Source organism: Aquirufa sp., assembly GCF_044342065.1.
Lineage (GTDB): Bacteria > Bacteroidota > Bacteroidia > Cytophagales > Spirosomataceae > Aquirufa.
In genome coordinates this window covers 1-56,790 of sequence record NZ_JBIIQN010000010.1, presented here as the reverse complement: position 1 = coordinate 56,790, position 56,790 = coordinate 1, and the positions used below count along the sequence as shown (strand labels likewise).

At 39.1% G+C, this 56,790-nt stretch carries 62 protein-coding genes and 1 tRNA gene (1 of these 63 only partly in view); 36 read left to right on the top strand and 27 right to left on the bottom strand.

Features of this window, described 5'->3' with window-relative positions; genetic code table 11:
- The 4 genes from ACIQZ2_RS05660 to ileS all read right to left on the bottom strand — a co-directional run.
- On the bottom strand, positions 1-1,581 hold the 5' portion of the coding sequence (locus ACIQZ2_RS05660; protein ID WP_395767877.1) for a tetratricopeptide repeat protein. The gene continues 66 nt to the left of window position 1, outside the view; the window shows 1,581 of its 1,647 coding nt (coding positions 1-1,581); its start codon is at positions 1,579-1,581; its stop codon lies beyond the left edge, outside the window.
- A gap of 93 nt (positions 1,582-1,674) precedes the next feature.
- Entirely contained in the window at positions 1,675-2,715 is a 1,041-nt protein-coding gene (locus ACIQZ2_RS05655; protein ID WP_395767876.1) for a hypothetical protein, read from the bottom strand.
- A complete protein-coding gene (locus ACIQZ2_RS05650) occupies positions 2,715-4,100 on the bottom strand; it encodes an MBOAT family O-acyltransferase (RefSeq protein WP_395767875.1) in 1,386 nt (461 codons plus the stop codon). Before ACIQZ2_RS05650 ends, ACIQZ2_RS05655 begins: the two co-directional genes overlap by 1 nt.
- Positions 4,101-4,106: 6 nt before the next feature.
- Positions 4,107-7,511 (bottom strand): isoleucine--tRNA ligase, encoded by a 3,405-nt coding sequence (ileS, locus tag ACIQZ2_RS05645; protein ID WP_395767874.1) that lies wholly within the window; start codon positions 7,509-7,511, stop codon positions 4,107-4,109.
- A gap of 80 nt (positions 7,512-7,591) precedes the next feature.
- Between ileS and ACIQZ2_RS05640 the strand changes: the two genes are divergently transcribed.
- The 4 genes from ACIQZ2_RS05640 to ACIQZ2_RS05625 are packed head-to-tail and all read left to right on the top strand — an operon-like array spanning position 7,592 to position 10,501.
- On the top strand, positions 7,592-8,209 hold the full coding sequence (locus tag ACIQZ2_RS05640) for a 5-formyltetrahydrofolate cyclo-ligase (protein WP_395767873.1): 618 nt from the start codon (positions 7,592-7,594) through the stop codon (positions 8,207-8,209).
- A gap of 29 nt (positions 8,210-8,238) precedes the next feature.
- Positions 8,239-8,745 carry a hypothetical protein gene (locus ACIQZ2_RS05635; protein ID WP_395767872.1) on the top strand — a complete coding sequence of 169 codons (507 nt, stop codon included), beginning with the start codon at positions 8,239-8,241 and terminating at the stop codon, positions 8,743-8,745.
- A gap of 11 nt (positions 8,746-8,756) precedes the next feature.
- Complete coding sequence (locus ACIQZ2_RS05630) at positions 8,757-9,749, top strand: aspartate-semialdehyde dehydrogenase (RefSeq protein ID WP_395767871.1); 993 nt, start codon at positions 8,757-8,759, stop codon at positions 9,747-9,749.
- Between the two features lie 35 nt (positions 9,750-9,784).
- A complete protein-coding gene (locus ACIQZ2_RS05625; protein ID WP_395767870.1) occupies positions 9,785-10,501 on the top strand; it encodes a pyridoxine 5'-phosphate synthase in 717 nt (238 codons plus the stop codon).
- A 42-nt stretch (positions 10,502-10,543) separates the two neighbouring features.
- Here the strand turns inward: ACIQZ2_RS05625 and ACIQZ2_RS05620 are convergent, their stop codons facing one another.
- Complete coding sequence (locus tag ACIQZ2_RS05620; protein ID WP_395767869.1) at positions 10,544-11,149, bottom strand: hypothetical protein; 606 nt, start codon at positions 11,147-11,149, stop codon at positions 10,544-10,546.
- 245 nt (positions 11,150-11,394) lie between these two features.
- On the opposite strand from ACIQZ2_RS05620, the gene ACIQZ2_RS05615 reads away from it, so the two are divergent.
- From ACIQZ2_RS05615 to ACIQZ2_RS05585, 7 genes are all read left to right on the top strand, one after another.
- Positions 11,395-11,994, top strand: coding sequence for an RNA polymerase sigma factor (locus tag ACIQZ2_RS05615; protein WP_395767868.1), 600 nt, complete (start codon positions 11,395-11,397; stop codon positions 11,992-11,994).
- Between the two features lie 13 nt (positions 11,995-12,007).
- Positions 12,008-12,181: a hypothetical protein gene (locus tag ACIQZ2_RS05610; protein ID WP_395767867.1), complete on the top strand. Its 174-nt coding sequence runs from the start codon at positions 12,008-12,010 to the stop codon at positions 12,179-12,181.
- A 39-nt stretch (positions 12,182-12,220) separates the two neighbouring features.
- On the top strand, positions 12,221-12,868 hold the full coding sequence (gene nth, locus ACIQZ2_RS05605) for an endonuclease III (RefSeq protein WP_395767866.1): 648 nt from the start codon (positions 12,221-12,223) through the stop codon (positions 12,866-12,868).
- Positions 12,865-13,404, top strand: coding sequence for a nicotinamide riboside transporter PnuC (gene pnuC / locus ACIQZ2_RS05600; protein WP_395767865.1), 540 nt, complete (start codon positions 12,865-12,867; stop codon positions 13,402-13,404). Before nth ends, pnuC begins: the two co-directional genes overlap by 4 nt.
- Positions 13,405-13,567: 163 nt before the next feature.
- Complete coding sequence (locus ACIQZ2_RS05595) at positions 13,568-13,951, top strand: TraR/DksA family transcriptional regulator (RefSeq protein WP_395767864.1); 384 nt, start codon at positions 13,568-13,570, stop codon at positions 13,949-13,951.
- A complete protein-coding gene (locus tag ACIQZ2_RS05590) occupies positions 13,952-14,314 on the top strand; it encodes a phage holin family protein (RefSeq protein WP_395767863.1) in 363 nt (120 codons plus the stop codon). It abuts the gene before it with no gap.
- The gene (locus ACIQZ2_RS05585; RefSeq protein ID WP_395767862.1) at positions 14,298-14,627 is read left to right on the top strand and encodes a hypothetical protein; all 330 of its coding nucleotides are present in this window, start codon (positions 14,298-14,300) and stop codon (positions 14,625-14,627) included. Before ACIQZ2_RS05590 ends, ACIQZ2_RS05585 begins: the two co-directional genes overlap by 17 nt.
- 61 nt (positions 14,628-14,688) lie before the next feature.
- On the opposite strand, the gene prfB is transcribed toward ACIQZ2_RS05585, so the two are convergent.
- Positions 14,689-15,763, bottom strand: a protein-coding gene (prfB, locus tag ACIQZ2_RS05580) for a peptide chain release factor 2 (RefSeq protein ID WP_395767861.1) whose coding sequence is annotated in 2 segments (ribosomal slippage) — positions 14,689-15,711 and positions 15,713-15,763 — 1,074 coding nt in all. Because the reading frame shifts where the segments join, the coding sequence is not laid out codon by codon here.
- 81 nt (positions 15,764-15,844) lie between these two features.
- On the opposite strand from prfB, the gene lpdA reads away from it, so the two are divergent.
- Entirely contained in the window at positions 15,845-17,239 is a 1,395-nt protein-coding gene (gene lpdA, locus ACIQZ2_RS05575; RefSeq protein WP_395767860.1) for a dihydrolipoyl dehydrogenase, read from the top strand.
- A 53-nt stretch (positions 17,240-17,292) separates the two neighbouring features.
- On the opposite strand, the gene ACIQZ2_RS05570 is transcribed toward lpdA, so the two are convergent.
- Both ACIQZ2_RS05570 and ACIQZ2_RS05565 read right to left on the bottom strand, forming a co-directional pair.
- Positions 17,293-17,565 (bottom strand): rhodanese-like domain-containing protein, encoded by a 273-nt coding sequence (locus ACIQZ2_RS05570; protein ID WP_395767859.1) that lies wholly within the window; start codon positions 17,563-17,565, stop codon positions 17,293-17,295.
- A complete protein-coding gene (locus ACIQZ2_RS05565) occupies positions 17,562-18,155 on the bottom strand; it encodes a DUF1080 domain-containing protein (RefSeq protein ID WP_395767858.1) in 594 nt (197 codons plus the stop codon). The genes ACIQZ2_RS05570 and ACIQZ2_RS05565 overlap by 4 nt, the downstream gene beginning before the upstream one ends.
- Before the next feature lie 134 nt (positions 18,156-18,289).
- Between ACIQZ2_RS05565 and ACIQZ2_RS05560 the strand changes: the two genes are divergently transcribed.
- Both ACIQZ2_RS05560 and ACIQZ2_RS05555 read left to right on the top strand, forming a co-directional pair.
- On the top strand, positions 18,290-18,691 hold the full coding sequence (locus ACIQZ2_RS05560; protein WP_395767857.1) for a hypothetical protein: 402 nt from the start codon (positions 18,290-18,292) through the stop codon (positions 18,689-18,691).
- A gap of 22 nt (positions 18,692-18,713) precedes the next feature.
- On the top strand, positions 18,714-19,223 hold the full coding sequence (locus ACIQZ2_RS05555; protein WP_395767856.1) for a CAP domain-containing protein: 510 nt from the start codon (positions 18,714-18,716) through the stop codon (positions 19,221-19,223).
- A gap of 12 nt (positions 19,224-19,235) precedes the next feature.
- On the opposite strand, the gene ACIQZ2_RS05550 is transcribed toward ACIQZ2_RS05555, so the two are convergent.
- From ACIQZ2_RS05550 to ACIQZ2_RS05540, 3 genes are read right to left on the bottom strand one after another with little or no spacing between them, the layout of a single operon-like run.
- Positions 19,236-19,973: a glycoside hydrolase family 25 protein gene (locus tag ACIQZ2_RS05550; RefSeq protein ID WP_395767855.1), complete on the bottom strand. Its 738-nt coding sequence runs from the start codon at positions 19,971-19,973 to the stop codon at positions 19,236-19,238.
- 19 nt (positions 19,974-19,992) lie between these two features.
- On the bottom strand, positions 19,993-22,035 hold the full coding sequence (locus ACIQZ2_RS05545) for a tetratricopeptide repeat protein (RefSeq protein WP_395767854.1): 2,043 nt from the start codon (positions 22,033-22,035) through the stop codon (positions 19,993-19,995).
- Between the two features lie 53 nt (positions 22,036-22,088).
- Complete coding sequence (locus ACIQZ2_RS05540) at positions 22,089-22,343, bottom strand: hypothetical protein (RefSeq protein ID WP_395767853.1); 255 nt, start codon at positions 22,341-22,343, stop codon at positions 22,089-22,091.
- A 379-nt stretch (positions 22,344-22,722) separates the two neighbouring features.
- On the opposite strand from ACIQZ2_RS05540, the gene ACIQZ2_RS05535 reads away from it, so the two are divergent.
- From ACIQZ2_RS05535 to ACIQZ2_RS05510, 6 genes are all read left to right on the top strand, one after another.
- On the top strand, positions 22,723-23,232 hold the full coding sequence (locus ACIQZ2_RS05535; RefSeq protein ID WP_395767852.1) for an FHA domain-containing protein: 510 nt from the start codon (positions 22,723-22,725) through the stop codon (positions 23,230-23,232).
- A 30-nt stretch (positions 23,233-23,262) separates the two neighbouring features.
- Positions 23,263-23,922: an FHA domain-containing protein gene (locus ACIQZ2_RS05530; RefSeq protein WP_395767851.1), complete on the top strand. Its 660-nt coding sequence runs from the start codon at positions 23,263-23,265 to the stop codon at positions 23,920-23,922.
- A gap of 6 nt (positions 23,923-23,928) precedes the next feature.
- Positions 23,929-25,461, top strand: coding sequence for an FHA domain-containing protein (locus tag ACIQZ2_RS05525; RefSeq protein WP_395767850.1), 1,533 nt, complete (start codon positions 23,929-23,931; stop codon positions 25,459-25,461).
- 5 nt (positions 25,462-25,466) lie between these two features.
- Positions 25,467-27,218, top strand: a complete 1,752-nt coding sequence (locus ACIQZ2_RS05520) for a Stp1/IreP family PP2C-type Ser/Thr phosphatase (RefSeq protein ID WP_395767849.1) — start codon at positions 25,467-25,469, stop codon at positions 27,216-27,218.
- Positions 27,219-27,291: 73 nt separating this feature from the next.
- A complete protein-coding gene (locus tag ACIQZ2_RS05515; protein ID WP_395767848.1) occupies positions 27,292-28,086 on the top strand; it encodes a serine/threonine protein kinase in 795 nt (264 codons plus the stop codon).
- Positions 28,087-28,095: 9 nt separating this feature from the next.
- Entirely contained in the window at positions 28,096-29,541 is a 1,446-nt protein-coding gene (locus ACIQZ2_RS05510) for a serine/threonine protein kinase (RefSeq protein ID WP_395767847.1), read from the top strand.
- A gap of 67 nt (positions 29,542-29,608) precedes the next feature.
- Here the strand turns inward: ACIQZ2_RS05510 and ACIQZ2_RS05505 are convergent, their stop codons facing one another.
- From ACIQZ2_RS05505 to ACIQZ2_RS05480, 6 genes are read right to left on the bottom strand one after another with little or no spacing between them, the layout of a single operon-like run.
- Positions 29,609-31,882 carry a hypothetical protein gene (locus tag ACIQZ2_RS05505; protein WP_395767846.1) on the bottom strand — a complete coding sequence of 758 codons (2,274 nt, stop codon included), beginning with the start codon at positions 31,880-31,882 and terminating at the stop codon, positions 29,609-29,611.
- Positions 31,883-31,884: 2 nt separating this feature from the next.
- Positions 31,885-33,648, bottom strand: a complete 1,764-nt coding sequence (locus ACIQZ2_RS05500) for a hypothetical protein (RefSeq protein ID WP_395767845.1) — start codon at positions 33,646-33,648, stop codon at positions 31,885-31,887.
- Between the two features lie 52 nt (positions 33,649-33,700).
- Positions 33,701-34,801, bottom strand: a complete 1,101-nt coding sequence (locus ACIQZ2_RS05495; RefSeq protein ID WP_395767844.1) for a hypothetical protein — start codon at positions 34,799-34,801, stop codon at positions 33,701-33,703.
- 2 nt (positions 34,802-34,803) lie between these two features.
- Positions 34,804-35,748: a DUF6175 family protein gene (locus ACIQZ2_RS05490; protein ID WP_395767843.1), complete on the bottom strand. Its 945-nt coding sequence runs from the start codon at positions 35,746-35,748 to the stop codon at positions 34,804-34,806.
- Positions 35,749-35,751: 3 nt separating this feature from the next.
- Positions 35,752-36,228, bottom strand: a complete 477-nt coding sequence (locus ACIQZ2_RS05485) for a hypothetical protein (protein ID WP_395767842.1) — start codon at positions 36,226-36,228, stop codon at positions 35,752-35,754.
- An 11-nt stretch (positions 36,229-36,239) separates the two neighbouring features.
- The gene (locus ACIQZ2_RS05480) at positions 36,240-37,952 is read right to left on the bottom strand and encodes a hypothetical protein (protein WP_395767841.1); all 1,713 of its coding nucleotides are present in this window, start codon (positions 37,950-37,952) and stop codon (positions 36,240-36,242) included.
- A 356-nt stretch (positions 37,953-38,308) separates the two neighbouring features.
- Between ACIQZ2_RS05480 and ACIQZ2_RS05475 the strand changes: the two genes are divergently transcribed.
- From ACIQZ2_RS05475 to ACIQZ2_RS05460, 4 genes are read left to right on the top strand one after another with little or no spacing between them, the layout of a single operon-like run.
- Complete coding sequence (locus tag ACIQZ2_RS05475; RefSeq protein WP_395767840.1) at positions 38,309-39,367, top strand: hypothetical protein; 1,059 nt, start codon at positions 38,309-38,311, stop codon at positions 39,365-39,367.
- A gap of 2 nt (positions 39,368-39,369) precedes the next feature.
- Positions 39,370-40,131, top strand: coding sequence for a hypothetical protein (locus tag ACIQZ2_RS05470; RefSeq protein WP_395767839.1), 762 nt, complete (start codon positions 39,370-39,372; stop codon positions 40,129-40,131).
- A gap of 2 nt (positions 40,132-40,133) precedes the next feature.
- Positions 40,134-41,027, top strand: a complete 894-nt coding sequence (locus ACIQZ2_RS05465; protein WP_395767838.1) for a hypothetical protein — start codon at positions 40,134-40,136, stop codon at positions 41,025-41,027.
- Between the two features lie 53 nt (positions 41,028-41,080).
- Positions 41,081-41,935, top strand: coding sequence for a phosphodiester glycosidase family protein (locus tag ACIQZ2_RS05460; protein ID WP_395767837.1), 855 nt, complete (start codon positions 41,081-41,083; stop codon positions 41,933-41,935).
- Between the two features lie 28 nt (positions 41,936-41,963).
- Here the strand turns inward: ACIQZ2_RS05460 and ACIQZ2_RS05455 are convergent, their stop codons facing one another.
- Complete coding sequence (locus ACIQZ2_RS05455) at positions 41,964-42,323, bottom strand: hypothetical protein (protein WP_395767836.1); 360 nt, start codon at positions 42,321-42,323, stop codon at positions 41,964-41,966.
- A gap of 220 nt (positions 42,324-42,543) precedes the next feature.
- On the opposite strand from ACIQZ2_RS05455, the gene ACIQZ2_RS05450 reads away from it, so the two are divergent.
- The 4 genes from ACIQZ2_RS05450 (at position 42,544) to ACIQZ2_RS05435 (ending at position 45,654) form a co-directional block, all read left to right on the top strand.
- Positions 42,544-43,575 carry a DUF6717 family protein gene (locus ACIQZ2_RS05450; RefSeq protein WP_395767835.1) on the top strand — a complete coding sequence of 344 codons (1,032 nt, stop codon included), beginning with the start codon at positions 42,544-42,546 and terminating at the stop codon, positions 43,573-43,575.
- Positions 43,576-43,577: 2 nt separating this feature from the next.
- Complete coding sequence (locus ACIQZ2_RS05445; RefSeq protein WP_395767834.1) at positions 43,578-44,567, top strand: hypothetical protein; 990 nt, start codon at positions 43,578-43,580, stop codon at positions 44,565-44,567.
- A 101-nt stretch (positions 44,568-44,668) separates the two neighbouring features.
- Complete coding sequence (locus tag ACIQZ2_RS05440; RefSeq protein ID WP_395767833.1) at positions 44,669-45,022, top strand: DUF5684 domain-containing protein; 354 nt, start codon at positions 44,669-44,671, stop codon at positions 45,020-45,022.
- Positions 45,023-45,033: 11 nt separating this feature from the next.
- The gene (locus ACIQZ2_RS05435; RefSeq protein ID WP_395767832.1) at positions 45,034-45,654 is read left to right on the top strand and encodes a hypothetical protein; all 621 of its coding nucleotides are present in this window, start codon (positions 45,034-45,036) and stop codon (positions 45,652-45,654) included.
- Between the two features lie 9 nt (positions 45,655-45,663).
- On the opposite strand, the gene ACIQZ2_RS05430 is transcribed toward ACIQZ2_RS05435, so the two are convergent.
- The 6 genes from ACIQZ2_RS05430 to ACIQZ2_RS05405 form a co-directional block, all read right to left on the bottom strand.
- Complete coding sequence (locus ACIQZ2_RS05430; protein ID WP_395767831.1) at positions 45,664-46,329, bottom strand: hypothetical protein; 666 nt, start codon at positions 46,327-46,329, stop codon at positions 45,664-45,666.
- Positions 46,326-46,598: a hypothetical protein gene (locus tag ACIQZ2_RS05425; protein WP_395767830.1), complete on the bottom strand. Its 273-nt coding sequence runs from the start codon at positions 46,596-46,598 to the stop codon at positions 46,326-46,328. The genes ACIQZ2_RS05430 and ACIQZ2_RS05425 overlap by 4 nt, the downstream gene beginning before the upstream one ends.
- Before the next feature lie 95 nt (positions 46,599-46,693).
- Entirely contained in the window at positions 46,694-47,341 is a 648-nt protein-coding gene (locus ACIQZ2_RS05420) for a hypothetical protein (protein WP_395767829.1), read from the bottom strand.
- A gap of 89 nt (positions 47,342-47,430) precedes the next feature.
- Positions 47,431-47,790 carry a hypothetical protein gene (locus tag ACIQZ2_RS05415; protein WP_395767828.1) on the bottom strand — a complete coding sequence of 120 codons (360 nt, stop codon included), beginning with the start codon at positions 47,788-47,790 and terminating at the stop codon, positions 47,431-47,433.
- A 275-nt stretch (positions 47,791-48,065) separates the two neighbouring features.
- The gene (locus ACIQZ2_RS05410; RefSeq protein WP_395767827.1) at positions 48,066-48,605 is read right to left on the bottom strand and encodes a hypothetical protein; all 540 of its coding nucleotides are present in this window, start codon (positions 48,603-48,605) and stop codon (positions 48,066-48,068) included.
- Positions 48,602-49,174: a hypothetical protein gene (locus tag ACIQZ2_RS05405; protein ID WP_395767826.1), complete on the bottom strand. Its 573-nt coding sequence runs from the start codon at positions 49,172-49,174 to the stop codon at positions 48,602-48,604. Before ACIQZ2_RS05405 ends, ACIQZ2_RS05410 begins: the two co-directional genes overlap by 4 nt.
- Positions 49,175-49,303: 129 nt before the next feature.
- On the opposite strand from ACIQZ2_RS05405, the gene ACIQZ2_RS05400 reads away from it, so the two are divergent.
- The 8 genes from ACIQZ2_RS05400 (at position 49,304) to ACIQZ2_RS05365 (ending at position 54,110) form a co-directional block, all read left to right on the top strand.
- Positions 49,304-49,918 carry a VWA domain-containing protein gene (locus tag ACIQZ2_RS05400; protein WP_395767825.1) on the top strand — a complete coding sequence of 205 codons (615 nt, stop codon included), beginning with the start codon at positions 49,304-49,306 and terminating at the stop codon, positions 49,916-49,918.
- A 172-nt stretch (positions 49,919-50,090) separates the two neighbouring features.
- Positions 50,091-50,429, top strand: a complete 339-nt coding sequence (locus ACIQZ2_RS05395; protein WP_395767824.1) for a hypothetical protein — start codon at positions 50,091-50,093, stop codon at positions 50,427-50,429.
- Positions 50,430-50,458: 29 nt separating this feature from the next.
- Entirely contained in the window at positions 50,459-50,683 is a 225-nt protein-coding gene (locus ACIQZ2_RS05390; protein WP_395767823.1) for a hypothetical protein, read from the top strand.
- 58 nt (positions 50,684-50,741) lie between these two features.
- Entirely contained in the window at positions 50,742-51,005 is a 264-nt protein-coding gene (locus ACIQZ2_RS05385) for a hypothetical protein (RefSeq protein WP_395767822.1), read from the top strand.
- 4 nt (positions 51,006-51,009) lie between these two features.
- A complete protein-coding gene (locus ACIQZ2_RS05380) occupies positions 51,010-51,387 on the top strand; it encodes a hypothetical protein (protein WP_395767821.1) in 378 nt (125 codons plus the stop codon).
- A gap of 249 nt (positions 51,388-51,636) precedes the next feature.
- The gene (locus ACIQZ2_RS05375; RefSeq protein ID WP_395767820.1) at positions 51,637-52,695 is read left to right on the top strand and encodes a hypothetical protein; all 1,059 of its coding nucleotides are present in this window, start codon (positions 51,637-51,639) and stop codon (positions 52,693-52,695) included.
- A 25-nt stretch (positions 52,696-52,720) separates the two neighbouring features.
- Complete coding sequence (locus tag ACIQZ2_RS05370) at positions 52,721-53,554, top strand: hypothetical protein (RefSeq protein WP_395767819.1); 834 nt, start codon at positions 52,721-52,723, stop codon at positions 53,552-53,554.
- Positions 53,555-53,600: 46 nt separating this feature from the next.
- Entirely contained in the window at positions 53,601-54,110 is a 510-nt protein-coding gene (locus ACIQZ2_RS05365; protein ID WP_395767818.1) for a hypothetical protein, read from the top strand.
- 58 nt (positions 54,111-54,168) lie between these two features.
- On the opposite strand, the gene ACIQZ2_RS05360 is transcribed toward ACIQZ2_RS05365, so the two are convergent.
- The 3 genes from ACIQZ2_RS05360 to ACIQZ2_RS05350 all read right to left on the bottom strand — a co-directional run bounded on the left by ACIQZ2_RS05360 (position 54,169) and on the right by ACIQZ2_RS05350 (position 56,656).
- Positions 54,169-54,621 carry a hypothetical protein gene (locus ACIQZ2_RS05360; RefSeq protein ID WP_395767817.1) on the bottom strand — a complete coding sequence of 151 codons (453 nt, stop codon included), beginning with the start codon at positions 54,619-54,621 and terminating at the stop codon, positions 54,169-54,171.
- Positions 54,622-55,071: 450 nt separating this feature from the next.
- A tRNA-Ser gene (locus tag ACIQZ2_RS05355) sits at positions 55,072-55,159 on the bottom strand.
- A gap of 24 nt (positions 55,160-55,183) precedes the next feature.
- On the bottom strand, positions 55,184-56,656 hold the full coding sequence (locus ACIQZ2_RS05350; RefSeq protein WP_395767816.1) for a S10 family peptidase: 1,473 nt from the start codon (positions 56,654-56,656) through the stop codon (positions 55,184-55,186).
- Positions 56,657-56,790: the final 134 nt, after the last annotated feature.

Genomic DNA, 56,790 nt, shown 5'->3' with positions numbered 1-56,790 from the left:
CAAGGCTTTTTTCCAGCTTTTTAACGCCTCATCCAATCGACCTAATCGAAATAATACATCTCCGTGGTGTTCCCAAACCGTTGAACTTTGTGATTTATCATCTTCGATAGCCAAATTCAAATACCGAAATGCCTCCTCATATTTCCCTTGCTGATACAATACCCAGGCATAGGTATCTAAATAAGTACCCTCGTTCGCATACTTTTCAATCAATTGCTTGGACATGGTGGCCGCTTTATCTAAACGCTCCCTTCGCAAAGACAAATAGTAACTGTAATTATTTAAAACATGTTCATCCGCAGGATTCAATGCAAGTACTCTATCAAATGCCTCATCTGAATCCTTTGACCTATTTAAGGCATGGTAAACATCCCCCATTATTGAAAATAAATTTACATTCCAACTATCAGTGGGAGTGGCAAGCCCCCGTGCAATCTCCAGAAATCGGAGTGCATCCGCATTATTCCCTTGTAAATATCGAGCAAAACCCATTTGAAAATTCAAAAATCCTTGTTTCGGAAAATACACCAACGCCTCCTTCGCATGCACGGTTGCGCTATCAATCGCATTCAATTCAAAATCCAATTGAATGATTCGTGCCCAGACTTCGTATTTAGGCTCTCCCATGCGTGCAGCAAGTAAATAATAGCGCTGGCCTTCCTGTAATTTGGAAGCACTTATGAATAAATCACCTTGTATAGCTAAAAATCGAGGCTCCGCTGGATAAATGGTAAGCCAATGATTCGCCAATTGGTTCGCTTGTTCCCATTTGATCGGATCATCAATCAACTCGAATGCCTTCATTGTAATTTGCGCGACCATGGAAGGTAAAATTTCATGATCCTCTGCAGCCAATCGCAATTGTACCAAACTCGAATCAAAATTCTTTTGATGTAAATATCCATTGGTCAGCAGCAACGCTATTTGTCCTTGCTCGGGGTATTTTCGTTGTAATTCCCTAAGACCCGCTTGTACAGAATCCGCCTCACTTAGTTCCCAAGCCACATCCATTTGATCCCATGATAGAAGTAATTCTTCCTCGTCTAAATCAACCAATCGTTGACCCGCTTTCAAAGCCTTCAATAATTGACGCTGTTTCATCAAAATGTACTCTTTCGTCCGAATGATAGCCGGATATTCGCCCACATAATGATCAGCCCGCTCCAGCGACCTCAACGCCATCTCCCCTTCTTCCTCCCACAAATATGCCTGTGCAAGCAACAAATTCACCTCGGGATGCGACTCGTCGTATTGGCTAAGTTTTGTCAAACACCTTATGGCCTCAGGCACTTGCTTGGCAGCCAAAAGTTGCTCGGCAAAAAATAGGCCATAATCCAAGGAATATGGAGAAAGCTCATGCGCCTTCCTGGCATAGAATAATGAACTTTCAGGGTTCTTTTCAGCTAAGTAAGCTTTCGCCAAATAAAAAGCGATCGCAGGCTCCTGGGGCACCGCGCTAATCAAACTTTCCCAAACTAAGATTGCCTCTGAATAATCCTCTTTGATAAAATGGCGCATCCCCTCTTGAAACAGCGCTTCTTGGCCTACTTTTGATTGAATCAATCGTCTGCTTTGTGACATAAGCGAAGCTTGTCCCCCCAAAAAGAACAGCATCATGAGCAGCAAGCGAAAAGCATGAAATCTAAACCGCATTCCTAGCTGCATAGCGTTTTATTAACGATTGAGTAAAAATTGATTCAATTGACCTAACCATTGCTTCGCCCCCATTTGATTCCAATGAGAATCCGATTGAAAAAAGTATTTCTTACCCCCTTGTAACAAAACCGGCGTTGGATCTAAAAAACGAAACCGTTCTCCATACTTGTCAACTAATTTTTGATTCAATTGATTGTCTAATCTGCCCTCTGTTTGGGTAATGCTGACAGGGTTTGGAATGAAGCTAAATACTACCTCGTCAAAACCCCTGGAAATCGCATATTTCTGAATAGTTGCCATTCGGGTAATCAGCTCATTGACTTCCGCTGTGCGAATAGGGTAAAATGAACTACCTTTTTGAAGCGAATCGACAGTCTCTTTCATGTATAGGTACTGGTGATCTTTTGACAACACCACATCTTGCTCTATTCTATTAAAAAGTGCCCTGTTCCATTGAGCCTTCAAGGATTTCAAAGGGCTAAATAATTGAAAATCAAAAAGCGTGAAATCAATATTTTGTTCCAAATTAGCATCATAAATTGCATCCGTCAAAGTCGCATTTAATGCTTCGTTCCACGGCAAAGGAGATTTGAATCCCTCCAAATGAGACTTAATAAGCAATATGTCAATAACCGTCCAAACATTACGCTGAACCGATTCAATAAGTAATACCTTTTTGCGCTTCGAGGGGTGAATCACAATGGGCGATTTATCATCATCAGACCATTTCCGAAAGACTACTTGCTTAGAACGAGCAAAATTTGAGGTATCCATTTGAATGTAACTGAACAGATAACTATCTCCCAAAATGTATAGGTCCATATCTCGGGTATGATCCACCTGATATTGGTTACTTAGTAAAGAATTATCCTTTTCAATTCGAAAATCTGGTAAATAAGTCAAGCCATATAAATCACCAAAACGGTATTTATCAGAACCTAATATCCCCGTTTCCTGATACCTTACTTGCGAGGTCCAGCGCATTGCCTGTTCAGAACTACTGACTCCTAGAATCAACAACAAGACCAATAACATGAAATACCCAAGCGATCTTTTCATCAGAACTGAAAGTATATAAACTGCTTCAAACTAAATACTCCCAAAAAGTATATTGCTACCAATGCGATAGGTAATAGCCAAACATTATATCGCATGGGTTTTTCAGTGGAATCCCAGATTAATAAACCCATAATTAAACCCAAACTGGTAATAATTTCATTGATATGCATCCCTAAAGGAGCTTCCACATGCCATACACATAAACGTTTGGCAAACATTTTAATTTCACTAAAGTGCTGTAAACGGAAAAAGATCCAGGCAATAGTCACTAGCGCAAATGTCCAAACTTGAAAGATTCTTAAATAAATACCTGCTGCTTTTTCAGGTGACAAGCGTGGAAAGCGCCGACTAAGTTCTATGCCGACCAATTGAAAAACGCCATGCAACGCACCCCAAATAACAAAATTCCAACTCGCACCATGCCAAAAACCCGAAATAATAAATACCACCATGATGTTTATATACCAGCGGGGTATTGATACCCGATTTCCACCTAAAGAAAAATAGACATAATCTTTAAACCAGGTGGAAAGCGAAATATGCCAACGCCGCCAAAAATCGGGGATGGATTTTGCCAAATAGGGCGCACGAAAGTTCGTCATTAAATCAAATCCCATAACCTTAGCAGCACCAATTGCCATATCAGAATAGCCCGAAAAATCACAATAAATTTGAAATGAGTAAAAGATAGAAGCGATGACTAAATTCCCTCCAGATTGAATAGATAAACTGCCGTATACTGAATCAACTAAAATAGCTAGTCGGTCAGCGATTACCACTTTCTTAAATAAACCTTGTAACATTTGAAACAACCCCGCCTTTACCCGCTCGCTATCCCAGACATGTTCTTTATAAAACTGGTGAATAAGGTTTTGAGGACGTTCGATTGGGCCGGCAACCAACTGCGGATAAAACATCACATACAAGCTGTAAATTCCGAAATTCCGTTCTGCCTTCTGATTCCCACGATAGACCTCGATGGTATAGCTCATCGCTTGAAAGGTATGAAAGGATAGACCGATAGGCAAGAGTATTGATAACTGAGGAACTTGAATGGCAATGCCAAAATAGTTTGCCGCCACCATGAAATTACCCGTAAAAAACGCATAATACTTGAAAACAGCTAAAACCCCCACATTCGCCAAGAGACTTAATCCTAAAATTACCTTTTTAGCCCTCCCTTCAAAACGCGCTAAATAGATTCCTGCATAATAATCCACCACAATAGTAAAGCCTAATATGCCAAGATAAATAGGCTGAAAAGCCATGTAAAAGTAGCAAGAGGCTACCAACAAAAGCATCCAACGAAAACGATGAGCCAACAAAAAATAGGCGGATGTAACAATTCCAAAGAACACCAAAAACTGCAAGGAATTGAATACCATTTTCGATTAGTTGATTACCTTAATTTGGACAAATAATGTTGCATCATCCATCATAAGCTCCGATTTTTCTCCAGTCAAGGCAGGTAAAATATCAATTTTTACTGCTTGAACTTCCTGCTGAATGTAGGCTCCAAAAACCTGAATACTTTCCATCCAATCCGATGAACCCTGCTCCACCAATATGCCAATTTTATCCACCACATCGAAACCTGAATCTTTACGTAAATTCTGTATACGATTCACAAATTCACGAGCCATCCCTTCTTGCACTAATTCCGGAGTCAAGGTATTATCCAATGCAATAGTCAACCCTCCTTCAGACGCAGTCAAATACCCTGGCATATCCTCGGTTACAATTTCAATGTCGGCTAAAGCAATGTCAAATCCTTGTAAGTTCGCTGTGCCGGCAGATTCAATTTGCGCCAAATCATCCGAACTCATTCCGGTGATTACTTCTGCAACCGCCTTCATGTCTTTTCCAAATTTCGGACCCAAAGCCTTAAAATTAGGTTTCACTTTTTTACTTAATACCCCAGATGCATCATTTAGGTAATTGACCCATTTGACATTCACCTCCGACTTAATCAAATCTTCGACTTTACGAATTTGCTCACGAACGGATTCTTGCAATACGGGTACAAGCACCTGCGCAAGTGGTTGGCGAACTTTCAATTTATGAACCTTACGAATTGAGTGAACCAATGAACAGATTCGCTGCGCCAAATCCATCGAAGCTTCTAAGTCCTCATTACGCCATACAGTATTCACTTTGACAAAATCCGTTAAATGTACCGATTTCGCATCCGTTAAATTCTTATATAACCAATCGCCATAGAATGGGGCAATAGGCGACATTAATTGCGCTACTGTAGTTAAACAGGTATGCAAAGTTTGATAAGCTGCGGCTTTGTCGGCAGAAATTCCCTGATTCGTATCCTCCGGATTCCAAAAGCGTCGGCGTGACAAACGAACATACCAGTTAGACAAATGATCACATACAAAATCCTGCACCGCACGTCCTGCTTTGGTAGGCTCATAAGCAGCATAAGCCTCATCAACCTCCGCAATTAAACTACTTAACTTTGATAAAACCCAACGGTCTAACTCCGTTAAATTTGCTGTATTTACCCCTTGTGAATCGGGTGTAAATCCGTCCAAATTCGCATACAAGGCAAAGAAATTATAGGTATTTGTCAGGGTTCCAAAGAATTTATTTCGCACCTCGGTAATGCCCGCAAGATCAAATTTTAAATTATCCCAGGGTTGGGCATTCGTAATCATGTACCAGCGTGTAGGATCAGCACCGTATTTTGAAAGCGTATCAAATGGATCGATGGCATTACCTAAACGTTTGGACATTTTATTGCCATTCTTATCCAATACTAAACCGGTTGAAACAACATTTTTGAATGCCACTGATTCCTCCACCATGGCCGAAATGGCATGGAGTGTAAAGAACCATCCACGCGTTTGATCCACCCCTTCAGAGATGAAATCAGCTGGATAAGATTGCTTAAAAATTGCTTGATTTTCAAACGGATAATGCCACTGTGCAAAAGGCATAGCACCCGAATCAAACCACACGTCAATCAAATCCGACTCACGTGCCATCACAACTCCAGATGCACTTAGCACAAAAATATTATCCACATAGGGACGATGTAAATCCGCTTCTCCCGCTTTCACGGCAGCAATAAACGCCTCATTACCCTTTTGTTGTTCAGCTGTTAATTTCCCAGATTCAATCGCTCCATGCAACGACTTCACCAAGTCCTCGACCGATCCGAAACACAATTCCTCAGAACCATCTTCTGTCCGCCAAATAGGCAAAGGCGTTCCCCAATAACGCGAGCGAGACAAGTTCCAGTCTACTAAATTTTCCAACCAGTTTCCAAAACGACCTGTTCCAGTCGATTCCGGTTTCCAGTTGATGGTGTTATTCAACTTAATTAATTGGTCTTTAACTGCCGTTGTTTTGATAAACCAAGAGTCCAATGGGTAATAAAGGACAGGCTTATCCGTACGCCAACAATGTGGATAAGGGTGATCAAATTTCTGAACATTGAAAGCCTTGTTTTCCGTTTTTAATTGGATGGCAATACGTTCATCAACAGACAAATATTTATCACGGCCTTGCTTGATTTTGGCTGCTTCTTTTTCTTCTTCGGTTAAATATGCCTCCTTGACAGGCTCAAGAGCATAATCAGTTACTTCCTGCACAAAACATCCTTGGCGATTAACCAAAGGCACATCTTTCCCGTTTTCATCCTGCACAAAAATGGCCGGTATATTATTTTGTTGGGCTACACGAAAGTCATCCGCACCAAAAGTAGGGGCCGTATGAACAATCCCCGTACCATCCTCCGTCGTCACAAAATCGCCCAAAATTACGCGGAAAGCCGGACTTGCAGGTTGAACGTAGGGCATCAATTGCTCGTATTCAACACCATCTAGGTTTGAACCTTTAAAGGTGTCCAAAATCGCATATGGAATCGCAGCGGGTTTCTTTTCAGCTGCTGCATATGCGTCAAAATCACCATTTTCTGCCGCTGCTTGGAAATAATTCTTCACTAAATCCTTTGCCAATACCACATGTACTGGTAAATAGGTATAAGGGTTAAAGGTTTTAACTAAAACATATTGAATATTCTTACCAGCCGTTAAAGCGGAGTTGGAAGGTAAAGTCCAGGGCGTCGTTGTCCAAGCTAAGATATAAACGGGAGCTCCTCCTGATTTTTCAAATAAAAAGGCCGATTTCGCCGTGTTTTTTGCCTCAAATTGTGCCGTTAATGAAGTATCCTTTACATCGCGGTAACAACCCGGTTGGTTTAATTCATGGGACGACAAACCCGTTCCGGCCGCAGGCGAATAAGGCTGAATGGTATAGCCTTTGTATAAAAGCCCTTTATCGTATAAACGCTTCAAAAGATTCCAAACACTTTCGATATAGGAGGTTTGATAGGTTACGTAGGGATTATCTAAATCCACCCAATAGCCCATCTTTTCTGTCAAATCATTCCACTGATCCGTGAATTTCATGACGGTCTCCCGGCATTTTTGATTGTATTCCTCAACAGAAATCGACTTGCCGATGTCCTCTTTGGTGATGCCTAATTCCTTCTCAACTTGCAATTCAACGGGCAACCCGTGCGTGTCCCAACCCCCTTTTCGTTTTACTTGTTTCCCTTTTAGTGTTTGGTAACGGCAAAAAATATCCTTAATTGTACGCGCCATAACGTGGTGAATACCCGGCGTACCGTTGGCTGATGGTGGGCCTTCAAAAAAAGTGAAGCTAGGATTTCCCTCACGTGAAGAAATCGATTGTTCAAAAATTTTATTCTCTTTCCAGAAATTTAGTACCTCATCCGCTACAGCAGCATAATCTAAATTTTTGTATTCCTTAAAGGCCACAGTCTTGTTGTTTTTTATGAAATAATCGGCAAAATTGATGCAAAAATAAGAAAAAATACCGAAAAGTTAAGGCCAAAGTCATGAACAAATCACGCCTCCGACAGCTTGCATTAGCCCGACGCAAAAATGTGTCGGATCGTATATTTAGTTTGTTGAATGAGGCGGCCCAACAAGAATTCATGGATTTCATAACGAGCATTCAAATACCGCATGTCATTATGAGCTTTCAGCCGATTTTGGAACGCAAGGAAGTTCAGATGTCGTTCATACATGAAAAGCTAGAATCATTAGGACATGAACTTTGTTTTCCAAGAGTGGAAGATGAAAATACCATGGTCGCTTATCATAACCTTTCGGGTAACAACTTCGTGACATCTCCCTGGGGTATTCAAGAACCTGATCCACAAAATAGCAAACACATTCCCGCGCATGAAATTGACATGATTGTGATTCCCTTATTAGCCTTCGATTCGTTTGGTAATCGCGTGGGGTATGGCAAAGGTTATTATGATCGTTTTTTAAAGGACTGTCGGCTGGATGCTTTGAAAATTGGTATCTGCTTGGATGAACCTGTTCAGCGAATCGATGATGTAGAATCGCATGACATTCCATTAGACCTTTGCATTACCCCTACTGGCATCCATCTATTTAGCGGATTTTATCAAAAAAATCCTTTTGATTCAGAATTTAAGCCCTAATTTTGCAGGCTAATTAACCCTTTTGCTTTGTGAAAATCAGGCTATTTTTCTTTTTATTTTCTTGTTGTGTCTCCTTGGAATTATGGGCTCAGCAAGCGTTAGTAGAAACTATATATCCGATTGAGCAAATTCAACAAGGTTTTAGAAATAAGTACGTGTATAAAAGGCAGGTAATTGATAATCCGCTGGCATTGCAAATTCCTTTGTTGGAAGCAAAAGATCCAGAAATTAGCTTAGCGTTCAACAAATTCAAGCAGCAACGAAAACTGATGACTTGGATATCGAGCATTGGTTTAGGGATTTCAATTTACTCCTTTATAAAACCGGGTCAGGTAACTGACGAGTTTTATTTTTCCACGATTGGCGCGGCTGCATTGGTGAATGTTTATGTAGGAACAATCAGTATGCATCATTTAAATCGTGCTTTAAGCAGATATAATAGCTTAGCGAGCAAGGAACCTAAAATAAGCTTGGAAGTTAAATCCTTTGGGGCACAAGGTGCATCATTGGCATTGAATTGGAAGTATAATTTTTAATTAATATAAACATGAAAGTTGCTGTTGTAGGCGCCACAGGATTGGTTGGCGGCGAAATCTTAAAAGTATTAGCAGAGCGTAATTTTCCAGTCTCTGAAATCATTCCAGTTGCGTCTGAGCGCTCGATTGGTAAAAAAATTGCTTTCAAAGGAAAGGAATTTGAAGTGGTTGGTTATGAAACAGCAATCTCCATGAAACCTAACGTTGCCATCTTCTCGGCTGGAGGTAGTTCATCGTTGGAAATGGCACCAAAATTTGCAGCAGCGGGCATTACCGTGGTAGATAATTCATCTGCTTGGCGCATGGACCCTACTAAAAAATTAGTGGTTCCTGAAATCAATGCAAACACATTAACACCAGAGGATAAAATCATTGCTAATCCGAATTGCTCAACCATTCAAATGGTTGTGGTGATGAACCCTTTGCACAAGAAATATAAAATCAAGCGTGTAGTTGTTTCTACCTATCAGTCGGTGACGGGTACTGGAAAAGCGGCGGTTGACCAATTGTTCGATGAGCGTGCGGGTAAAACTGATTATAACAAAGTTTATCCACACAAGATTGACTTGAACGTATTGCCTCACATTGATGTGTTCTTGGAAAATGGCTATACGAAAGAGGAGATGAAGATGATTTTGGAAACCAAAAAAATCATGATGGATGACTCGATTCAGGTGACGGCGACTACGGTTCGTATCCCGACAATCGGTGGACACTCAGAATCGGTGAATATCGAATTTGAAAATGATTTTGATTTAGCGGAGGTTCGATCGATTTTGGAAAAAGAAGAAGGTATTATCGTACAAGATGATCCTGCGAATTTCCTTTATCCGATGCCGATCACAGCACATGGAAAAGACGAGGTATTTGTAGGACGTATTCGTCGGGATGAAAGCCAAAAAAATACGTTAAACTTATGGATTGTCGCTGACAACTTGCGAAAAGGCGCAGCAACGAATGCGGTCCAAATTGCGGAATACCTCGCGGCACACAACTTAATTTAAAGAGAAGGCCGGCAATACCGGCCTTTTTTTATGACATGACTAGACTCAGTGTAAATATCAACAAGATTGCCACCCTACGTAATGCACGCGGAGGTAATAACCCGGATGTCATTCAGGTGGCTTTGGATTGTGAGCGATTTGGCGCGGAAGGCATTACGGTTCACCCGAGGCCGGATGAACGCCATATTCGTTATGCGGATGTGCGCGCATTAAAAGAAGTGGTAAAAACCGAATTCAACATCGAGGGGAATCCGATGGAAGCCTCTTTCATTGAATTGGTGATGGAGGTTCGACCCGATCAGGTTACACTGGTTCCGGATGCCTTGGGGCAAATCACCTCGAATCATGGCTGGGATACCATCCAACACCAAGGTTTATTACAAGCATTAATCGCACAATTTAAGGAAGTTGGCATACGTACCTCGATCTTCGTTGACCCGGTGATGGAGATGGTTGAAGCAGCAGCAACAACCGGAACCGATCGGATTGAGCTATATACAGAACCTTACGCGGAACAGTTTTTTAAGAATCCAACACAGGCCGTTTCGGCATATCGGAAGGCGGCATTTCGCGCTAGCCAACTGGGCTTAGGGGTTAATGCGGGCCATGATTTAAGTTTGGAAAATTTGGCATTTTTTAAGGCTAATGTTGCCCCATTGGATGAGGTGTCTATTGGACATGCCTTGATATGCGATGCGCTATATTATGGATTGGAGAATACCATCCAAATGTACAAAAGGGCATTAAAATAAGGGCTAGCCTTTTGTTTAAAGCCTAGCCCTTACCATTCAGTGTTATTCGCGATCGCCAGTTAATACTACTTGGCCACCGGCTACCGATAACTTAATCGAGGCAACTTTGCCTGCAGCTCGTGAGAAAATCACGTCAGCATCGTAGCCTTGAATCGTTGCAGAAAAAGTATCTTTCCCGTTGGTTGGTTTTAATACGGCACCTTCAGCAGGATTAGCATCTGAACTCAATGCTAATTGGCCATCCTTCATCGCAATGATAATTTTCTTAACGTATTCGTTATCAGCCATTTTAAACGAGGCAACATAGTCCTCTAAACTAGCTCCACTATCCTTCACTCCCGTTACTACTTGGCCTTGAGCTTCAATTTTCAACCCCTTAACAACGCCTGCTTCACGCGTAAACACAAGGGTGGCACTCATCGACTCAAGTGTAAATTCATCAGCCGCTTTGCCTGCAGTTAGTTCAGATTCTGGAAAACCTTCAGCGGCCATAATAACTTTGTTGTCTTTAACTGAAATGGTAACCGATTTAACATAAGGGTTTTCTGAAAGCTTGAATGTCCCAGCATAGTCAGTAGGATTGGATTGAGCTAACAACTGAACCGCTGATAAACAGAAAATAAATGCAAGAGATAAGGTTTTTTTCATAATAAAAGATAAAATTAAATTGGAAAACGAAGTTAATTGATTTAGATACTCGAGTCTTTATTTTATGCCAAAAAAGATTAAAAATTTACTAATTTTTTGTCATAGATAATTGTAAAACGATTTTGTTTTAAAAAAGTTTTGTCTACTTTTGGAAGGTCATCAAGACAAATATTAATTTTTCGTCCAAAAAATACATAGGAGATACAATATGAGATAAACCTCTACGTTAACAATTTTGAAGTTTTATGATTAAAATTCAGGTTAGCGATGCGGCTTTATTATCAGCATACATCCAAGGGGACGATAAAGCGTTTGAGACATTGGTCAAACGCAGTAAATCCAAAGTTTATACGACTATTTACTTGATCGTTAAGGACCGCTACATTGCGGAAGACTTAATGCAAGAAGCATATATTAAAGCGATCGACGTGATCAAGTCGGGACGCTACAATGAAGAAGGGAAATTTTTACCCTGGATTCTGCGTATTTCGCACAACATGGCGATTGATCATTTTAGGAAGGAAAAACGTTATCCTACGATTGTATTAGAAGATGGTTCGAAAGTTTTCAACAGCTTTGATTTTGCAGAAGACTCTATAGAGGAGCAGCAGATGAAGGCGGATCAAGTAGAAAACATTCGGGAAATGATAAAAAAATTACCTGATGAACAACGTGAAGTATTGGTCATGCGACATTATGAAGACTTAAGTTTTCAAGAAATTGCAGATCAAACGGGCGTGAGCATCAACACAGCTTTGGGAAGAATGCGCTATGCGCTAATCAACCTGAGGAAAATGCTAAACAAACAAGAGATTGCCTATGACGCAAAGCTTTACCCCAAATGACCTTATTAAAAACTTGTACGAGCCTCAATTAGGCATCAACGAATTATCAAATCCAGGAATACGCTCGGAGTTAGCGGCATTCCAACAGGTCCAAAACGCATTAGACCAGGCATACATTGCCCCGTCAGAGCGTGTGATTGATCGCATTTTGGATTATTCCAAACACAAAGAGTCGATTCAATCTTAATCTTGAAATTGTTTCTTATTTTGCATCAAATTACCCGTGATGTTAAAAAAGGAACGATTTCAAGCATTTATTTCCCATTTCGAATCCTCATTCCCTGAGGCGGAAACGGAATTACATTACAGCAATCCCTTTGAGTTGTTGGTGGCTGTTGTATTGTCTGCACAATGCACCGACAAACGCATCAATCAAGTTACCCCTGCCTTGTTTAAACGATTCCCTGATCCAAAAGCACTTGCAGAATCCAGTGTTGAGGAGATATTTAGTTTCATCCGTTCCGTATCGTATCCCAATAATAAGGCCAAACATTTACTCGGCCTAGGACAAAAGTTGGTTGACCAATTTGCTGGTAAAGTACCTGAGACCTTGGAAGATTTACAAAGCCTACCTGGGGTAGGACGTAAGACCGCAAATGTTATCGCATCGGTCATTTATAATCAACCAGCAATGGCTGTGGATACGCATGTTTTTCGTGTATCGAGAAGGTTGGGCTTAGTTCCACAGACCGCGAAAACACCTTTGCTTGTAGAAAAAGCTTTAATTCGGCATTTACCAAACGACATTATACCCCGGGCTCATCATTGGCTGATCTTACATGGTCGTTATATTTGCTTAGCTCGTAAACCGAATTGTTCAGCATGTGGCATTACACATTTCTGTACGTATTTCACAAAAAATTCAGGGAAATGATTGAAGCAGCCGGAATCATAGCATCCTTAATGGGCGTATATTTTTCAAGTCAAAGAAAACCCACGGCCTGGATTTGGAATATGTTAGCATCCTGCCTTTATATATTCATTTTTTATCAAGCAGGATTGTATTCTGACATGGAATTACAGCTCGTTTTTATTTTGATGTCGGCCTACGGATTGTATCAATGGCAGCAGGCAGAAGCTGAATGGAAACCCACAAAAAACAGTTTGGCACAAAATATTTCAGGGATAATGATCGCATTACTTTATGGACTTGTTGCGGGATATTTACATGAACGTTACACGACACAGGTTAAGAACCCTTACTGGGATGCCTGCTTAGCTGGGTTAAGTATTTTAGGAACCTTTTGGGCTGCTCAGCGAAAAATTGAAAATTGGATTTTATGGATTTTAGTTGATATTGCCTATGTGGGAATGTACATCGTGAACGGCTTACATGGTACGGCAGCCTTGTATGCTATATACATAATTTTAGCAATTTATGGCTGGACATCATGGTATAAAAAGCTATAAATCAGGCTATTAAAAAAATTGTCTGAGATTTTATGGTAAAGCGCATACAAAATAGTCCAATAAAATTATCTTTGTAGATTGGAACACAGGAGGTTCAGTAAGGTGCTGAAATTCAAATAATTATACTTTTCTGTGTTCAGAAAAATTAAAAGAGTTTTTATCTATGGCGACTGAAGAGAAGAATCGTTATTCAGCTGATGAATTAAAAGAGTTCGAAGCAATTATTCAAAGTAAATTAGCGGAAACCAATGCAGAGTTGAAGTATTTACGTGAAGCATTAAGTAAAAAAAATGACCCGGGTACAGATGATACCTCTGGTAACTCAAAGGTCATGGAAGATGGGGCAGATACCCAAGAAAAAGAGAGTATGAATCAATTGGCCGTACGCCAACAAAAATTCGCAAAAAGCCTTGAAAATGCCTTGATGCGTATAAAAAATGGGACCTATGGGGTTTGCATTGATTCAGGTAAGCTTATCTCAAAAGAGCGATTACGCCTTGTTCCGCATACCCAGCATTCAATTGAAGCAAAGTTAAAACAACGCTAAATGGGATTTTTTGAAAATAATGGCTTGGTAGATTTAGTAAAAAACTACCTCAAAACGCAATTTGAACTCGTTAAACTCGATATTCAAGAGCGCTTAGAAGCCTTATTAGAAAGAATTTTCAAATTCATCATAGTTACATTTGCTTTAGCTATAGGTGTGTTGTTTTTTCTTCACGCCTTGGCTAATATGCTAAATACCTATTTAGACAGTCAATACTGGGGACATTTCATTGTTTCTGGAATATGCCTAATCGTGGGAGGTTTGCTGGTTGCGAGCTTTCGCCAACCTACCGAATCACAAATTGAAACAAAAGAAGAAATCGCTGTAGAAGAAGAAAATAGAGAAGATGAGTCAGATCACTGAAAAAAAAGCCAAATTAGAAGCTGAAGCTGCTAATTACGAAGGTAAAATTGGCGAATCAATCGCGGATATTAAGCAGGTAGCCAAAGAAAAAGGTACACAAATTCTAGTGGCAGGTGCCGTTGTTGCTGGGGCCTATTTGATTTATTCTTTGTTGACCGATAGTGATAAATCAGAGAAAAAATCAGAGAAAAAAGAATCCTCTTTTTTAAGCAACGCGATAACATCCTATGCTGTTGGAATAGCACTTTCGTTAGCAAAAGACCAACTAGTTGATTATTTAAGAAAGCTGGAAGAAGAATCAGTTAAGAAATAACAAAACGATTTTTTCTCCGCTACCTTTGGCAAACCTTGGAGGATTGCCAAAGGTAAAGAGTTTAGTTCTCCATCAAATAAGCCTTAATAAATTCATTGATTTCTCCGTCAAGTACGGCATCCGTGTTGGATGTTTGGTGATTTGTTCGGTGGTCTTTTACACGGCGATCATCCAAAACATACGAACGAATCTGCGAGCCCCATTCGATTTTCTTTTTCCCAGCCTCTACCTCGGCACGCGCAGCGTTACGTTTATCGATTTCTATTTGATATAATTTCGATTTTAAAAGTCGCAACGCAACTTCCTTATTTTGCAATTGCGAACGCTCCTGCTGACAGGCGATGATAATCCCAGAGGGTTTATGCGTCAAACGAACGGCTGTTTCTACTTTATTGACATTCTGTCCACCCGCACCACCAGAACGGAAAGTATCCCAATCGATATCAGCCGGATTAATGTCGATTTCAATCGAATCATCCGCTAAAGGACAAACATAAACCGATGCAAAAGACGTGTGCCTACGGGCATTAGAATCAAACGGGGAAATGCGCACCAAACGATGAACCCCATTCTCCGACTTCAAATTGCCATAGGCAAATTCGCCATCAACTTCAATAGTGACCGATTTGATTCCGGCCACATCGCCCGCATTTTCATCAACTAAACGTACTTTGAAACCATTTTTCTCTGCCCACATGTGATACATACGAAGTAACATCGAAGCCCAATCTTGCGATTCAGTGCCACCAGCGCCGGCATTGATTTCAAGCACAGCACTCATGTTGTCACCTTCGTCCGACATCATTTTACGGAATTCAAGGGATTCAAGTAGAGCGTCAAGTTTAGCTCCTTCAGCATCTACCTCGGATTCTGTCGCCTCGCCCATTTCGTAAAACTCCCAGATTGTCTCTAAGTCGTCTTGAGCACGCGTTAATTGATCGAAACCATCCGTCCAAAATTTCAACCCACGCATTTCGCGCATGGTGCTTTCGGCCTTTTCAGGATTATTCCAAAACTCGGGATCGAGTGTAACTGTCTCCAGTTCAGAGATTAAATATTTCTTGTGATCGTAGTCAAAGATACCTCCTTAAAGCCTCTATTCTGGCTTTCAGGTCATTGAACCTGTCTCTTGTCATGTGTATTTCTGCTAAATAAAGTACAAATATACCCGATTTTGTGCTAAATTGCGGCCTCATTCATTTAAATCAAGCAATAAAATGGCGCAACAATACGATTTGATCGTGGTAGGCTCAGGCCCTGGGGGGTATGTAGCAGCTATCCGAGCTTCTCAATTAGGTTTAAAATGTGCAGTCGTGGAGAAGGAATCTTTGGGAGGAATCTGCTTAAACTGGGGATGTATCCCTACCAAAGCCTTGTTAAAATCAGCCAGTGTTTTTGAATACATCAAACATGCAGCTGATTACGGAATTACCGTCAAAGGTGCTGAAGCTGATTTTTCAGCCGTAATCGCACGTTCTCGTGGGGTGGCCGATAACATGAGCAAAGGGGTTCAGTTTTTAATGAAGAAAAACAAGATCGACGTAATCATGGGTCACGGTAAAATCCAACCAGGCAAAAAGGTGGAAGTGACGGATGCCGATGGAAAAGCAACGATCTACGAAGGAAAGAATATCATGATAGCGACAGGTGCGCGTGCGCGTGCCTTACCTAATATCCCCATCGACGGAGAAAAAGTTATCGAGTACCGTAAGGCCATGAGTTTGGAAAAACGTCCAGATTCATTAGTAATCATCGGTTCAGGAGCAATTGGCGTTGAGTTTGCCTATGTATACGCAGCCATGGGCACCAAAGTAACCATCGTTGAATTTATGCCAAACATCGTTCCTGTAGAGGATGAAGATGTGTCAAAAGAATTGGCGAAACAATACAAGAAAATGGGCATCGATATCTTGACTTCATCGAGTGTGGAGTCAGTAGATACCAAAGGAAAAGGTTGCAAAGTGAGTGTGAAAACGCCAACGGGCAATCAAGATATCCAATGCGACATCGTCCTTTCTGCGGCGGGTGTGATTTGCAATTTGGAAAACATTGGTTTAGAAGAAGTAGGTATCATTGTAGACAAAGGACGTATTCCGGTAAACGCCTGGTACGAAACCAATATTCCGGGTTATTACGCAATTGGTGATGTGACTCCTGGCCCAGCATTAGCCCACGTTGCCTCTGCAGAAGGTATTATATGCGTAGAAAAAATGGCAGGTCACAAGACTGAGGCTTTAGATTACACCAATATTCCAGGATGTACGTATTGCACGCCTGAAATTTCTTCGGTTGGTATGACCGAGAAGAAGGCAATCGAAGCAGGCTATGACATCAAAGTAGGGAAATTCCCATTCGTAGCTTCAGGTAAAGCAACTGCTGCCGGAGCACGCGATGGTTTTGTTAAAGTAATTTACGATGCCAAATATGGTGAACTTTTAGGCGCACACATGATTGGTTACAACGTAACGGAATTGATTGCAGAAGCTGTGGTGGTTCGTAAATTAGAAAGTACAGCTTACGAAATTATGAAATCGATTCACCCACATCCGACAATGTCAGAGGCTTTCAAAGGCGCGACAGAAGCGGCATATGGTGAAGCAGTAGATTTATAATCGATTGGTTTTTAGAAAATAAAAAGAGGAGCTCGATAAAAGCTCCTCTTTTTTTATTGTTCAAAATAAGCATCCGTCCCGCCCTCAAGCCAGTCGGCACCAGGAATCATCGCCACGGCCTCCACTGAGCGCCCTCCCCCTTTTCCACAAACGGCTATGATGGGCAAATTGGTGGGTAGTTCATGCAGCCGATCACCTAATTGGCTCAAGGGAATGTGTTTTGCCCAAGGAATATGTCCATCATCAAAATCTTTTTGATTACGAACATCCAGGACAAAAATCTTCCCGTGCTTAAGTAGCGGTTTGAAATCCGATTGGGTCATCATTTGATTTCCCGGATCTGAATTTTTTGGTAGGCTACCTTACTTTTCGGATCATGCGCTTGAATGGCAATGGTACCAGCTTGAATTTTACGCTGATCGGTGCCATTGGTGCGGTCGGCAGGCTCAGTATAATCAATCACCGTTTTGCCATTGATTTTCGTCGTGATGTGATTGCCTTGAACGATGACGTTGAGATCAAACCACTCTTCATCTTTAACATAGGTTTCTTTGGTATCCACGATTCCATAAACCGATGCGGTACGACGCCAGTCGGTATGTGAATTATTCACTTGAATCTCATAGCCCTGTTTTGGCCAGTCTTTTTCCAAAAATGCCGTACAAACGTACAGCCCAGAATTCGCACCAGGGTAGGTTTTCACGCGGGCATGTACTTCAAAATTCTTGGGCGTATAGCCATTGTAAAAGAGGTGTCCGCGGTTTCCATTGACGATGAGTTCACCATTTTCGATGTGGAAGGAAGCGGGATTTTCGCTAATTTTCCAGTTGTTTAAGTCTTGTCCATTGAATAGATCAATCCATTGGGCGTTTGAGGTAAAGCTCGCAAGAAGCAATAAGATGAATAGGTTTTTCATGTGTGTAAGTTTAGAAATATGACCATTAAATAATTTTTACTGCATTGAAGTTACGAGATATCATAATTTCGCATGGTAAACAACTATCAAACGATTTCCCTCAAGTTATGAAAAATCAGAATTGAATCAATTTCATGAAGTCAATTTTCTTATTAACAACATTGCTCATGTTCGGCTGTTCCAAAGACGAAGCGCTTATGCCCGCTGCACCAGAGCTTTCCATTATAGGAAAATGGCAATTGTTGGTATCCCGAAGCACGGAGAATGGAAAATCAACATATGAATACGTAGGAAAAATGGATGACTATATAGAATTCACCACAACGGATATGATTGTTTTCATGCAAAATAGTCGAGGGGCAGCTCGATACAAAGTCATCGAAAAGAATAAAAAAATCTCAATAATTGAAGGGGAGGCCGACGGAAGTGATAGTGTGCTTGAGATCCGCAATTTAACGGCAAAAACATTGACATTGTACCAAGAATACAAGAAAGACAACATTACGTATGTTAATTACATTGATCTGAAAAAATAACTAGCCATAACGATAACTCGCCATGAAACAACTTAAACATCTTCTTTACTTCACTTTAGGAGCGCTTGTTTTTAGTTGTACCAAATCTGATGACCCTGCGATTGCACCATTACCCACAAATGAAATCATTTACGGCATAAACAAAGCAAACATGCTAAGTTTAATCAATGGCTATCGAACAGCCGGTTGTCAATGTGGCACGGAGTCCATGCCCGCTGTGGCTAAGTTGGCATGGAACGACAAACTTGGCAAATCCGCAAGTAAACACAGTACGGATATGGCGACCAAAAATTACTTTAGCCATACGAGTCAAGATGGCAGAACAATGGCGGACCGAGTCAATTCCGAAGGGTATACATGGACAGTATTGGGCGAAAACATTGCTTTAGGGCAAACTTCTGAAAAACAAGTCATGGAATCATGGATTAATTCCCCTGGGCATTGTAAAAACATCATGAACGCCAGATTTACCGAAGTGGGATTTGGTCGGGAGAAAAACTATTGGACGCAGAATTTCGGAAGGCCTAGATGATTAAAACTGCCCCTACATGTTGATGACATAAGGTTTATGTTTGGCTAAATAGCCTTCCCATTCTTCCCTACTGCCTCGAAAAACATTCAAATCAGCCCGATGGGTAATCGCCATTAAATCGGCATCTATATTGAATTGCCAAAATGTACAATCCATCATCGCTGGCCTCCAAGTATTTGTAGCACTAAGCCAAAGTGTATGATGATCAAAATCGTCTTCAATAAAATTGCTATACCCGTTTCCGTTTGTATAAATGATGGGTTTTTGGCGGGTATGTTTTTTCAATTCAGCCATGAATTCCTTTAAGCGCATTCTGACGATTTCATTGCTTACAAACTGATTCCCATCTTGCTCTACATCAATCACAAGGGGTAATTGCAAGTGGCGTCCGTCCAATTGGCGTAAAAAATGCCGGGCCTGCATTTTCCCGTCCACATCAAATCTAAAAAAATGATAGGCTCCCACAGGAATGTCTCTTTTCCGAAAAGCATGATAGTGGCCGATGAAACTAGGGTCCACACGACTATCACCTTCGCTTACTTTTAAGAATACAAAATCCAAATCACCTAAATGATCATACAATATGCGCCCGTTCCAATGTGAGAGATCCAATCCACGCACATCGTATTGCTTGGCTAAGGCCCAAGGGTCGCGCTTTCTTTCGATTCCTGAGGGTGCTCGAAAAAAATAAACCAAAGCGAATAAAAGGCAAACGAATAAAAAAAGTAGCAAGGGAACCGTTTTCGTCATGACTGCACTAAAATTAGCATTATTTTTTATTGCCTGTAATAATCAATTGCTTCTTTTTATTATCGATGGTTATCGTGGCATACCGCCCCATGGCGCTTTGTCCGAACAACATACCCGCTTCCCTATTTTCCACCACAGCCGCTGCTACATTTTCCAGCACGAGCCCGCCTAGTTCCACTTTTTTTAATAAAACAGTCTTCGCGATTAGAGCCTCACCATTTGCCAACGTATAGCGAGCCTTTCCGGTAAAATCCTTCTCATTCAAATATCCATTCTTAATCATAAAATCAACTTCGGTTTGTGAGATTGTAATATCACCCGCTCCCGTATCAAACAGCATTTTCAAAGGTAGGCCATTCACCTTACTAGCAACTTCAAAAGTCCCTCCCCTATCCACTTTAAAAGGAATGACATAGGTGCCGCTAATCGTTGACTCAAGCGGACGAATTACGGCAGATGGCTCCATTTTAGCACCAAACTTTGCCTTCCATTGCGAAACGACATTTTTAAACTCAGGTAAATTCCGAACTAAATCCAAATCATTATCCGTAGCCAAATGAATAAAATCACGATAGCCCTTTTGGAATGAGGAATCCAAATAAGCCACTGATTCTTTTGGTGAGTTCAAAAGAGCATACAAACAAGCCGCATCATAGTAATTCCCATCTTCGGGATACTCGGAAAGAATCTTGGACATCCAAGCCTTAGCCTCATGAACTTTTCCTAATCCAGCAAGCGCAAATTGGCGGGAATTACGCTCCGAACCCGTCATGGTATCTAATTCAATCACCCGGCGAAAATCAGCATTCGCCCGAATGGTGTCTTGGTAACTTTTTTGGTAAAGCCGCCCTCGATGTAAATAGGCAATGGATAATTCGCGATCTAGCTCGATCGCAGTTGTGTAATCAGCTAAGCTGGCAGCTGATTCCCCTGGCAATTCCTCTTTTGCCCAGCCTCGAAACAAATAGTAGTCGGCCGACTCAGGATACAATTCAATAGCCCGATCAAAATCAGCTATTGCAAGGTCATACTTGCCCAGCAATCGATAGGCATTCCCCCGGGCTGCAATGCTTTCCCAATCAGCAGAATCGCTCTCAATGGCTCCCGTATAATCTCCAATTGCCTTCTTATATAAACCCATCTTCGAATATACCTCAGCGCGCTTAGCAAAAAAATGCGGGTATATATTTACTGATACAAGGGTTAAGATTCGCTCAAAATCCTGTAAAGCCTTATCGAAATCACGCTTTTCAGCATAGATTTGGGAACGCAACAAGTACCAATTATCGTTCTGAGGATATTCATTGATTATGCTTGAAATTTTGGCAAGGGCTAAACCAAAATTTTTCTTGGCATATACCAAATAATTGAACTTCAACCGAGCAACCCGATCGTTCAGAGTCAAAGCCGTATAGGCATCCTGAATCGCTAAATCATACTTTTTTAAATAAAAATACGCCATTGCGCGAAAATCATAGGAATCCACGTAATTGGGATCTAGCGCAATCATTTTATTGGCCTCCTTGATAATCGCATCGTATTTCTTTTCTTCCACATATAGGTTACACAATAAACTCCGGGCTTCAAGATGGGTTTGATCTAACTCAAGGACCTTAAATAAATCCACCTTTGCCTTTTCATACATCCGCCAACTCATATAACTGGATGCGCGTTCCAAGTACACTTCAGGAAGTGCTGGAAATAACTTCAAGGCCTTTAAATAAGCCGATTCGAATCTAGCGGTATCGTTAATTTGCTGAAAAATATCCCCTTTGGTGATCCATGCTTTTGCTAATACGGTATCTGCATCAGCTAAATTGGCAATGGCTAAATCAATTTTTTTCAAGCCTTCCACATTTTCATCTTTAGTAAGATGAATTTTTGCCAAATAATAATAGGCACGTCCTTCCTTTGGATGCAACTGCAATTCCTTATTAAAAAAGGGAATCGCTTCATCATATTTTTTTTCTAAGAATGTATTGATTCCCATTTGCAATTGATAACTCTGGGACATAGCTGAGAAGCCGCAGGCCAACAAGCATAACAAAACAATTTTTTTCATTTTCATATATTTCTTAACGTCAATAAGGTTGATAGATCTTATCCAAAAATTAGTTAAGGGTTAATTTTTAGATGTAATTTTAAAATTTGGTGATGGTAGTCGGCCTTATGGTCAACGAACTCAAGTAAATCCTGTAATTCCACAATGGAATACCGCTGCGTACGTTGCAAATTCAAAACTTCAAATGCACGCGTGCAAGCGTCGCGCAACGCCAAAAAAGCGGCATCTAGAACAAAATCAGGATGCTCATCTTTTCCCGCTAGCAAGTCAAACCGATTACGTAATCGGTTTAATTCCTGTTTCTTCATTTACCAACAAATCTTTCAAACGTGTATAATCAATTATTAGTATATAATCCTAAAGTTTAAAGTTGAACTCCTGCGGGCTCACACTGCAACGCACATGTCCCCCTGATTCATCTTAATAGATAAGTCTTATTATGCTTGCCTTTAGAAGAGACCAAAGGTAGAATTTCGCTTCAATTTTAAGTGAGTCTAGAGTAAAATCGAATAAAAAAATAATGACAAAATCATGGCTAAAATTGTAGGACAAAAGTATATTTACAAAAAGTAAGTAAGCCAACGAACATCGTATAGATTGACCGTTAAATAAAAAAACATTGCATTTAAGGTTTGAAAAAACTTAATTGTATCTAAAATATTTCCTATTAAAACTAAAATTACGAATATGCAAGCATTCTCAATTGGCAGATTAAATACATGCGACATTGTTATAAATGATTCAAGTGTTTCTAAAATGCACGCTAAAATTGACCATCAGCATGGTCAGATCACCATTACCGACTTAGGATCAACCAATGGAACTTTTGTCAACGGATCAAAAGTGTATGGTACCCAGGTGTTAAATCAATTTGACATCGTAAAAGCAGGAAATGCACTCGTGCCTTGGATGAACTATGTGGATTTCAGCAGTGTTTCATCAAATACAAACGCTGACGGCCAGAATTCTTATGTGGAAGTGCCAAGCGTAGGAGATTTCATGATATATATGCTACTTTTAGGTATACCACTGGTTAACCTGATTATGGCGATCATTTGGGTAAATAAAGATGATCCTAGGGCCATTGTTACCAAGAATCTAGCTAAAGCATGGTTATGGTGGGCTTTAATTATTTGTGTTCTTTATGGCCTGTTTTTCCTTATTTTCGCTGGTGCGCTTATCGCTGCAATGAGTTAATTATTTCTAAAAATCAATCATAACAACATTATGAGCAACTATACAAAATGTCCCAATGGACACTTATATCCAAATACGGAGACAGCATGTCCGTATTGTCCAAGTGGAAATGCGACAAACATTACGCAGTCGAATAACCTGGACAAAACTTCAATTACCGTACCCAATAACGGGGGCGGGGGAACTGATTTAAATAAAACCCAAATCACAGGGGGGAATTCTGCAGGTGGAAATTTAGATGCAACACAACTTTTTGGTTCGCAAGCGGCACCAGCAGGAGAAGCGTTTGGCAAACCTAAAGACCTAAATCGTACCTTTATCCAAACCGAAGAAGGTTCAGCAGATGGAACATTCGGTGAAGGAAACGCACGCCCATCTCGAAAAATTACGGCATGGCTAATTTCTTATACCATAGATCCGATGGGGGTTGACTTTAGAATTTACGAAGGCACAAATACCATCGGCCGTGATCCTGAAAACACCATTTCTATCACAGAAGATCATAGCATCTCGAGTAAGCATGTATCTCTGCTTTGCAGAAAAGATCGCTTTTATTTAAAAGATGAAATGACAGCTAATGGAACCTTTATCAATGATGTTGATATCGAAATAGGTATTCCATATGAATTAAAAGATGGAGACAAAATCAAAATTGGCTCAACTATTTTGAAGTTTAGAACAGCAATTTAACATACTATGAACAAGTCAAAATGGATTTTAGCATTACTTTTTCAAGGGGTGCTCTTATTTTCTTATGCTCAAAAATTTGATATCAATACCCAGTCTTTTGATTTCAAAAAATTCCCAACTGTCACCACAACGGTATGGACAAGGTCAATATACCCGATTGATACGAGCTCATTTTCCATAAGAGAAAATAATAAGAAAGTTCAAATCAAATCCATTTTTGAAATTGGAGCCCCCGCAAAAGCCAAACAAGCCCCCAACAAGACGGTCTTGATTTTGATTGAAAACCATTATTTACCCAAAGGAGTCAACCAAAGAGCCTTCTTCAAGGCCGTACTATCCCTAGGTATTTCTGGCAAAATCAATTCGAATGACAAAGTTTACGTGGCAAGCTTTGATTGGTTTAGAGGGGGGCAATACATGTTCCTTTCGGATCCGAATCCCAGTAATAATGAGCAAGATGTCATGGCTCAGGTTAACCGGTTAAAAGCGAAGTCATTCTTACCTAATCTTCAAAAAGGATCTGACATCTATTTTGCCTTAGATGAAGCTTTGCAATTTTTATCTAAATCAAAAGATGCATCAAGCAAAAACATCTTGTTATTGTCTGATGATTTGCCCAACATAGCCAGTCAAAAAACGATTAAAGAGATTACTGATTTAAGCCAAAATACCGATATTCCGATTTACGCCATCGGTTACAACATCGGTGCTGCGCGTTACCAACCCGTAACCGAAAATGAAATTTGTAAGGTTACCAATGGTCAATACTTTGTTAGTAAGCGGAATAATATTATTGAAACATCTGATCAAATTGGTCGCTTTTTCGATGATATGATTAAAAATTCAACAGGTAAATACTACAATATTTCCTACTTTTCGAACTTGACCAAAACCGGGGCTGAAAATGAAATAGGCATTTACCTGGATAACGTGAAAGCGCATAGTGTGGTTAAAAGATATCCATTCAATCCGATTGATTGGATAAAGGCAAATGTAATTTTGTTTATTTGCTTGTTGATCGCAATCGCTTTAGCAATTTGGGGATCTTTGGTACTTGTTAAGAATTACAAAAAGAAAAAAGCGCAGCGCTTACAAGAGGCCCAAGCGAAAGATTTTCAGCACGAGCAAGAAATAAGAAGCATCCTGGACAAGCAGCGTGAAACCGAAGACAAGATCGCTAGACAAAAAGCGGAATTATTGGAACAGCAGGAACAAGAACGTCTAGATGCTTTAATGAAAAAGAAAAATGCATTCCCGCGCATTACGTATAATCACAATGGCAACCGGGGAGAGTTTTATGTGGATAAATCAACTTTCACCATAGGTCGCGACAAAGATTCAAACAACTTCCAGATCAACATTGCATCCGTATCCCGAAAACATGCAGCGATTAAATTCATGCAGGATGGTAAATTCATCATTCAAGATTTAGGAAGCTCAAATGGCGTACTGATCAATGGACAAAAAGTAGATTTTGCTCCCATAGTTAACGGTGATCTCATTCAATTAGGGGATGTAAAACTTAAATTCAACATTTAAAGACGATGTCAAATACGAAATATACATTCAAGCATGCCTCATTAACTGATGTTGGCCTTGTTCGCCAACTCAATGAAGATCGCGAACTCGTGGTTCGAATTAATCCTGATTGTATCGCCTACATCGTCTGCGATGGTATGGGAGGACATGATAGCGGCGATAAAGCATCGGAAGCTGCCGTTCGATTTATTTCGGAGTATTTGACAACAAAGCCCATTGATAATGCTTCCATTGCGTTAGCCAATGCCATTAAATTTGCCAACCAGCAGATTTATTTTGAAAGCAAAGTAAGTCCTACGAGTAAAGGCATGGGGACTACTGCCGTGGTCATGCTGCAGTACCAAGATGAAATACATGTAGGACACATAGGCGATAGCCGTGCTTACCGCTTTCTTGATAACAAACTGACTCAAATTACCAAAGACCATTCAGTTGTACAAGACATGGTAGACCAAGGCTTGATTTCCCAGAGTCAATCTGAACATCATCCTCGAAAAAATGAAATCACCAAGGCATTGGGCATTCGAGAAACCGAAGAACCTACTATTTCTAAAAACATCAAGGCCGTAAAAGGGGAGCGCATCGTTCTTTGTTCAGATGGGCTTTCGGGATTAATTAGCCATGAAGTGTTTACTAAAACCTTGCAAACAATTGCTGATCCTATGGCGTGCGCCTTGCAATTAATTAAACTTGCCAAACAAGGTGGAGGACATGATAACATCACAGTTCAAATAATCGATGTGTTGGAAAGCCCGCATAAACAAGTTAAGGAGACGAAATCAAATCAAACTTTGATGCTATCGATTGCGGCAGTGTTTGTAGGGATTTTTGTAGTTACTTTTGCTTTACGCGAATCCATAATTGAAATAATAACAGGACCTAGACCGGAATCAAGCTTAAAAACATCAACCAAAGACGGAGAAAATAGCGGACCAGTATCACTAGGGACAGACAACTCCGATAAAATTGATCTCGATGAGTATGTTTCTAAAGAGACATTAATAAGACTTTTGAAATTTACAAAAAATGAGTCAGGCTATCTAGAAATAATATCAAAGAAACAAATTGATATGTTAAAGAGCACAGATATAAACCTTCTTTCTTATTATAAGATAACAGGAGAAGATACTATCTATAAACTAAGTGACTTTTTTAAAGGAAAAATTAAAAAGAAAATAGAATTTCCTCATCCAACCTATTTCTTTTCTAATCCTGAGCCAACTCTTTACAATGGAAAGACAGGAGATAGAAAGACAGGAGATAGAAAGACAGGAGATAGAAAGACAGGAGATAGAAAGACAGGAGATAGCAAGACAGGAGATAGCAAGACAGGAGATAGCAAGACAGGAGATAGCAAGACAGGAGATAGCAAGACAGGCGATAGCAAGACAGGCGATAGCAAGACAGGCGATAGTAAGACAGGCGATAGTAAGACAGGCGATAGTAAGACAGGCGATGGTAAGACAAGCGATGGTAAGACAAGCGATAGTAAGACAGGCGATAGTAAGACAGGCGATAGTAAGACAGGCGATAGTAAGACAGGCGATAGTAAGACAGGCGATAGTAAGACAGGCGATAGTAAGACAGGCGATAGTAAGACAGGTGATAGCAAGACAGGTGATAGCAAGTCAGGCAATGGTAAGAGAGGCAATGGTAAGAGAGGTAATGGTAAGACAAGTAATGGTAAAACTGTTGATGGCAAAACAGGTGATGTTAAAACTAGTGAAGGCAAAACCGGTGATGGCAAAACTAGCTAGACTAGTCGTTAATTTAAAGTACTCATTTAAAGATTTAAATCAATCGCCTCATAAAATAATTCGATAAAATCCAATGAGATTAGGACAGTACGATACCATTGAAACGTTAAGTGAAGGGGCCTCTGGGATTGTATACCTGGCTGTTGACACGTACACAGGGTTTCCTGTGGCGATTAAAGTATTAAGGCAATCTTTTCATAGCAATGCTGTAGCGCTTGATAAATTTCAATTTGAGGCAAATCAATACCTCTATCTGAATCATCAAAATATCGTTACCCTAAAGGGATTCAATTTCAACCCTCCTTACCTCGTCATGGAGTACATCGAGGGGAATACCTTAGATGAATACGTAAAGAAAAATTATCCGAAGGGAATACCGCAAGCATTGGCTATTCAAATCATGATTCAAATTGCGGATGCCATTCATTATGCGCACATGAGGCAATTTCCTGTTCTTCACCTTGATTTGAAGCCAGCGAACATCATGATTAAACCTGATGGGAATATCAAAGTAATTGACTTTGGGATATCCCGAAATACCACACAGATTAATCCATCCATGTTTGTAGGTAGCCCCTACTACATGAGTCCGGAACAAGTGAATAATGCAAATGTCACGCAGCTTTCCGACATCTATTCACTTGGGGTTACCCTATTTTATCTACTCAAGGGAAAAGCGCCGTTTGATCCCAAGCTTAACATTGATGAAGTTTTCGCTAAAAAACTCGATGGGGAACTCGAGGGCATCGGTCCCGCTAATTTTCCTGTTAATTTAGCAAATTGCATTAAAAAGGCTACTCAAGTTAATCCGATTCACCGCTACCCAACTTGTTTGGAATTTAAAAAAGCGCTCATTTCACTGTTATAAGTTCATATTATGATAAATGCCATTATTGCCAACTACAAAGTAATTTCCGTCTTAGGAGAAGGTGGTATGGGATCAGTATACCTTGCGCAACATATTCACGTCGATAAAAAAGCGGCGATTAAATCTTTGCATAAGCGCTTACTGCGTAATGAGCAAATCAAATCAAGATTCTTAAATGAGGCTAAAACGATGTCGGGATTAAAGCATCCCAACATCGTCGAAATGTATGATTACGAGGAAAATGATGCCGGCTGCTTTTTGATTATGGAATACGTGGAAGGGATCCCGCTGGATGAATACATCATCAAGGAGTCTGGTCCCATCCCAACGGAAAATGCGATTAAAATTTTTAGTGGCATGTTGAAGGGATTTGCCTATGCCCATAAGAAAAAAATCGTACACCGGGATGTGAAGCCATCCAACATCATCATCTCACGGGACTTCCAAACGGTGAAAATTTTAGACTTTGGTATTGCCAAAATATTGGATGGGAACAACCGAGATTTAACCAAAGATGGCACCCAAATGGGAACCGTTTATTACATGAGCCCTGAACAAGTTCGTGGCGAGGCCTTGGATAAATTAAGTGACATCTACTCCTTAGGGGTTACGCTCTTTCAGATGTTGACAGGTATGAATCCCTATGCAAAATACAATACAGAACTTGACATCTATTTAGAGATTACCAAACAAGCACTACCTAGCGTTCAAAGTATCTATCAATTTGCATCAGAAGAACTAAATGCGATTATTCAACATGCCACACAGAAAGAAAAAAAGGATCGTTTTCAGACCTGTGAGGAATTTTTAGAAGCCCTTAACCAAATCGGAAATCCGGATTTTAAACCAGCTGCCACTAAAATTACTACGTCGCCTGCTTTAAATTTACCCCATGTTGAACAAGATGCTGAATATGAAGCGGCATTACCTACCTCAATTTGGCAGAATAAAAATGTAATCATTGGAGCTGTTGCTGCATTACTGATTGTCGCAGGTGGAGGGTATTATTTTACTAGAGATACACCAAAGGTGGAAACTGCTACAGACTCACTTATAGTAGCTGATGCACCGGTTATTTCAAATAAGGAAAAAGAGAAAAAGCCTAAAAAAGAGAAAAAGTCTATATCAGAAATATCAGTACGCGGATCAAGTCTCCCTGCCCTAAGTGCAAAAATAAAGAAAGAATCCGAACGAATATTAAGTAACAACCCATACCTATATCCCGTGGATGTCCAACTCAATCTAGCATCGCGTAGGTTTTCATGCCGTTTTGAAGAGCGCTCATCGCCTTCGAACATCATTAAGTTGGGCTTGTATTTTGGCCCAGTGGATTTAGGGTGTGAGAGTTGTAGTTCCGTGATGCAAAACAATCCAGGTTCAACGGTTTTTGCTAGTCAAAGTGATGGTAATTTTGATGCGCAGGTGATAGGCATTTATGCTTCATCAAAGAAATAAGCCTCGGAAAAAACTTCCTTATAATTAATTCATAGAACTTGTTATACTAATTTATTGGCCTTTATTTTTAAAGTGTTGTGAAAGTTCTTACACCATAGTATACCGTACCAAAACAATTGGTGGCATACGCCTGAGCATAGTAAGTCCTTCGTGATATTAGTCCTGTGGCACTAGCCTGGAATAAACCCGTTGTTGATTGTGTCCCGACCGAACTTGAAACACCAGCGCCATTTAATTGAGGATTCGTATTTGTAGAACTAAAACAAACTCCTCTTGTAACATTGGAATCTCCTCCTAAGCTTGTTAAATTATACGTAATAAGCAAAGACGTTGTACTTGCGCTGACTGACGAATAGGATACTCCAGCAGCCTCGCACAATGTTTTAAAACTAGTTACCACAGGCAAAGTCGAACGCCCTATTTCGTTATTTGCGAAGGCTTGAAACCAATAATTCGTATTAGGAGATAAACCCGATATCGTCCCTGAGAAATTAGGAAGATTTATTGAGCCTGAAATAGTCGTTGCTCCTGACATGGAAGCATTATTTGCCCATAGAAATCCGGAGGAAGATATCGTTCCAAATCCATCTGAATCGATTATACCGTTTACCGTAGCTGAACGTGCCCCTGGAACCACTTTATCATTTCTGACAATTGGAGTAGTCTTATTGGGTGTTGTGAAAGTACTTCTTATCTGACCAATGGTCTCCCCAAAAGCATTTCTCGCAAATGCCCACACATAATACTGTACATTCCCAAATACGATATTATTGCTAATAGTATTCGAATATTCTCCTTGGGGAAACCCTTGGATTGAACTGGAGCTTTCCTTAAAGGTGAATGAATTAGGATTTGTGCTATAGTAAAACCCGCGTTCCGATATTGGTAATCCCCCATCAGAATCAATAATTGCTGAAACTGGAATACCCTTTCCTATAAATACACCAGGGGTTGGTGCTCTATTTATCACAGGTTTCGTATTTGCCAGCGTGAGAACAGCTACAGGATTGCTGGCAATTGTTAATCCAAAATCGTTTCGTGCAAAAGCCGTAAAATAGTAAAATTTACCTGCATCTAATGACGTAATTAAACTGGAGAAATCACCCAATTTTACTCCCACAGGAAACACGCGCGGGTTAATTCTAGGATCTGGATTGGTACTGACATAAAATCCCATTTCTCTAATCGGGCTTTCCCCATCACCCAATATCCGAGCATTGGCAATAAATGAGTAATAACTCAAGCCACTCGAATTAATGTTCACAACGCTCGGTGGTCCCTTCGTCGTAAACACTTGCACATCTGTATGCGTATTTTTGTTGATCTTATCCTCACTTTCATTTATTGCATAGCCGGTTACATAATACGTAGTTCCAGCTTTAAGATCCTTAACGTCAACCTCAAAAGTCCCACTACCCGATGGGTCTCTAGACAGAATTGAAAGCATGTTCCTAGTTAAACTATTCTCATACAACCTTACCTCCGAACCTTCTTGGCTAAAGAGAGGACTTTTATTCGTTGACGATATTGCAAAACCATACCTTACAATCCTTCCACCTTCAGCCGACGTGATTTTCATCCTTAACCTAACACTGGTTGCCTCTTTATTTGAAATAACGATTGGGTCGATCTTTGGTGGACCCATCTCAGTCGTCACTTGAAATTGCTTCCCGTAAGACGTACCGTTTCTGTTGGTGGCATAGGATCGAATAAAATAATTCGTTTTGGGCAAGAGCCCCCCTACGGTCGTTTCAAAATAAGACGCACTCGTAGTAACGGGCACAACACGATTTTGACTATTATTACCAGTCAGTAGAATAGTGGGTAAGGGATTTACGGATATACAAAATCCTCGAGATTCTACAGGTTCTCCTCCGTCATTCGCTAAGGTGCCTGCCAACTTAATATTGTAGGCATCCCTCGACATCGAAAAGCTGTTTCCTAGTCGAGGTCTTCCTTTGATGGTCTTAAAGGTAACTTGTTGGCCATATACCGTACCATAATAGTTTGTCGCATAGGCCCTGACAAAATAATCTCTAAATGGAATTAAGGTATCTATTTGAACTAAAAAGTTACCCAATCCAGCCCCTGCTTTACGTCGGTCCTTACCCGAAATCGTAGGATTAGCACTTGTACTCCAAACAACCCCTCGCTCGATGATGCTTTCCCCGCCATCGGTTTTGATTATTCCCCCCGCAAAAGCCGTATCAGGGCCAATGGCCGTAACTGGTGTACTGGTTGATATTTCTACTCGATTCGTTAAGCCCAATATGGGGTCTTCCAATTTGGTACAAGAACAAATGGCGAAAACGATTCCGATAAAAAATACAATGTGTCTCATAATTAAAACGTAAATCCTACACCAAAGTCAGCGGAAATAAACAAACTACTCGCCCCTTTAATCAAATTAATTCCCCCCTGTAAATTAACATTCTTAAACTTAACTGTTCCTCCTACCTCAGCCTCAAGGCCATTTGCCGACTGTACTACATTCTTAACCCAAGAGTCAGAAATACGTAAACCCGGATTTGCATAGCTGAAGGTCTGCGCATTCCAATAAACATCGTTATTGCCCATTCCTCCACCAACATATACATTAAATCCTCGGAATTCCTTCATATAACCTAATGTATAGGAAACACGCTGAGAAGCCACCTTATCTGAAATAATATAATAGGTATTCGTATTTACAGGGAAGTTTGTGATTTTTGAATTATTCGTCTCCAAATTTGATGAAACCGTACCTAAAGTACCTAAACTAGCCTTTTTGTAACGAAGGTATACCTTATACGCATCAGCTTTTCCTATACCTGCCATGACATAGAACGGTTGAATGGCTGAATTTCCCCCACTAAGGATACCTCCTCCTACATAGAAGCTTGTATTTGACGCTGGCGTTTCTGATGTAGGCGTAACGGCAGGCTTGAATATCGGTAATTTTTGCTCAGAAGCAACCTCGGGCGCTGCCTCTTGCTCTGTCTGATTCGATCCTACAACAGCGCTAGTTTCAGATGATGCATTTGGATTACTATCAGGCAATGGCTCAGATGACCAATTTACATCCGCAAATGTCACGAGCTTCGCATTACTTGCACCACATGCATTCTCAAATCGATAATAGTACTTTTTACCTGGCTTAAATTCCTTATCAATCAATAAAAATTCATTTGAAGCGAAGCGATGTGCCGGGTCTATGGAATCCCAATACCAAGAAACTGGAATACTGCTGATTTTTTCCGATCGCTCGATATTGATAATAATACCCCCTTGATTAGGCAATACATTTTTATTGTAATTAAGGTTATTTACCGGCAAGGGGTTTACCACATAATTGATACTAATGCACTTAGTTGGTGCCTTGGGGCCCACCATCTTCAAATAATATGCAGTCGTTTCGGTAGGACTTACCACCAAGGTATCTCCAGCCCAAATTTGCTCGCCTTCACAGGTGTTCTTGGACCAATGATATTTAATCAAATCATCCTTTTTCCCTCCGACAGGATAAAACGCTACTTCTGCTCCCGGACAATTTAGTTTCTTTGCTTTTATTCCAATGGAACTGGCCATCTCATAAATCATAGGAGGCCTTGGCGTTCCTGGTGTTGTGACACCGCCGGTTGGCCGCCCTCCACTAGGCACTTCTAAGGTGGCAGGATTCACGAGTAAGCACTCTGAATCTTTGGTCGGATCCTTCTCCCAACGAAGATTTACGTCATAAAATGCTTTGATTAATCTGCGCCCTGTGAATGAATTATCTGAGTTGGGGTCCAAAAGAGGCTGAATCCCATCCCATCGATCATTTTTCTGCTTCACGCCCACATTCAAGTTGACCGTTTTACAAATCAATACCCCTGAACAATCCTCAAACATAATCTTAAAGGTCAAATACCGATCAAAACCTAAGATTTTTTTTAGCGATTCAATCTTAAATCGAAACTGGTGATTGGTATTCCCAAAACCAGCCACATCGCAAGAGTTTTTTTGTAGGCGATATTCGATTTCAACACGCATATCTGGGCTATCTTGAATAAAACCCGCTGATTCCCAATCGCCGGTAACCGGGATCGAATCCAGGGGAACTTGTGCGCGCAATTCTAAACTACTCACTACTAAGCAGACTAAGCAAAAAAACGTATATATGTGCTTAGACGCCATTTACCTACCACCCATAAACATTATATTTCACATAAACCTTCGGCTGATTCTTAGCCTGGGCTATCGCAACCTGACGGATGGCATTGATTTCAGCCAAACGCACGCGAGACTCGTCTTTCTGACGAGCCAACTCCAATGTCCAAGCACGCTTTTCATTAAGTTGGTACCAGTCACCTATTTCTTTAATCAAAGCAATAGCCTCGCCAGAACACTTGGAATCAGCTGAGATGTCCTTCAAATAATTTTGGGTTTCGTTTACATTGCGAACGGCCCAACTGGCTTTTGCTTTGCCCAATAAAACAGCACACTGACGATCTTGAATATCAGTTAATAGACTTTTTACCTGAGGATAGCACTTTTGGCGAGGGGTGATAAATTGCACTAATTCAACCGCCTCTTCAAATCGTCCAGATACTAAATATGATTTGGCCTGCGCCAAATTCGTTTCACAATTCAACTCCAACTTATCTTCGTAAATTTTGGTCATCGATGCCAAACTCTTTTGGTAACATTCCTTGCAAACTTCTGGAACGGCTGATAACAACAAGATCGCATCATCATGTTGATTTAAGCCTTTAAGTGCAGTTGCGCGCTCTTGCAGATAGTCGCATTGATCATTATAATATTGGATAATACGACTCTTCCCATTCACAAGAAATTGCTTGAATTTAGCATCTTTCGCGTTTATCAACTTAAACGCGGCCTGGTAGGCTTTTATGTCATTTAAGCCCATGCCCTTTAAACTCACCGTGTAGGAATCGAACTTTGTTCCGGATTCCCCATCACCGATATTCAAGGTTAAATCCATATCAATCAAGGTATATGAAGGAGCCCCTGTCGTGATGTTTTTATTGGTAATTGAAATCTTAGGCGTAATGATAAATCGATTGCCTTCGCTGGAAGAACCAATGCCCGACTCAGAAACAATTTGACTTAGTTTAGAAGCCAAAAAATCTTTGGAGATTTCCGGCAAACCTTCCACCTGTTCCGGCATGTAAACAGATAAGGTAATCCGACCTAAATCATCCGTTTTACCCAAACTATTCTGACTCATTGCAACCTGGGCAATGCAAAGTCCTAAAAAAATGAAAAGTAATTTTTTCATATTTATTTACTTCCTAAGATGATTGTGGTTCCACCAAGGCCATTGCGTTCCAACTTATTCACAATGCCAAATGGTGCATTTTTTAAATACCTTGATAGGCCACGTGCAAAGGCATAGGCATCAAGCGCATTTCCATTGGCATCAAACATCGGGATGCGGACTTGCTTCATCACCATCATGTCAGCAGATGAATCCGAAATATTAAAACGTCCTTTCACTGTGTTTTTTTGCATCCACTCCTCTATGTACTCAAGCAATTCCTTGTCATTGAATTCCGTTTCCAAGTCATCCTCCCAGCTATCAAATTTCTTTACTCGTAACACCACTTCACGCCCATTTTCAAATAAGTCATTGAAGTGTGTCATCAAGGTTGCATTAAAATTATCAATGTGCGCAAGGACAGCTTCACGCAATAAGACATTTACATCGGCACTTGAAGATGGCTCTCCAGTCCCTACACCGGTCGCAATTTGCTTGTTCGTATAAGCATCTAAACCTTGTAAATTAAAGGTTACCGACTTGTTGAAACCCGATTTAGAAATCGTCCAACCCAATTGAATGATAATATCCGCTTTGGCTTTGGCTTTTAATTTATCAGAAACAGACTCAGAAATGGCAGCACCTGATTTTGAAGTAAGTGTTTGATTTTCCAAAGCCTCATCCTCAAGCCCTTTGATAACTGACTCTAAGTTCTCCAATGGAAATCCGCGTTCTGCCATCAAGCCGTTAATGGTACTGATTACGGTTAATAGCTCAGCGTTTTCGATGAGCGCCCTTTTGTAATCAGGCACGCGAACACGAACACCTTGGTTATTATTTTCTAGTAAAAATCCATTTTGAAAACACCAATTGTCGCTTGGGACAATCATGATGGTAGGCTTTTTAGCTTGACCAAAAGAGACAAAATAAAAGCCTAATAGGACAAATAGTAGTATAAGTTTTTTCATATGCTAAAATCCTGCGTTTAGTTTTTTAATAATTCCAGCGTTTTCCAATTCCGTTCTCAGATTAGCTTTGTTGACCGACACAATCACCCCAATTTTCAATTTATTCCCAACCTTAAATCGATCGTTTTCATTGATACTGCCGTCATTGCTGATAGAAACATAGTTTAAATATGGCCCATTGTCCTTGAAAAAGGAGTTAAAATAATCCTTGTGTTGGTTCATTTCACTCAATTCAGTAATCATCGGTTTCTGCAAACCTGAGCCAGGTACGCCCTTAAAAAGAAGCGCTTTTACCGCATCCATTTTGGCATTTTCAAAACACTGTTTCTCATTGCGTCCATAGGCAAAAACCTTGAACAACTCCGTTCCCTGAAGCCCCGTTCGTAAAAACTGAACCTCGTAGTTAAAATCACGGTAATTTTGAGCAAAAGTTAGCGAAGAAGCCAACAGCAACAGGGCAAGGGTGTTAACTATTTTCATGTGTTTACGAATTAAAATCCTGCAAAACGAAGACCAATTGAGAAATTAGATGGACTATTGAATAAACTTCCCGGTATGGTAATTCCTTCTTTATCATCGTCATTTTTCAATTCACTCACCAAGGTAAATCCGACTTTATAGCCTAGATTCAACTGGGTATACTTACCAAAGTTAACACCAAATTTTAAACCCGCAAGACCACCATATTCATTATAAGCGAATTTAATTAACTCGGGAAGATATAATGGATTATCGAGTTTAACACCGCCAATTGTTAATTCAGTCATACGTGTAGAACTGAAATAACCGCCAACATAAGGCGTTAATTCCAACATATTAAATTGAATAATTTTCTGTACCGTTAATTCTCCCAGAATATTTCGCCCTTTGAAACTTAAATCACTTCCACTGCCAAATGCATCATCTAAAACGGGTAAGGTAATCTTCGGACTTTTCAATTCCGTAAATCCACCAAAATTCAACCCAACACGAACGCCTGGATATAAATTAGTAATGTAATCGATGTTCACCATCGGGCCACTGAAAATATTATCAGGCAATGCATTAAAGGAGGCCCCTACAACAAGTCCAGTTTCATGAAAGTATTGCACCTTCATGCCTTTATCTACACCTTTGGAGAATACTTTGTAAAATACCGACGGCTCCATTTTGCCATCTGCCTTTTTGCGATTATCACTAACTTTCTGAACACGTAACCAACCCACATTTTTTTCAAAAGGGTTACCGGCTTTATCCAGTTGTAATTCCGATACTTTGAATAAATGATCTATTTCAAGATCTTCCTTCATCCCTATTTTTACACGAATGGGGCTGGTAGCAAAAACAGATGATTTAACACGGAAAGGCTCATAATTCGCAGTAAATGTTTCATTAGCGTCAGTAACCGTCCCACTTACAAGTTCCTTTTGAATCTCAGCATCTTCTTTAAAGATGTACTTAACCTCTGAACTTTTTTCCTTTCCTAAGCTCTTTAAAAGTGAACCACCATAATCTACCGAATAGTTGGACGTTGACGTATAAAAATCCTTGCGGAATATAACCTTTACGGGAAAGTTGAAATCTTTGAATGCCTTTAGTTTGGACGTACTAAATTCCTGGAAAATCAAATTTTCAAATTGGCCATTTTTGTTCAAGGTTTCCATGTCCAACTTAACCAAATACACGCCTCCACGTAAGGTGTGGGTTTTTAACCGTGAATCCTTTTCATCGCTGGTAATTTTATATTCATTGGAATCATAAACCCAGAAATAGACATTTTCCAACATGGACACTGCCCGATCTTTAATCGAGGACATTTGACGAGCGGAGCTTTTGGCTTGCATAACATCAGAATCCGTCGCATCATACAGCGCACGCTCTTCTAATTTAGCTAAGGTCATGTATCCTAATTTGTTGTCAATTAACAAATTAGACAAAACCCGGTTAGGAATTTTGGATGCACGAAGCTTTGCAACAATTTGAAATCCACGAATGGAGTCTTCAAACGCTAATTGCTTAGAAACTTCACCCAGACTCTTATCCAAGGCAACAATTTCATCTTTCGACATTGTCTTGATGTTTTTCTGCCGATCTTTTAATTCATAATACTTCAAACGGGTATCTGAAATCATCTTAAAGACCACATCCATGGTATTATTCCCGATAATGTTTTGGTCATATTTGTCTGACAATTTTGCTGAATCTACATAATTATATAGACTCAAGTCAGACCCGCTGTGTCGAATATAAATCGGCGTAACACTGCTTCTTGAATATTTACTTGCCTGCGGTATGGGATTTTGGGCAATAGATTTTGCAACAACGGCAAATAAGAGACTTACAAGAAGGGTATGTTTATTTATTATCCAGCTAAATTTCATCGTGTAGATTATTGATACAAGGTCAATATTAAGAAAAATAGCGTTCAAAAAGACTGAAAAATTATTAAACGGTAATTCTATTTTAGAATAATTTTAACATACCATTTAATAAATATCATCCCCTAGCTAAAACAAATAGCCTGTGTAACTCGTATCTTGCACTAATATTCTGTTTGATATATAAAATTAAGAATACGCATATGAAAAATAGTATACTAAAAACACTTGAGCCGATCGCGGCCTTAATCATAATCATGTTGGGTTTAAGTTTTCAAACGATGGCTCAAACTTCCAATGTCACCACCGCATACAATTTGGACAAGGGTGCCATTGAAATCAGTTTTGATCTAGAAGGGCCAGCTAATTCCATGTGGAATGTTGATGTTGCCTTGGTACAGAAAAAAGATGCGAAGGTGATCAATATTCCTGCGAACAACATCAATAAAAGCTTGCGTAGCCTGACTCCAGGAAAATACATGTTTGAAATAAGTTTTGCCGATTTGCAAATTGAGGGAGACTTCTCTACAAAATTGGATGCATTTAGTTCAGGAAGTGCCGCGCCACGCAAACCAGTTGAAAATAGTAGACCAGCAGAAAGTAGCAAACCAGCAGCAGATGCGATCAAGCCCGGTGCTGAAGTAGAGGACGCACCTGCTGAAACGACTGGGGGAAAAATGTATACCAAGAAATCCAAAAAGAAATCGGTAACCCCGGCACCAGCCGCAGAAGTTGCTGAAGAAGAAGAAGAAGAAATAGAAACAGAAAAAGAAGAAGTGCAGGCTCCTAAGCCAACGCAAAAAGCTACGACACAAAAACAAAAAATCGTAACAAAAACCGTTGAACCTGAGCCAGAGGAAACCGACGAATATATTCCGGAGGACAATATAACTGGGGGGAGTAAGAGCCCTTCTAACGCCGCTTCAACGAGCAAGGTAAATAAAGTCATCAAAGGGTTTACAGTAAAAGGAACATCCATTTCCGACTTAAGTCAAAAAATTAAGCAGGCATCGAGTGAATTGATGATCTTGAGTGATTTGACGCCTGTCAACTTGAACCTAGATTTGAAGAAACTTACCTTCAAATGCGATTTTGTTGCAAACAATAGCAACATCAGTAAAATTGGACTTTATTTCGGCCCTAAGGCGACCGGTTGCGAAAGCTGTGTGAATGTCATCCTTAGTAATCCTGGCTCCACCGTATTATTAAAAGGTTCTAATGCATCTTTTGATTACGAATTGATAGGCATCAAAAGAGATTAATTATGAGCCCTAAAACCTCTCGCATTTTACTCATTTTGTTAGGAATTGTATTGGCAGTCAATAGCTTCTTTTTACTAAAGGTGGCTTTTACATCCGTAAACAACGACCCCATCCCATCAGAAATTAGTGTCTCGGAGTCGCAAAATGTTGTAGGTAGTACAGATACGACCATTAATCGCGCCTACTTTACGAAAAATGTCGGCTTAAATAATCCCAAAGGCCTCCTTTACACGGCGAATGAAATTCTGAAACGCAAACAGAATAAAGATACGATGGGGGTATATCGCGAAATTATTGAAACCGTTTTCACGCCTGCTGTTGAGAATTTTGACTCTACGAAGGCTTACTCGCCTGAGGCGATAAACCAACTCATTAATCAGGGCTACAATTTTGCGTATGCAGCCAATTATTTCCCTGCAGAAGCGCTCTATTTGAGTAGTATTGCTGATATGCACTTTAATAATGCAGCGAAACAATTGGAGTTTTACCAAAAATCAAATTCAGCATTATCGAGCCAATTTGGATACCAGTATTTATCGCAACGGTGTATCGAAGCAAAAGTGGGTATAAACCGGAAAGAATCGTCAGCAGATAAGTTTGTGAAGACCTTACTCGAAGAAGATTATTTTCATTTGATTAACACCACCTGGAATAAATCATCCATCAAACTCAAGCTGATGATAGGATTTGTTATCCTATTAACAATTCTTGGCCTAGTGAGTTTAATTAAAATCATATCATCTAAAATTTCAATTAAATCTTAATTATGAGACTTTTTTTCTTGTCTTTTTTATTTCTAAATATTTCAATTACCCTGTTTGGTCAGTACGACCAAAAACTTGTCAAGTTTGATTTTAAAGAAATCAATGGAAATCCGTTTGGGGTGGTTAAGTTAAACATGACCAACCAGCGTGTTAAGGTTAAATATTTTGCCTCCAAAGATGCGAATTCAAGCTTGTCGGTCTATCAGCGATTCAGCGAATGGGCGTTTAACAAGAAACTGATCTTGGTTTCGAGCGGTACTTACTATTACTATCCAGACAAAAACAATCGAGATAAGACGACCGCAAGACCGGTGGGAATTTGCATTGATAACGGAAATGTTATCAATAAAACGACGGATGACAAATTGGACGCTTTGGCCTTGATTTACTCATCAGGACGTATTGCAGTAGAAAACCTGAAAAATAAAACGATCAGTGTGAAGGATGCGAGTGGCAATCCACTCAATCTTAACTTGAGCAATGCATTGGATAAGAACCTCTTTTATAAATGGGCGACGGATGTCAAAGCAACGATTTTCCAAACTCACTTGTTTGCTTACAAGGGAAGTTTATTAGTAGGCCAAAATGCGAATTCGTTCAAAGATTATCGTCGTTTCTTAGCCGCTGGTATTAACAACAACAATGAGACGGTTCAATACATTATCAACCTACCATTTAATTCCACGATTCTCGAGGGCAGTAAGTATGCCTTGGATTACTTGAAAGCGAATGAAAACCTGAAAGAAATTTCATTTTTGATCAATTTAGATACCGGAGCTCAAAACGCTTTGGAAACTTACCATCCGAAAACAGGGGACAAGTTGGCAAATTCGAATTTTAGCGGTGTTAAGCCCATTAAAGAGGCGATTAACCTAATTGTTTACTACTATCAATAATGTTTAATTTTCCGATCTTCTTTCTGGGTCTTTATTTTGCACTATCCAATTACATGCTTGATAATGATTTTAAGCATTTCAAGAATTTTTATAACGTTAGTGCGTTCAAGTTTGATAAAAAGGCGAAAAAGACGGTTGAAAATACTGAAATTGATAGCACTTTATTGCTTTTCCCAAAAGGAATACCTAAAGGAGTAAAGGAAAATGCGCAATTTAAATCAGTTGAATATCAAGCTAAATATCAAATCAAATACCTAATTGTTTCGGACATTAACACGATCTCGCTTATTCCGAGTATCAAACAAGCCAATAGTTTTGAATCGATTGTAGGTAAGACAAAGGAAGACGGGTATGTATTAATGAATGCGGGGATGTTTCAACCCAATTTCAATGCGGTGGGTCTGACCATTTCAGCTGGCGAAATCAAACAAGATTTGGATACCTCAATAACAACCCCTAAAAATGGGAACTTCTATCTATATCCGAACGGGATTTTTACCATAGACAAAAAAAATAATCCAAGTATTCATACCACAAAGGATTTCTTAGAGAAGAAAATTGATCCGAAAGGTTTATTACTAGCAACCCAGTCGGGACCTATGCTGGTGATTGACAACAAAATCCACGATAAATTCTCCGCTACCTCTAAAAATACGAATGTTCGCAATGGGGTGGGGATTAATGACAAAGGCCAAATTGTCTTTGCGATTTCGGAAACCGAAATCACCTTCCATGATTTTGCGACTTTTTTCAAAGACGAATTACATTGCTCCTATGCCTTGTACTTGGATGGCACAATCTCGGAAATCTATTACCGGGATAAAAAGAATATATGGCATACTCCACGTATAAGCAGTGGAAAATTTGGGCCGATATTCATGGTTAGATTACAGGAGGAGAAGAAGTAATGCATAGGTGAAAAGTTTAGCTATTTTGCTAGACAATTTCTCCATTCATGTCAAAAAAATGAATCTCCCTAACTTCTCCACATTCAAAAGCTATTTGCTGAAAAAGGCTACCATCCTCGTGGTAAATGTTCCAAATTCCGTGGCGTACATTGGGTATGCCTAAAAGATCTAATACAGCATACGTTCCTTCCATTTTTTTGTTTCCAGCTTTATAATAATATATCCATTTACCTACTTTTCGGCTTAAAGTCCCCATGACACATTCTACGCATGCTTTATGCGTATCGTTCAATAAGATTTGTCCACTTCCTCTACTTGTACAATCAATAAAGTGAACAGTTTCCCCCTCAGAGAAAATTTGACCGTCTAGATAAAATTCTTTTTGCATACTAACGTTGAAAGTTCTTATTTCAAATTGAGTAAAAAAATCTTAATTCACAAGAAGTTACATTCTATAACAAAATTCCTAAATCATAACTTATTAACAAACAAGTTATTATAGATAATTATTAACCTAATTTTCCCCTCCTACAAGCTTGTAATTTTCGGTCGGCAAGTGATTCATGCACCAACTTTGTGTCAAGTTTTCAACCAAAACAAAAAACGACATGAAAAACGAACAAGCAAATCCACAGTCCATGACCCATCGCTTTTACAAAGAAGCAGGAATCTGGTATATTGATCTTCCAGCATATTTAGAGGCGGGTTTAGGAACGAAGGCCAACTTAATGATGGTCGCAGGGGCCGACACCTTTTTAGAGCAACTGTCTAACAACGGAACCGAGGTAATAGTACATATCGAGACGGCGCCCTATGCGGACCAAACGTATGCCTTAAAGAAAATAGGGATGGGAAAAGATCAGGAACTATTGGATGCCGTGGGCCATGCCCCGGTGGATACCGGTGCGTATTATAAAGCAGATCGCAATGGCCACATCTTATGGTTATGTCCAGTGACGGAATATGTTTTTGGAGGTGCTTATCCAGATCATATATACATTCACGTAATCAAGGACGATAAGCCCAAAACCTTCTACCACATCATTGCAGATGAAAGTGGATCAATGTCGGATTGCATCAATCAAACCGTGAATGGATTGATGGAACAGCGCAACAAAATATTGGAATTGGCTGTCAAATTTCCAGAGCAGGACATTCGTGCTGGATTAACTTTTTTCAGCAGCTCGGTAAATCCGATTTTTGAACATTTAACAGTCCGGCAAATGATTGCCCAAACCATCCCCACATATCGCCCAAATGGAAATACGGCTTTATTGGATGCCATCGGTACCACCATCCAAAGTGTGGAACGCCAAATGAAATCACCTGAAGATTCCGCGGTCATCATCATTTTAACGGATGGATATGAAAATGCATCTCAAATTTTTACCTTGCAACAGATTCGTGAGTTAATTTCAAGTAAAGAGGCTACGGGGCGCTGGACATTTTCTTACCTTGGTGCAACCTTAGATGCTGTCTACATGGCTGAACAAATGAATATTAAACGCCAAAATGCGATGGCATTTGATAAGGCAGCCATGCAAAAAGATGTTTGGAACAAACTATCGGATTCCATGGATCATTACTTAGATAAAAAACGTCGAGGCGAATCCTTGGATGAATTATATGATAAAAAATAGGCATGAAAGCGACACTATTTCGTGGGGAAGATGTAAATCATGAAACCTTTGATAGGGTACATCAATTATTGCAAGCCATAGCCGGAATGAATGTATTTGTCGGGCAAGGAGAACCCCTCCCATTGCCCGACAAGCCTATTCTCGCGTGGAAAGATCTTTTTGAAATTTGCCAATCGGCGCGTGAAAATATTGCTATTGAGTCAGACACTTTCATTTTTGTCATCACGGAAAAACCGAACGAGCGAAATTTCTTTGGTTATTTAGATCCAGTAAATCCACGTAATGGTTTTGTCCATGCAGGCGATTGGGAGCGTTTTATTCATTGCCCGGCTGAATTACCGGTGGCCTACCATATTTTGGCCTTGATGTTACAGCATCAAATGGTGCAATCAGAGCGCGAATTGGCGCATATTTTACATAAAGAACCCGTGGGCTGCGTGAATGATTTTTGCCAAAACAAACGTGAGGTAATCCTGAAAATGCGTACGGCAGACATTTGCCCGAACTGCATGGAACTACTCGCGAAGAAGCTCAGTCCCCCGGAAATGAATCACGTATTTGAATTGCTTGAATCGTTACGGATTAAGATGCTTTTTGCGCAAAACATGCGGCAGCACATTGAACCAAGCCCATTGGTGGTGACGAGCGAATATAACCTGGTGATTCCGGCCTATGGAAACTTGGAAATTCGCATGACGCCCTTGGAGAAAACCTTGTATCTCTTGTATATGCGTTATCCAGAAGGTATTCATCTGACAAGTTTGGTAGAGTACAAAACCGAATTGCAAGATATTTATGCGAACATTTCCTCCTTGGGTTCACTAGAGGAAATGCGGCAGTCAATTGATGATATGTGCAATGCATTAAATAATTCCGCTTCAGAAAAATTATCCAAGATTAAAGGGCATTTTGAACGAGTATTAGGCAAGGAATTAGCGAAGCATTATTATATACACGGAAGCCGAGGAGAAAGGAAGCGAATAGGACAATGAACCGTTTAATAATTATTTCGCTTGTTTACCTATTTAACTAATATATTACCTACTCTATTAACCTAAATCTAAAAATTATGCAACTATTAAATCTGTTATTTATGAACAGTATTGGCTTTGGTGAGATTATTCTTTTACTAATTGTGCTAATTCCTTTCTTGTTTCTCCCGATCATTTCGCTTTGGAAAATTTTTGAAAAAGCGGGAGAGCCAGGTTGGGCAGCCATTATTCCCGTTTACCATCTGATAATTATTATGAAAATTGCGGATAAGCCCTGGTGGTGGGGACTTCTTGCCTGTATTCCTTACGTTGGCTTAGTCTTTTCAATCTGGGGAACGAATTTGATGGTCAAAAAATTTGGAAAAACAGAGGCCTTTACCGTTGGAATCGTATTTCTACCATTCATCTTTTTGCCTATTTTGGGCTTTGGAGATTCTCGCTTCAGTAGAAATTAGGCTTAAATCGCATGAGCAGATTACGAATAGCACTATATGTATTCATTGGCTTATTGACCATCTCGTGCTATCCATTTGGAACTAGTGATACGCTACAGGCACCGCCCACCGTAATTTTGCAGCCTTTTACAGGATTTCCTGTGAAATCATTAACCTATGTTGAGAAAAAATTGCGTAAATCATTTCCAAAAATACAAATCAATAAACCCATTGAAATTCCTAAAAGTGGGTTTATAAAAACATATAATCGCTACGTAGCGGATAGCCTCATTAATTATTTGAGCCGGGGAACAAAACCCGGTTATGTGACTGTCGGATTTACCACAAAGGACATATGTGCTACGTTGAATGGGAAAGGCAAATACTGGGGAATATTTGGATTAGGGAGGAAGGAAAAACAATCCTGCATTGTTTCCACGTTTCGGATAAAAGGAAAAAATAAATTAGAAAAGCTCTACAAATTAACGCTACACGAAATCGGTCACACACAAGGTTTAAATCACTGTCCCAATGAAGGCTGCTACATGAGAGATGCTAAAGGGAAAGACCACCTAAATCTATTGAAAGACTTTTGCCCAGCATGTAAAATTAAATTAGGTGGGTTAATAAGCGCGGAAATTGGCTCCATTTAACCTAAGAAATTATTCCCTATATTTTTCCCTTAATTCAGGATCATAAAAAAATTCCGCTGTCCACGTTGATTTCGATTTCCAAGTAATGGTTTGCTTGTTACACGTAATTTCCAAACCATTTGTTTTATATACAGATTTAGACTTTTCAGGATTAAAATTGAGCTTCTTGGAATACATCACTTTATTCAAAATAGAATAACTGGAATCATATTCTTCTGTGTTGAGCGATTTTAACTTTATATCACCTCCCTGCTCAAAAAGAGCTTTTGATCCCGCTAGTATCTCACAATGAGTTACCCAGTTTAACTTGATGTTAAACGTGGTATCTTTTGAAATGGTATAGTACTTCCTAATCAAATCAACTTTGCCCTTATCCAAAAATTTGATGTTGATATAGTCATATTCACCTATGTTAACGTCGGGGAGATTCGTTGAATCTGAACTATTGGTTGAAGATGTTTCATCAGAAAAAGCGGAATAAAAGCTACCTTTTCTTTTATTATAATTCGAAGCCAAGAGATACCTGCCTGAGTCAAATCTGAAAATCCTAACCGACTCTACATCTCGGCTAACTTTAACATCGGGCGAATTCACATCTGCAGTTGACTTATCTTCACATCCCCAAATCAACATAGAGATCATGAGTATAAACGATAGTTTACTTATTGATTTCATTTGCTCGTATTTACATTATCGACAATAAACGTCTTAGTGCTATCAACATAAGTCACATATTGATTCTTTTTATGCAGTTCTCGATTCACCAGAATGGTAGACCTTGCTGCAACCCGTGCGATTATATCATCTGAATTACGAATAGCCGCTTTTGAGCCTTGCTGAGATATCTTACTGCCTGCTCTTTGTGCTGCTAACTCCGATCCTTCTTGAGCACATTTTCGAACTAAGGGGCCTAATGATACGATTAGTACTAGTATATATTTCATACGTTTATCGATTGTTCTTTAAAGGGTTGACATTAGTGTATTCCATCATCTACTCGGCGTTAAGCTTCAAAAATGGTCTATACACTGGAAGTGGATTAATACTTTAACTTCCGAAAGACAGGCTTTTCATTTGGACTAGCTGTATTTATACCTATAACAGTACTAAAATATTCTAAAGAAATGTAGTACCCTTCACCTTGTGTAATGATGAATTTGGTACGGTCAAACTCCCGTGTTTCTAAATAGTTTATATTTTTATAAATACCTTCATCATAATTAAAGGAAGCTGACAAACCTATGTCTTTTTTCCATTTTGCGTTAACTAATTGTGATTCTTCAGATTCTCCTTTATTTTCTGCAAAATACCTAGAATAGAAAATGGGACCATTCATCTCGCCATTTCTATAATTAAAGGTTAATTCTTCTTTCATGTGCAGTGTTGCTTCTTCATCGACCTGCATTTGAAATCGAATTAACTTTACTTCTCCATTTAAAACTTGATTCTCACTTCCGAATGTTTTGGGGTCTAATGTATAATAACCTGTGAATTTAAATTCCTCGCTTTCAGGATTAAAATCGGTCCAAATTGAGGGAAAATCTGGCTTGAATTCCTCAACAAAATTCATATTGCCAATATTTAAATTCAACTCTTTAATCATCTTATTTTTAAAACCAATTCTTTTCTGCGCATAAGCAACATTGCCTAGCATGAAAACAGTCAAAACAATCAATAAGCCTTTCATAATGTCTTGTATTTTTTATTCATCCTACTCATTTGGCTTTTCAGAATTCGCCCCGATTTTTAGGTGCTTTTCGGCTATCACCGTAGCTATTATTTACTTTGAAATGATTTGGCAATTCTTCCCAAATTTCTTTCTATTAAATCCTTTCTTGATCGATTGTACTCGATCTGCATATCACTTACATAAGAGCGCCCCATTACCCTTTTCCAATAAACGATATTGCCATTTTGGGGGTTATACCCAGAAATAACAAAGAAATTGCCTATTTGTGCCTTATAGGTAATATTCAATTCTGAAGATGCCAAAGCTGCTTTATATGCTTCCTTAATGGTACCAAATTCAAATCTTGAACTCAATAAAGCATGCAATTCCATGATTGGATATCCATCGCGCATTTTTACTTGAAAATCGCAATAATCCGCACTCGCATCACTATACATTTTTGACATTTGCATATCTATAGGCAGTTCTATGGCAAACGCACAAGGAGTATATTTTTTGAATGGAGTCGTTTGGGAAAAACTAATAAATGATATGGCAAAAAGAACAAAAAAAAGAATGGTTGACTTCATCGGTTAATAGGTATAAAAATAAAAGTATTGAAATAAATTTTATCTGCAAATCAACTGAGGCCCTATTTATTTAACGGTATAGGCCAAAGCAAACTGGATGATATGTAGCACTTAATCCGATGTTACACTTACTTACTTACTTAGCTGTTAAATCAAGCTTTGAAGAATAACCAAAGGAAACGAATTAGCAAGGAAACGATGCTGAGTGAAATAATCGTCAACACAATTTGCCACAAACAACCACCATCCGATTTATTTTCAGTTGGCATGAGCTCTTCATGTAAGCGATTTTCTTGAAATTCAGGCTCTCTCGCATCATTCGAGGACATCAATACTTCCTCCTCCAGCTGATTAAAGCGCTTCCTCATTTGCTCCCTTTCCTGCAAGCGAGTGAACTGGCTTACTTTTTGTTCAAACGCAAGATCGACATCCATATCAACCAAGCTCGCATTTTCTAAAATTTCAAAAGTCGATTGCAGATAAAGCTCATACAATTTGGCTACATCCGATTCATCAAAACGGGACTTAAAATACAATACCAACGTAGCAAGCGTGGTGGATTCAGTAATCAATGCCTCAAATTCTGCAGCTAACGCTTGCGCCTCCGCTGATAAACGAGGGCGGCGAATTCGACGTGTTTTTACTTGCCTAAACGCATAAAAAGCCATTAATTCATCTATGGGGCGCATCATTTCTTTAACTGTTTATCTATATTCTCCTTTAAACGCAAGAGGCACTTATACTTTTGTTGGCGTGCATTCGCCTCAGAACTATAGCCCAATTCCAGCGCAATTTCCTTCATCGCTTGACCCTGGTAATAAACCCGCTGGAATATTTGGTAACATTTCGAACGCGCCTCCGCCATTTGTTTGAAGACCTTTTTGAAAATTGCATACTCTGCTGGGGAAATTCCATCGAGTTCGATATCCTCCAACCAATCACCGCAATCAAATCCCTCTGGTAAGGTGGAAACTTCAGGTTCTCGATTAATCTTCTTGAACAATTGGTTCTTTCCTATCGCATTCAAATACGTCTGTATGGTACAGGTCAATTGGAACGAGGAACGACCTAAATTTTCAATCAGGACTAACACCGCATCCGTATAAATCATATCCAAATCCGAATAAATGGGATAAAACTGCGCTAGGTATTGGATAAAATACTGTTTATGATCCAAATAAATCACATCGATGCCACGCCTTCGATTGGCTCGAAAAAGGCCGAGGTAATACTGATTCGACTGGTCGTAGGATTTGGCCAAAGCTTAAAAATTGTTGGTCGGAAATTAGGTAAAATCACGGGAATAAAAAATTTTAAAAAAGGGGGTGACGTTTTCCCGATTTGGGTATTAATGGGTATAAAGAAAATTTAACAATCAAAATTTACTACCATGAACAAGCAAAAAACCATTTACCATTTCGTATTAGACCAAAGCGGATCGATGTGTGATTGTGTGGACGCGACCTTAAGCGGCCTTGAATCCCAAAACAAAAAAATCAAAGCCATTGCACAGGAATTCCCCGACCAGGATATCCGCGTAGGTTTAACCGTATTTAGCAATGAGGTAGATATTCGCTTTGCTAATTTACCGGTCGACCAACTCCCGAGCGTCAACCAAATTAATTACCAACCAAGCGGAGGTACGGCCTTATTGGACGGCATCGGCCTCAGCATTAATCGGGTGGACCAATTACTCGAAAACGAGGGAGACACCGCCATCATCGTCATCCTCACCGATGGCTATGAGAACGTCTCCAGATTCTTTTCATTGGCCCAAATTCAAGAATTAATCAAGACCAAAGAAGCCAGCGGCAAGTATTCATTTAGCTTCCTAGGAGCCACACTCGACGCCGTCGACATGGCCGAAAAGATGAACATCCGCCAGGAAAATAGCGCCGCCTTCTCCAAAGAAGACATGCAAGACGCGGTCTTTAACCGGGTGGCAAATTCGATGGTTGATTACCTGGAGCGGAAGGGTAAGGGGGAGGATTTGAGGAGGTTTTAATTGATCTGAAAGCTACAAGTTTGGGTATTACAAGCTTGTAGCTTTTCAAAATCAGTACCAATAGTGTCGATATTTGCCCAAGAAATGAACAACCACCAAAAATTAATACCGTTAAATAAATTTTTTATTTTCCATTCACAATATCCAATAACTTGGAATCAAATTTACTAAAATGAAAAAAACACTTCTTACAATCGCCATTTGCCTAATTGGTTTTACAGGATTTTCCCAAACAAGAAATCAATACGTTCCAGGCTATATCAAACCCAGTACAGGTACCTACGTTGAAGGCTACAATCGCACCCTACCAAACAATACCAACATTGACAATTACTCAACCTATGGGAATACCAATCCGTACACCGGGAGTATTGGCACAAAACCTCAAGATTATTCTACTGGGGCATCAAGCTACGGACAAGGTCAAACAATCTACACGGGACCTAAAGGAGGACAGTATTACATTAATGGGAGTGGGAATAAGACTTATGTGCCGAAGCAGCCGTGGTAATTAAATTTTCAAACAAATAATGATTTAAAATGTCGAAGGAAGGAGAAAATTCCGGATGTATTATTTTAATAATTGGCATAATTATCGGAACATTTATATTTAATTCAATTTACACCTATGAAGTTTGGGATCGAGTATTAAATGCGCCAGTTGAGGCTATGGCTACAACTAACTCTATCGGATTTTGGGTTATATTATGTTTAGGTTGTACCTGGTTGATTGGGAAAATTTGGAGTTTATTGAATGAAAAATAATTTATATGGTAAAAACAGCAATTGATTTTAAACATTAAATTATACTTATCTATTTTTTATGAAAACATTTAGAATAACATTTTCATTGTTTGTAATAATCACATTATTGAGTTCATGCGCCTCAGAAGGTTATTCTAGCGATGAATCAGGATTTTTTTCAGGAATTTGGCATGGTTTAATTTTTGTTTTTTCATTAATTGGCAAATTATTTGGTGCTGACATTGGTATTTATGCTGAGAATAATTCGGGATTTTTTTATTGGCTAGGATTTATAATAGGTCTTGGTGGATTTGGTGGGGGTGGTGCATCCAGTTATAGGTAGGTAAATGGGGAAAAAACTTCAAATGATATTGGCATCATTTATCATTAGTCTATTTGCAAAATGCAAGGACAAAACGGATACTGCTCTTGAAAAATATGATATCAGCACCGACACAATTTTCAAATTTGATACAACAGGAAAATCCCAAACAGATAGACTGAAGAGATTAATGGCGGTATCAGTATTGAAAAAATTTGATGAGGACAGAACACAATTTATCGAATCGGACATAAATGATAAATATAATGTTAGTGAATTGACTAGAAAAGGTAACACCTATCATTACCATGTTACATCAGATAGTATTGAAATTGCTATTAAATATTTATGCACCCCTTATCAGGGTGAATATCAGATGGTAGCAATTGGCGAAAAAAAATAATTAAATTATATTATGACCAATTACGAACAACTATCAAATGGGATGAATGTCATAAAACAAATGAAAATGAGAGCTGTACTGCTACCAAAAAAATTGAGATTTATGATGTTAACACATACTTCAAAATTGATTTAATTAAACTAAATGAAAAGCAAAGTGAATTTAACTACTTTAGAAAAAACATTATTATTTATAAATAAGTAATATCAAGCTTAAATTATTTATTAGTCAATGTTGATTTATCTAAATATGAACTATTACTACTTAGATGGCCTGAATAAATTAGGTCCATATTCACAAAGAGAGATATTGGAACTGAATTTACCAATTAACACTTTAATATTGAGAGAGGACAAATCAAATTGGTTTCCAAAGTCTGAATTTAAAGAATTAGAATTTTCTCAATTAAATCAAGCACCTAGATCGTCTGAAGATTCAACGTCTAATTTTAAAATAAACAAATTAAAGTACGTATTGATTTTTGTAGGCTTCCTTTCTGTTATGTTAATTAGTTTTTGGGTTTATAAGAGAAATACTCTAGACGAAGAAACTGCGAAAGTACTCTCTTTGAAATTTTTTAATATGTTAATTGTAAAAAATAATAGCACTGAAGATTTCGAAAAAATTTACCCTTCATTTGGAATAATTGGTTCAAGAACCGTATTCAATACTATTTGTGAAATAAACAACATCTCTAAAAATACTGAGGGGGAAATTGAAATTTTTGCCTCTTATAAGCCAAACCCCTCCACAAACATACCAATTTATCTATTAATCGCTAAGGAGAATGGATACGCTTTTATTAAGTCATCCAAAGGTATAAATTATGCATATTATAATAATGTCTTAAACTATGGAAAAAAGAAGGGTTGTTTAACTGGCACTGAGGATGACGTTAAAATGGGATTAATAATTACCGATAAAAACTTAAAAAATGATTTAGAGATTGAAACTAAATTAAAAGTACAAGACCTATATTCCAAAATAAAAAAAACAAGTAACATACAAAAAGAATATGGTTATGCTCACGGTGAAGTAACAATTTCAAATGCAAGTAATATCTTTTTAACAGCTTATGATTTTACTTGTAGAATAGAATATTACGATAGTAGGGGTAAAATAACATCAAGTGAAAAACTAGATTTTTGGGAAGGCATACCTCCAAATGGTTCAGCAACATCTAGTATTTATAACTCCTCAAGTAATGCATCAACCTATAAGATAATTTTTAATCTCAATGATAATGATGCCATACTTAATAAAGTAAAAGACGAAGTAATTGCTCAAACAAATTTTGGATGCAATTAAATTATAACATTTAATTAGGCTATTTATGAGAATTGTTATTATAGCACTTATTTCAATTTTATTTATCAATATTAATAGCAAGGGCCAAACTAATTCAATTAATTTCCCACTAACAAGTTTAGAAACAATTGAAAAGATACATATTGGGCAATCCAAAAATGCATTTTCAAATGAATTGAAACGCTTGGGTATTAAAAGAGAGAATTTTTCATCTAATTGGTTGATGAATAAAAATCTTCCAAATGGTAAAATTGAGAGCTATTTAATTAATTTTCATTACACAGAACTTTTTAACTTTGAAGAATTCAAGATACTCAACAATGTAACAGAACATCCTGCATTAATTCATTCGGAATCAATAGACAACATCAATATTTCTTCAATTATATTGCTATTAGGCCATACTGGGGAATCTATAAATATGAGTCCGAAAAAGACATCAAAAAATAGAATAAAATATTTTAAGCAAGATCTAAACAAAGAATTATTCTATAAAATTTTTAATCTTTATATCAATAAATATGGGAACCCCATAATGATACAAGACTCGACAATAGAAATTAATTATTATCGTCTTTATAAGGATCAGATATTAAAAGAAAAAGAATCGTCATATAAAAACTATAAGGCCAAATGGGAGACAAAATATTTCAATATTGAAATATTTCCAGGGTTTAATTATAATGCATACTATATCCCAGGTAAAACTTATAGTACATCCTCTCATTGGGTTTCTAGTAACTTATCAGACCAACCTCTTCAACCAAATGAACAAATGTGTTTTACATTTCCTTACATAAAATATTCATTAAATGAATTAGGTTTAAGACTGTTTACAATAGGTAAGTTAGACTTGTAATAAAACCTTTAATCTGGATTTATTTTAACATCAAATATCGAGCATCATGTCAATTAATAATATAAAATACATAATTACTTTATGCATAATTTTAATAGCTCCATACTGTTATTCACAGCATTTAAATTTCCAGGATTTACAAATTTTATATAATGGAAATACAGACGAAAACTCAACTATTCTATATGATAGGGGATTCGTTTATTCCAATTCTAAAAAAAATCCAGATAAATCGGAACAAATTACCTGGATGTTTAAAAAGCCAGACAGTAATTCATTAAACGAGTATTTTTTTAAAAATTGCTCTAGCTTATTTTCAAATAAATGTGAAAAAATTATATACACGACATCTTCAGAGAAACATTTCATTTCTTTGAAAAAAAGTATGCAAACAGGCATAAATAAATATCTTACTTCGAAAACAAACGAAAATGGTGTTCTAAGCCTATATTATATGATTCCTGGTCCACTAATTGCTAAATTCAGCACTATACCATTGAATCCAAGAGTTTTTTCTGTTGAGTTAGAATTTATGGAAATAACAGATTCAAAATAATTAAGTAAAATCTTGAAAAGACTCCTCTATTCGAATAATTAAAATAAGATTAACATATTTATTTTATTTCACCGGCAACAATCAAGTAATAACCATCCTTAAATGCAAGTTTAATTTTGTAAGTTTTATCTTCAAAATAACATGTCCATTCATTTTTAGACACGATTGCATATCTAGCATTTAATCCACTTACCCATTTGTTTAAAGTAAGTAAATCATTGGGAAGTAATACTTGGCTAGAGATTGTACTATCTTCTGAAAAAAAAATCCTTCCCATTGTATTTCTCTCGGTTAACATATACGAAATGCTAGTTTTATCTTCTGCAATAATTTTAGCATCCTTATTTGTTTCTAAAATATACTTTTTTAATTCACTTTTATTGTAACCAAAATAAAATTGCGAGTATGATAAATGTGTAATTAATAAAAATATGCCTAATATGAAATATTTCATATAATCTGACTTTTTAAATAAAATTTCAAGAAATTGATTTTTTTGTATTGAAAACATAATTTAAATAATTTTAAGCTATTTAATTTGGCCTATTAGAAGATCATTTACAAATTAAATATAGGATTAAAAAATAAATATAACGCAATTTTTTAAAAGTGCTTATTTACGCAATCAATAAAGTTTTGAATGTCTAAACTAGGGAGTTTTTGCACAAAGCTTATCCTTTTCGATGCGCGAATTCCATACAGTTTCAATGGGCAAATCAACCGCACAAGCGCTTTACTCGTCCCTTACAAAAAAGCCTTCCCAGCTCACGCTGAAAAGCTTCATAGAGGAGGGAGTGACAGCTTCGTTTCACTTCGCTGTCATCCGCAAAGGGCATCTTGCACAAAGCCTGTCACCATTCGCTCACGAATGGTGATTATTTTTTAATTCCGTCGTTCGCCCAAGCAAGCTTGGCTCTCGACAGAATCAAAAAAGCCTCCCAGCTAACGCTGGAAGGCTTTGTAGAGGGGAAGGGATTCGAACCCTCGGTAAGCTTGAGACCTACACACGCTTTCCAAGCGTGCTCCTTAAACCACTCGGACACCCCTCTAATTGGGATGGCAAAGTTATCAATTTATTTTGACGAATCGAAAAAGCCATCCATATCCTTTTTGAACTGAATCAAAGACGGCTTGTGAATGTAATACATGTGGCCCGACTCATACATTTTAATGTCCACCCGGCTCCGCTGCTCCGGACGTAAAAACATGTGCTCAATGTCATACAATGCCGTGAAATACGGTGTCGCAAAGTCATAATAGCCACAGCCCAAATACACCTTCAACGCCGGATTCTTCGCCATCGCATCCCGCAAACTCTCCGCCACATTCAAATACTTATTCTGCACATTCTTGTACGACCACGGATACACATCCCCAAACACATTATAGCCCTTCTCCTCCTTAAACTTCAATTCCTTCTGCATATACGCATTAATCGTCGAGGTAAACGGGCCGTCTATATTGGCAAATGACGGATCAAAATCCACATACTCCCCCGCATCATCCAGGTCCCGACCGGTAAACCGAGCGTCCAATCGACCGACCGACAAACCATCAGACCGACGTAAGGATTTATAAAAACGGTTTTCATCCACACGTAAGTTGGATTGCAAACACAATTCTTTGGAAAGTCCCGTCCAGTAGGCCAATTTACCCGCGATCGCATCCTTTTCAGCCACCGACATCCATCCGCCCTTAATCAAGGCCGAAGCATATTCACCAATTGACCAAGCCTCAGACTCCTTCAAAATGTCCGCCAAAGGACGTGCCTGTAAAGCCGGACTCAATTTCTTGTGATACCAGGCCGCAGCCGTATACGAAGGCACATACAACGCACGAGGTAAATCATTCCCCACCGCATAATCGTTCGTGCCAAAATTCAAGACGGCCGAAATCAAAATCACCCCATTGATGTAAATCCGATGACGATCCTGCAAATGCTTCGCTAATCCCGCCGCACGCGTCGTTCCATAACTCTCACCCGCTAAAAACTTAGGCGATGCCCAGCGCTCATAGCGACTCAAAAAGTTGCGCACAAACGCACCAATCGACTCAATATCTTCCACATAGCCATGGTATTTACTCGCATCCTGACCCACCGCACGTGAATAACCCGTTGACACCGGATCGATGAACACCAAATCCGTTTTGTCCAACCAACCATATTCATTATCGACGTAGGTATACGGAGGCGCAGTCGCAGTTCCGTCATCCTTTAAAAGGACCCTTTTCGGACCGACACCCCCCATGTGCAACCACAAGGATGCAGAACCTGGGCCACCATTAAACGTAAACGTCACAGGACGCTTGCCCGCATCCTCGCCATCTTTTTGATAATAGGTGAAAAATATTTTGGCTAATACCTTACCCGTATCCGCCTTCATGTGCATGTAACCGGTGTACGCCGTGTAATTCAACGGCTTTCCGGCCAAGTTTAAGACGTGTGAAGTCTTCACCACTTCCACGCCTTGAATGTCCATCGTAGGCTTTTGAGCAAATAGACCAAAGAAGCTCAAACAAATAATTCCCGTAAATATTGATTTCATGTAAATAAATTTAAAAACGAATATAAAAATTCTTTGGCAATAAAAACGTTTTGACTTACTTTTGCCTAATACTCTATATATTATATAGACTTAATACGTTAAACTTACCCAATATGCAAAGTTTCCGCTCTGAG

Excerpts from the sequence above, each read along its gene's own strand:
- ACIQZ2_RS05655 (WP_395767876.1), bottom strand. The coding sequence starts at position 2,715 with ATGAAAAGATCGCTTGGGTATTTCATGTTATTGGTCTTGTTGTTGATT.
- ACIQZ2_RS05650 (WP_395767875.1), bottom strand. The coding sequence starts at position 4,100 with ATGGTATTCAATTCCTTGCAGTTTTTGGTGTTCTTTGGAATTGTTACA.
- ACIQZ2_RS05640 (WP_395767873.1), top strand. The coding sequence starts at position 7,592 with ATGAACAAATCACGCCTCCGACAGCTTGCATTAGCCCGACGCAAAAAT.
- ACIQZ2_RS05630 (WP_395767871.1), top strand. The coding sequence starts at position 8,757 with ATGAAAGTTGCTGTTGTAGGCGCCACAGGATTGGTTGGCGGCGAAATC.
- ACIQZ2_RS05625 (WP_395767870.1), top strand. The coding sequence starts at position 9,785 with ATGACTAGACTCAGTGTAAATATCAACAAGATTGCCACCCTACGTAAT.
- ACIQZ2_RS05620 (WP_395767869.1), bottom strand. The coding sequence starts at position 11,149 with ATGAAAAAAACCTTATCTCTTGCATTTATTTTCTGTTTATCAGCGGTT.
- ACIQZ2_RS05615 (WP_395767868.1), top strand. The coding sequence starts at position 11,395 with ATGATTAAAATTCAGGTTAGCGATGCGGCTTTATTATCAGCATACATC.
- nth (WP_395767866.1), top strand. The coding sequence starts at position 12,221 with ATGTTAAAAAAGGAACGATTTCAAGCATTTATTTCCCATTTCGAATCC.
- pnuC (WP_395767865.1), top strand. The coding sequence starts at position 12,865 with ATGATTGAAGCAGCCGGAATCATAGCATCCTTAATGGGCGTATATTTT.
- ACIQZ2_RS05595 (WP_395767864.1), top strand. The coding sequence starts at position 13,568 with ATGGCGACTGAAGAGAAGAATCGTTATTCAGCTGATGAATTAAAAGAG.
- ACIQZ2_RS05590 (WP_395767863.1), top strand. The coding sequence starts at position 13,952 with ATGGGATTTTTTGAAAATAATGGCTTGGTAGATTTAGTAAAAAACTAC.
- ACIQZ2_RS05585 (WP_395767862.1), top strand. The coding sequence starts at position 14,298 with ATGAGTCAGATCACTGAAAAAAAAGCCAAATTAGAAGCTGAAGCTGCT.
- lpdA (WP_395767860.1), top strand. The coding sequence starts at position 15,845 with ATGGCGCAACAATACGATTTGATCGTGGTAGGCTCAGGCCCTGGGGGG.
- ACIQZ2_RS05570 (WP_395767859.1), bottom strand. The coding sequence starts at position 17,565 with ATGATGACCCAATCGGATTTCAAACCGCTACTTAAGCACGGGAAGATT.
- ACIQZ2_RS05565 (WP_395767858.1), bottom strand. The coding sequence starts at position 18,155 with ATGAAAAACCTATTCATCTTATTGCTTCTTGCGAGCTTTACCTCAAAC.
- ACIQZ2_RS05560 (WP_395767857.1), top strand. The coding sequence starts at position 18,290 with ATGAAGTCAATTTTCTTATTAACAACATTGCTCATGTTCGGCTGTTCC.
- ACIQZ2_RS05555 (WP_395767856.1), top strand. The coding sequence starts at position 18,714 with ATGAAACAACTTAAACATCTTCTTTACTTCACTTTAGGAGCGCTTGTT.
- ACIQZ2_RS05550 (WP_395767855.1), bottom strand. The coding sequence starts at position 19,973 with ATGACGAAAACGGTTCCCTTGCTACTTTTTTTATTCGTTTGCCTTTTA.
- ACIQZ2_RS05545 (WP_395767854.1), bottom strand. The coding sequence starts at position 22,035 with ATGAAAAAAATTGTTTTGTTATGCTTGTTGGCCTGCGGCTTCTCAGCT.
- ACIQZ2_RS05540 (WP_395767853.1), bottom strand. The coding sequence starts at position 22,343 with ATGAAGAAACAGGAATTAAACCGATTACGTAATCGGTTTGACTTGCTA.
- ACIQZ2_RS05535 (WP_395767852.1), top strand. The coding sequence starts at position 22,723 with ATGCAAGCATTCTCAATTGGCAGATTAAATACATGCGACATTGTTATA.
- ACIQZ2_RS05530 (WP_395767851.1), top strand. The coding sequence starts at position 23,263 with ATGAGCAACTATACAAAATGTCCCAATGGACACTTATATCCAAATACG.
- ACIQZ2_RS05525 (WP_395767850.1), top strand. The coding sequence starts at position 23,929 with ATGAACAAGTCAAAATGGATTTTAGCATTACTTTTTCAAGGGGTGCTC.
- ACIQZ2_RS05520 (WP_395767849.1), top strand. The coding sequence starts at position 25,467 with ATGTCAAATACGAAATATACATTCAAGCATGCCTCATTAACTGATGTT.
- ACIQZ2_RS05515 (WP_395767848.1), top strand. The coding sequence starts at position 27,292 with ATGAGATTAGGACAGTACGATACCATTGAAACGTTAAGTGAAGGGGCC.
- ACIQZ2_RS05510 (WP_395767847.1), top strand. The coding sequence starts at position 28,096 with ATGATAAATGCCATTATTGCCAACTACAAAGTAATTTCCGTCTTAGGA.
- ACIQZ2_RS05505 (WP_395767846.1), bottom strand. The coding sequence starts at position 31,882 with ATGAGACACATTGTATTTTTTATCGGAATCGTTTTCGCCATTTGTTCT.
- ACIQZ2_RS05495 (WP_395767844.1), bottom strand. The coding sequence starts at position 34,801 with ATGAAAAAATTACTTTTCATTTTTTTAGGACTTTGCATTGCCCAGGTT.
- ACIQZ2_RS05490 (WP_395767843.1), bottom strand. The coding sequence starts at position 35,748 with ATGAAAAAACTTATACTACTATTTGTCCTATTAGGCTTTTATTTTGTC.
- ACIQZ2_RS05485 (WP_395767842.1), bottom strand. The coding sequence starts at position 36,228 with ATGAAAATAGTTAACACCCTTGCCCTGTTGCTGTTGGCTTCTTCGCTA.
- ACIQZ2_RS05475 (WP_395767840.1), top strand. The coding sequence starts at position 38,309 with ATGAAAAATAGTATACTAAAAACACTTGAGCCGATCGCGGCCTTAATC.
- ACIQZ2_RS05470 (WP_395767839.1), top strand. The coding sequence starts at position 39,370 with ATGAGCCCTAAAACCTCTCGCATTTTACTCATTTTGTTAGGAATTGTA.
- ACIQZ2_RS05465 (WP_395767838.1), top strand. The coding sequence starts at position 40,134 with ATGAGACTTTTTTTCTTGTCTTTTTTATTTCTAAATATTTCAATTACC.
- ACIQZ2_RS05460 (WP_395767837.1), top strand. The coding sequence starts at position 41,081 with ATGCTTGATAATGATTTTAAGCATTTCAAGAATTTTTATAACGTTAGT.
- ACIQZ2_RS05455 (WP_395767836.1), bottom strand. The coding sequence starts at position 42,323 with ATGCAAAAAGAATTTTATCTAGACGGTCAAATTTTCTCTGAGGGGGAA.
- ACIQZ2_RS05450 (WP_395767835.1), top strand. The coding sequence starts at position 42,544 with ATGAAAAACGAACAAGCAAATCCACAGTCCATGACCCATCGCTTTTAC.
- ACIQZ2_RS05445 (WP_395767834.1), top strand. The coding sequence starts at position 43,578 with ATGAAAGCGACACTATTTCGTGGGGAAGATGTAAATCATGAAACCTTT.
- ACIQZ2_RS05440 (WP_395767833.1), top strand. The coding sequence starts at position 44,669 with ATGAACAGTATTGGCTTTGGTGAGATTATTCTTTTACTAATTGTGCTA.
- ACIQZ2_RS05435 (WP_395767832.1), top strand. The coding sequence starts at position 45,034 with ATGAGCAGATTACGAATAGCACTATATGTATTCATTGGCTTATTGACC.
- ACIQZ2_RS05430 (WP_395767831.1), bottom strand. The coding sequence starts at position 46,329 with ATGAAATCAATAAGTAAACTATCGTTTATACTCATGATCTCTATGTTG.
- ACIQZ2_RS05425 (WP_395767830.1), bottom strand. The coding sequence starts at position 46,598 with ATGAAATATATACTAGTACTAATCGTATCATTAGGCCCCTTAGTTCGA.
- ACIQZ2_RS05420 (WP_395767829.1), bottom strand. The coding sequence starts at position 47,341 with ATGAAAGGCTTATTGATTGTTTTGACTGTTTTCATGCTAGGCAATGTT.
- ACIQZ2_RS05415 (WP_395767828.1), bottom strand. The coding sequence starts at position 47,790 with ATGTCAAAAATGTATAGTGATGCGAGTGCGGATTATTGCGATTTTCAA.
- ACIQZ2_RS05410 (WP_395767827.1), bottom strand. The coding sequence starts at position 48,605 with ATGATGCGCCCCATAGATGAATTAATGGCTTTTTATGCGTTTAGGCAA.
- ACIQZ2_RS05400 (WP_395767825.1), top strand. The coding sequence starts at position 49,304 with ATGAACAAGCAAAAAACCATTTACCATTTCGTATTAGACCAAAGCGGA.
- ACIQZ2_RS05395 (WP_395767824.1), top strand. The coding sequence starts at position 50,091 with ATGAAAAAAACACTTCTTACAATCGCCATTTGCCTAATTGGTTTTACA.
- ACIQZ2_RS05390 (WP_395767823.1), top strand. The coding sequence starts at position 50,459 with ATGTCGAAGGAAGGAGAAAATTCCGGATGTATTATTTTAATAATTGGC.
- ACIQZ2_RS05385 (WP_395767822.1), top strand. The coding sequence starts at position 50,742 with ATGAAAACATTTAGAATAACATTTTCATTGTTTGTAATAATCACATTA.
- ACIQZ2_RS05380 (WP_395767821.1), top strand. The coding sequence starts at position 51,010 with ATGGGGAAAAAACTTCAAATGATATTGGCATCATTTATCATTAGTCTA.
- ACIQZ2_RS05375 (WP_395767820.1), top strand. The coding sequence starts at position 51,637 with ATGAACTATTACTACTTAGATGGCCTGAATAAATTAGGTCCATATTCA.
- ACIQZ2_RS05370 (WP_395767819.1), top strand. The coding sequence starts at position 52,721 with ATGAGAATTGTTATTATAGCACTTATTTCAATTTTATTTATCAATATT.
- ACIQZ2_RS05365 (WP_395767818.1), top strand. The coding sequence starts at position 53,601 with ATGTCAATTAATAATATAAAATACATAATTACTTTATGCATAATTTTA.
- ACIQZ2_RS05360 (WP_395767817.1), bottom strand. The coding sequence starts at position 54,621 with ATGTTTTCAATACAAAAAAATCAATTTCTTGAAATTTTATTTAAAAAG.
- ACIQZ2_RS05350 (WP_395767816.1), bottom strand. The coding sequence starts at position 56,656 with ATGAAATCAATATTTACGGGAATTATTTGTTTGAGCTTCTTTGGTCTA.